Origin of the sequence: Halobellus sp. H-GB7, from assembly GCF_030848585.1 — an archaeon.
Classification (GTDB): domain Archaea; phylum Halobacteriota; class Halobacteria; order Halobacteriales; family Haloferacaceae; genus Haloquadratum; species Haloquadratum inordinatus.
Genome location: NZ_JAVDDW010000007.1, coordinates 52,742 through 107,141 on the forward strand (window position 1 = coordinate 52,742; position 54,400 = coordinate 107,141).

The window sequence follows — 54,400 nt, forward strand, 5'->3', positions numbered from 1 at the left end:
CATCTTCTCGCGGACGGTGTCGAGGATCTCCTCGGCGACGTTCATCTCGACGTCGCTTTCGAGAAGCGCCATTTCGAGTTCCCAGAGGGGGTCTTCGAGGTCTTCTTCCTCGATGATCACTTTCCCCGTGGCGAACGCTGCGGCGCGCTTGAGCCGACCGGGACCGGAGTCGTCCTCCTCGTCTTCGTCCTGCAGCGCGGCTGCGGCCTCCTCGGAGGCGAGCGAGGCGGGCTGTTCGTCCGCACCGTCTGCCTCGGTCGCTGCGGTCTCACCACCGGTTTCTGCTGCGGCTTCATCGCCGGTTGCCGCTGTCGTCTCGGACGTCGCGTGGTCTCTCTCAGCGGTCGCAGTTTCCGCGCTCTCGTCGCCGGGTTCGGCCGTTTCCGCGGCGACAGTGTCTGGTTCGGTGACCTCGCCACCCTCCGGTGTCGTTTCGGTCCCCTCCTCGGCGGATGCCGCCGTTTCGACTCCGCCGGCGGCGTCCTCGGTGTCCGCCGCCTCGGCCTCGGATTCGTCGAGTTCGGCCGCTGATTCCTCTGCTTTCTCTTCGGCCGTCTCCTCGACGTCTTCGCGGAAACTGTTGAGCTTCTTTTTCAGTCCGTCGAACATAGTTGTCTGCCGCTGTTACGTGGTCGTCTACCGTCTGGGTGCTGCTTCTACGGCGGCGCACCCGTAAATCGAGTCTGCGGTTGCGTTATTCGTCGTCGCCTTCCTGCATCTGCTGCATCTGCTGCATCTGCTGTTGCTGCATCTGCTGTTGCATCTGCTGGGCCTGCTGTTCGAGCTCGGAGCTCTCGTCTTCGAGTTCGTCGATGTCCTCGCGGACCTCGTCGATGCGGTCGTCGAGAGCGTCCTGCTTCGTCTGCAGCGCGCTGACGGCGTCGTCTGCGGGCTGTTCGGCCGCGAAGTCGCCGCCGAGGTCGACGATGACTTCGTCGATGTTCTGGATCTCCGCGCGGAGGTACGCGCCGCCGCCGAGGGGGACCTGCACGGTCGATCCCGTCTCGAGCGTCTCGATCGCTTCGATCGCTTCGTCGATCTCCGTCTGCTCGGACTGGAGATCGTCGACCTCGGATTCCAGCGTCTCGATTTCCTCGTCGATCGCCTGCAGTTCCTGGGAGAGCTGCTGGAGTTGCTGCTGACCGCCGCCGCCCATCATGCTGCGGCCTCCGTTGCGATTTCGTCGATCTCGATCTGAGTCCGCTTCAGACCGTGCTGACTCCCGACGTTCGCGTAGACGCGCTCGCGAGCGACGTTCTCGTTCGGAGCCTCGACGACTGTGTTGAACTCGCTGAATCCGTCGCGGCTCTGGAACCGGCCGCTCACTGCGAACTTACTCATACCGTTCGATTCCCGAGCGAGCGGGAAGTATCTTCCTACTCGGGCTCCCGAAAACGGGCGCGAGTCACGCCGTGAGAGCGGCTCTCAGAAACGCCGTTCGGAGCAAAAGTCGGAGGCGGCGATCGTACTGGACGCTCCTCTGCAGACGGTGATACCGACGGGGAGAACGCGAGGTTACTCGAGGTAGCCGAGGGCGTCCTCGATCCGGCTCAGTTCCGGGCCGGTGGTGTCCTCGCCGGCGACGTAGCTCGTCTCGTTGGCGACGAGCCCGGAGCCGACGAGCGGTGCGCCGTAGTTGACGGTCCCGATGTCCGCGCGAACGTCGAGATGCGCTTCGAGCGCTTCGAGTTCGGGCTCGCGGGATTTCGGGTGACACAGCGCGCCCTCGTTGGTCGCGACGGCGGCCGTCCCGACGGTCTGGACGTCCGCGAGGTCGCCGCGCTCGGCGGGGACGCCGAGCGCGGATTCGACGGCGTCGACGGCCTCCTCGGTGAGGTCGGGGTGGACGTACGCCCCGTAGTCGTTCGCGAGAACGACGTTCCCGGCGGCGTTGATGTGGCCGGGTAGTTCCGCGACGGGGACGCCCGCGGCGGATTCGATGGCCTCCTTCTCGCGCTCGGTCGCCTGGCTCGTCACCAGGATCCCGTTCTCGTTGCCGGTCGCGAGCGCGCCGACGGTTCCGGAGCCGCCGACGGTCGTCGCCACGGCCGGAACGTCGAGTTCGTCGGCCATCGCGTCGACGACGTCGTCTTCGGCGTCCGAGCGAACGATGAGTACGTCGTCCGTCGCACGGGCGAACACGCCGACGTAGGGCGACCCGGCGAAGGAGGCGCGGAGCACGTTATTCTGCCGGCTCCGCTTCGACGATGGACTCGCCGTCCTCGTCGAATCGGGCGGCGCGGACGCGGAGCTTGCTCGGGGGCTTCTGCTTGCCGCGTGCCCACACCGTCTCGTTGAGCGAGGGGTCCAGACGGACGTCGTCTTCCTCGACCGAGAAGTGCTTCGCGAGGTGCTCTCGGATCAGAGACATCGCTCGACCCGCGCGCTCGTGGGCGGGGACGACGCTGACGTCTCGGAGCGGTACCGTGATGACGCGCTCTTCGAAGTCGCTGGCGCTCATTCTTACTCGTCCGTGTCACTCCGCCGCCAGTTGCGACGCTTGGGGTTTCGCGTGACTTCCATGTCCGTCTTCATCATCACCCAGGCCGGAACGCGCGTGTTCTGGCGTTCCAGTTTGGCCAGACGCTTCTTCTTGGCCTTCGACTTCTTGCTCATAGTGCTCGTCTGTTTCCCCGGATCGCATAAAATCTTGTTCCTTCGACGCCGCTCGCGTGCGAGCGCCTCACAGCCCCGAACGATGCTGTTTCACTCTGATCTGCCCCGTGCCGAGCTGTCGCCGCCGCGCCGTTTCGAGATATTCAACACCGCCCGTGTCGTCTCTCACGTCAATGCGTAATCTGACTGCCTTCGTCTTTCTGCTCGCGGCCGCCATCTGGGGCACCGCGTTTATGGTGACGAAGGCCGGCCTCGCGTGGATCCCGCCCGCTCTCTTTGCTGCGCTTCGCTTCGACCTGGCTGCGATCGTGCTCTTCGCGCTCGCGACGTGGCGCGGCGATCGGATCCGTCCCCACGGTGCGGAGTGGCGGCCGATTCTGACCGGCGGCGTTCTCCTCATCGGAATCCACCACGCGTTCTTGTTCTCCGGACAGGTGTACGTCACGAGCGCCGTCGCAGCCGTCCTGCTCGGTCTCATCCCCGTCATCACGCCGACGCTGACGCGGCTGTCGTCGACGCGAGAGCGACTCACGCCGAGCGGCGTTGTCGGGGTCGCGCTCGGCTTCGTCGGCGTCATCACCATCGCGAATCCGGATCCGGCCAACCTCGTCGGTGCGGACCTCCTCGGAGTAGTGCTCGTGCTCGGTTCGGCGGTCACCTTCGCCGTCGGCGCGGTGCTCACGCACGACGCCGCCGACACGATGCCGATGCTGGCCGAACAGGCGTGGATGATGTTCGTCGGCGCGGTCGTCCTCCACGTGACGAGCGTCGCGCTGCCGTGGGAGTCGGCGGCCGACGTCGTCTGGTCGCTCGAAGCGGTCGTCTCGCTCGGCTACCTCGCCGTCGTCGCGGGCGCGGGCGGATTCGGCCTGTACTTCTGGCTGCTTCGTCGCGTCGGCCCCGTGGAGGTCAGTCTCTTAGAGTACGTCATTCCGATCTTCGCCGCCATCTCGGGGTGGATCGCGCTCGAGGAGCGACTCGCGCCGACGACCGTGCTGGGCTTTGCGATCATCTTCGTCGGGTTCGTACTCGTCAAGCGGACGACGATCCGGAACGAACTCCGGCGGTGGCGAGACGGGTCGACGCCGCAGGCGCAGCAGGCCGATTGAGCGCCGGTGATCGCCCAGCCCAGCAGCCGTGATTGTCCAGCCCAGCAGCCGTGATTGTCCAGCCCAGTAGCCGGTGATCGCCCGGCTGCGCAACGCCTCTCCCTCACAACGGGAATGCTGCGACCGTCTCGTACACCGGACCGTCGGAGCGCAGCGTGCTCTTTTTCAATCTGATCTCGTCGACGCGGAACGAGCCGATGTCCGGGTCCGTCTCGCGGACGACCCGCTGCACGAGGTCTTTCCCGCGCGCGTCGTCCATCCGCGCGATGGTGATGTGCGGCGTGAAGTCGTGATCGTCGCCCTCGAACCCGAGCTCGGCCAGTTCGCGCTCGACGGCGCTCTGGAGTCGTCTCGTCTCCGCACCGCCGACACCCTCGCGGACGCCCGCCCAGACCACGCTGATGTAACTCTGTGACGGAAAGACGCCGAAGCCGCCGACCCGAAACTCGAAGGGGTCGACGTCGGCGTCGGCGACCGCGCGCTCCAGTGCTGCTTCGATCTCCTCGATGCGATCCGGGTCCGTCTCGCCGAGGAACTGGAGCGTCAGGTGGGCCTGCTCGGGGTCGACGAAGCGGAGCCCCTCGGCGTCTGCGAACCGCTCTTGTGCGTCCGCGACGGCCGCCGCGAGCCGATCGGGAAGGTCGATGCTGACGAAGAGGCGCATACCTCGGCGTACGCGCTCGGCGATGAAAACGCTCCGCCCGCGAGTGATATCACAGTGCTCCCGTTCGATTTTTTGTTCAGATCGCGGACTGGATCTCGAATTTCGCCCGCTTCGACCGCCGCGAGCGGGAAACTTATGCCCGTACCGCCATCGAGAGAGACACGATGACAGGCGAGGGCTCGGGACGGACCCGAACCGACCGGACGGCACTCGATCCACCGGCGTGGTTCCGCCAGCAGGCAGTCGTCTCTGATCCCGATATCTACGAGACCTTCGCCGACGAGTGGCCCGACTGCTGGCGTCGGGCGGGCGAGTTACTCGACTGGGACGATTTCCCCGAGACGGTCTTCCGCGGCGGAGAGACGCCTCCGTTCGAGTGGTTCCCCGGTGGGACGCTCAACGCCTCGGTCAACTGTGTCGACCGCCACCTTCCCGAGCGCAAGAATCAGCGCGCGCTCGTCTGGGAGGGCCACCTCGGCGACTCCCGGAGCTACACCTACCTCGAACTCCACCGCGAGGTCAACGCCGCGGCGGCGGCCCTGCGCGAACTGGGCGTCGAGGCCGGCGACGTCGTGACGCTGTATCTGCCGATGGTCCCCGAGCTTCCGGTGACAATGCTCGCGTGTGCGCGCCTCGGCGCGATTCACAACGTCGTCTTCGCCGGCTTCTCCGCCGACGCGCTCGCCGAGCGGATGGCCCGCTCTACGTCGGCGTACCTCGTCACCTGCGACGGCTACTACCGCCGCGGCGACGCCATCGCGCAGAAGAACAAAGCCGACAACGCCCGCCTCGCGCTCGATCACGACGTCGAAGTCGTGGTCCTCGATCACCTCGGCCAGGGCGTGCATCTCGGCCCGGGCTATCACGACTACGGTGAGCTGATCGACGCCCACCGCGGGGACGAGGTCGAGCCCGTCTCGCGGGCGGCCTCGGACCCGCTCTTTCAGATCTACACGTCGGGGACGACCGGCGAACCGCGCGGCGTCACGCACACGACCGGCGGCTATCTCGCCCACGTCGCCTGGACCGCGCGCTCCGTGCTCGACATCCGGCCGGAGGATACTCACTGGTGTTCGGCCGACATCGGCTGGATCACGGGCCACTCCTACATCGTCTACGGGCCGCTCGCGCTCGGCACCACGACGATGCTGTACGGCGGCACCGCCGACCACCCGGAGAAGGACCGCCTCTGGGAACTGGTCGACCGCCACGCAGTCGACGTGTTCTACACCGCGCCGACGGCGATTCGCGCGTTTATGAAGTGGGGCGCGGAGTACCCCGACCGCCACGACCTCTCCAGTCTCAGGCTTCTCGGCAGCGTGGGCGAACCCATCGACGAACCAACCTGGCGCTGGTACCACGAGCACATCGGCGGCGGCGAGTGCCCCGTCGTCGACACCTGGTGGCAGACCGAGACCGGCGCGATCCTCGTCTCGACGCTCCCTGGCGTCGACGCGATGAAACCCGGCGCGGCGGGCAAACCTCTCCCCGGCATCGACGCGGCGGTCGTCGACGGCCGCGGCGAACCAGTCGAACCCGACGAGTCGGGCGAACTCGCGATCACTCGCCCCTGGCCGGGGATGCCGCGCGCCCTCGCGACCGGCACTGACTGGGGGGCACACGACGGCGGCCCCTGGCGTTACTACCCGGAAGACGGCGCTCGCCAGGACGCGGACGGGTACATCACGTTCCTGGGACGCATCGACGAGGCGGTCAACGTCGCCGGCCGCCGGTTCAGCACGATGGAACTGGAGTCGACCATCGTCGGCGTCGCGGGCGTCGCCGAGGCAGCCGTCGTCGGGGCCGACCACGACACCACGGGGACGGCAATCTACGCCTACGTCGCGCCCGAACGCGACGCCGCCGAGTCCGACCTGCGCGGACGGATCCGGGCGGCGGTCGAAGACGCCATCGGCGGCGTCGCCACCCCCGAGGAGATCGTCTTCACGCCGGATCTCCCCAAGACACGTTCCGGAAAGGTGATGCGCCGACTCCTGCGGGCGGTCGCTAACGACGAGACGCTCGGCGACACCTCCGCGCTTCGCAACCCCGAGATTCTCGGTGAGATCCGGTCTCGAACGCGGGACCGATGACGTTTCGATTACTCGAATAAAGACGAAAACAGATTTTTTCGACGCTATCTACCCAGTAGGGACAGATAGAACATTTAGATCCCGCGACGTCCGAGGTTCTGTCTCGAAAATCCACATCTTTATTTCGCTTTCTTTGAATACGTCGAAACAGAATGTCGCCCCTCGACGCCCGCGAGTACGAGCGCCTCCGTCGGGCCACCCGAACGCATCGCGAGGATCTCGTGCTTCGACTCGGTGGCGAGGTCGGTCTCCGTCCAGCGGAGATGGCCCGCGTCCGCCTGGGAGACGTCGAATCGCAGGACGGCCACCACTTTCTCGCGGTGCGAAACGGGGACGGAATCACACGAGAGGCGTACCTCCCGACGGACGTCGAGCACGACCTCCGCAAGTACGCTGGCAGCGTCGGCGTCGGCGACGACGACCCCCTGCTGACGGTCTCGCCGCGGCGGCTCCAGATGCTCGTCGGCGAAGTCTCCGCGCGCGTCGAAGGGGTCGACGTCTCCTCGCGGGACCTCCGCTGGCACTTCGCGGCCGACCTGCTCGACGCCGGCGTTCCACCGCACGTCGTCTGCGCAATCGGGGGCTGGGACCGCTTGGACAGCCTCGAACCGCTGCTCACCGACCCCGACCGCGAGGCCGTCGCGGCCGCGTTGGCCGACGACGACGGGTCCGACGTCTCGGCGGAACTCCGCCAGGATGTCGAACTCGCGGCCGACCTCGGAACCGCACTGGTCGGCGCCGCGACGGGGAGAGAAGTCGCCCAGACGGCGTGTGAGCGTCTGGCGGCGGCCGACGGCATCCGATTCGCGTGGCTCGCCGAACGGACGGGAAACGGGTTCACGTTTCGCGGAGCCGGCGGCATCGACGAGGCCGCTGTCGAGCACGCGCTCGACGAGCACGAAGCGGCCGCCATCGACGCCGTCGAGACGCCGACAGTCGGGGTCGAACAGACCGCGGACGGGCCGCTCGCACTCGTTCCAGTCGTGCGCGAGGGGGCCGCGGCGGGTGTGCTCGCGGTCGGGACCACCGACGCGGTGCGCGAGGACCGTCGGGACGCGCTGGCAGTCCTCGGAACCCAGGTCGGCCACGCCCTCGCGGCCGTCGAGCGAAAGCGCCTCCTGCTCGCAGACACCGTCGTCGAACTCGATTTCCGGTGTCCGACCGAGTCGTCGTTCGTCGCCGACCTCTCGGGGACACTCGAGTGCCACGTGGAACTCTCCGGGATGGTCCCCGTCGGCGGCGGGTCGCTCCTGTACTACCTCGTCGTCGAGGGCGCGGGCGCTGATCCGGTGCTCTCGCACGCTTCGGCGGCCGACGCCGTCGCCGACGCGCGCCTCATCGAGGACTACGGCGACGGAGCCTCCGTCGAGGTCGTCGTGGACGCCTCACCCGCTCTCGCGGCCGTCGAGAGCGGGGCCCGCGTTCGATCGTTGCGCGCCGACGGCGGCGATGCGACGGTTACGGTCGAACTGCCCGGTGAGGCCGACGTCCGCGCGGTCGTCGACGCTGTCACCGACGCGCACCCCTCGGTGTCGCTGGCGGCGAAACACCAGGCCGACCGCTCTGTCGAGACCGACCAGGGATTCCGCGAGCGCCTGGCTGATCGGCTCTCGGATCGCCAGGCGACGGTTCTCCGGGCGGCGTACCACAGCGGCTACTTCGAGTGGCCTCGCGGCTCGACCGCCGAGGAACTGGCTGATTCGCTCGACGTCTCCTCACCGACGCTTCACAACCACCTCAGAAAGGCTCAGCAGAAGCTTTTGACGGCCTTCTTCGACGAGACGCCGGCCTCTCCGTCGACCGCCGACCGTCGCCGCTGAGTGACGTGTATTCGTGGCAGCAGACTGACTCTAACAGTAATAATTGGTATAATTAGAGCCTCCGCTTATGTAGGGGTGACCGATTGTGAGTGATAGACTATGGGAAATGATGACGTAGAACTCGAAGCACGGCTGGCCGAACAGGACGTCTTCGAGCCACCGGCGGAGTTCACCGGTCAGGCCAACGTCTCCGACGAGGGCATCTACGAGGAGTTCGAGGAGAACTGGCCCGAGTGCTGGGAAACCGCGGCGGATCTGCTCGAGTGGGAGACCGAGTACGACACCGTCTTAGACGATTCGACCCCGCCGTTCTACGAGTGGTTCACCGGCGGCGAACTCAACGCCTCGGCGAACTGCCTCGATCGGCACCTCGCAGACCGCGGTGACGAGGCCGCCATCGAGTGGGTGGGCGAACCCGTCGACGAGGAGAATCGTACCTACACCTACGAGGAACTCCACCGGGAGGTCAACGAGTTCGCGGCTTCCCTCCGCGACCTCGGCGTCGGCGAGGACGACGTCGTCACGATGTATATGCCGATGGTGCCGGAGCTGCCGATCGCGATGCTGGCGTGTGCGCGGATCGGCGCGCCGCACTCGGTCGTCTTCGCCGGCTTCTCGGCGGACGCGCTCGCAACCCGGATGAACGCTGCGGACTCGGAGTATCTGGTCACCTGCGACGGCTACTACCGCCGCGGCGACCCCCTCGACCACCTCCAGAAAGCCAATCAGGGCCTCGACTCCGTCGAACATCCGGTCTCGGACGTCGTGGTCGTCGACCGTCTCGGCCCGAACGGCGACGATTTCGGTCACGACCTCGCAGGCAACCAGCACGACTACGACGACCTCGTCGCCGCCCACGAGGGGGCAGCGGTCGATCCCGTCGCCCGCGACGCCGAGGATATGCTGTTCCTGATGTACACCTCGGGAACGACCGGCCAGCCGAAAGGCGTCAAGCACACGACCGGCGGTTACCTCGCGTGGTCGGCCTGGACCTCGCAGGCCGTCCTCGACATCGAACCGGATGACACCTACTTCTGCTCGGCCGACATCGGCTGGATCACGGGCCACTCCTACATCGTCTACGGGCCGCTCGCGCTCGGCACCACGACGATGATGTACGAGGGGACGCCGGACCACCCCGAGCGCGACCGCCTGTGGCAGATCATCGAGGACTACGAGGCGACGCAACTGTACACTGCGCCGACGGCGATTCGCGCGTTTATGAAGTGGGGCACGGAGTACCCCGACCGCCACGACCTGTCGAGTCTGCGTCTCCTGGGGACGGTCGGCGAGCCGATCAACCCCCGCGCCTGGAAGTGGTACTACCAACATATCGGCGACGGCGAGTGCCCCGTCGTCGACACGTGGTGGCAGACCGAAACCGGCGGGATGATGGTCACGACCCTGCCCGGCATCAAGGATATGAAACCCGGTTCTGCGGGGCCGCCGCTGCCGGGACTCGACGTACAGATCGTCGATACCAACGGCGACGAGATCGACGCGGGCCGCGCGGGCTACCTGACGGTGCAGAAACCGTGGCCCGGGATGCTTCGGACCCTGTATAAGAACGACGAGCGATACATCGAGGAGTACTGGGCAGAGTACTCCGACACCGACAGCGACGACCCCGACGACTGGGTGTACTTCCCGGAGGACGGCGCGAAAATCGACGAGGACGGCTACATCACCGTTCTGGGCCGCGTCGACGACGTGATCAACGTCTCCGGCCATCGGCTCGGAACGATGGAGATCGAATCCGCCATCGTCGGCGTCGAGGGTGTCGCCGAGGCCGCGGTCGTCGGCGGCGACCACGAGGTGAAAGGCGAAGCCGTCTACGCCTACGTCATCACCGAGGAGAGCCACGAGGGCGATGCGGACCTGCGCGAGCGGATCATCGCTGGCGTCGAAGACGCAATCGGACCGATCGCGCGCCCCGAAGAAGTGATTTTCACGCCCGAACTCCCGAAGACCCGCTCGGGGAAGATTATGCGGCGACTGCTGGAAGACATCGCCAACGGTGAGGAACTCGGCGACACCTCGACCCTTCGGAACCCCGAGATCGTCGAGGAGATTCGCGCGAGCGTCCAGGACTGAGCACACCGTGAGCCACGATATATTTCGAAGCCAATTATGATAGATAATCCCGAACACGAACAGGACGAGACCCGATCCGACGACGCGGACGGACGCATCGCAACTGACGGCGGGGTCGACACCGACGCCGACGTCGACTATCTGGAGGCCGAAGTCAACCTCCTGAAGCCGAGCACGCCCTTTATGCGCGACCACCTCAAGCAGGTCTGGGCGGGCTTCATCGCCTGGGTGATCCTCACCTGGGGGCCGGTGACGGCGACGTATCTGGCGCCCGAAGTGATGACTCAGCCGATTCCGGTCCTCAACTTCCCGGCGCACTACTTCTCGGTGGCGTTCCTCGCGCCGACGAGTTCGCTGGTGCTCGCGTACCTCTACTCCCGGAGCCGGGACAAACTCGACGAGAAGTACGGTATCGACCACTCCACCGCGGCGGTCGAGTCACAGGACGACGTCGACGCCGACGCGGCGGCGACCGACGGAGGTGAACCCCGATGAGTTCGCTTCTGGGACTCGCGCTGCAGTCGGGCGATCTGCTTCCCGAGGCGCTCGACATCTCGTTCAAGCCGATTCCGGCCGTGATGGTCGTCGCGATGCTTGCGCTGTTCCTCGTGGTCGGCTACCTGTTCAAGGTCGCCGACACCGAGGGGATGTGGGTCGCCGGCCGCTCGATCGGGAACATCGAGAACGGGATGGCGATCGGCGCGAACTGGATGTCTGCGGCGTCGTTCCTCGGCTTAGCCGGGTTGGTGGCGCTGTCGGGCTTCTACGGCCTCGCGTTCATCATCGGCTGGACGGCGGGCTACTTCGTGCTCCTCATCTTCCTCGCGGCGCAGATGCGTCGCTTCGGGAAGTACACCGCGCCCGACTTCGTCGGCGACCGCTTCAACTCCGACACCGCACGCGCCCTCGGCGCGGCGACGACGATCCTCATCGGCTTCGTCTACTCGGTCGGTCAGGCGCGCGGGATGGGCCTCGTCGGCCTCTACGTCTTCGGGACCGACTACGTGACGATGGTCGTCGTGATGATGGGCATCACGGTCGCGTACCTGACCCTCTCGGGGATGATGGGCGCGACGAAGAATATGGCCGTCCAGTACGTCATCCTCATCGTCGCGTTCCTCGTGGCGGTCTACGTCGTCGGCATCGTCAACGGCTACTCGACGTTCCTGCCGCAGATCGAGTACGGGGCGCTCATCAACGACCTCAACACCGAGTTCTCCGAGCCCTTCGTGAACGCCTCGTTCTTCCTGTGGATCGCGACCGCGTTCTCGCTGGTCTTCGGGACCTGCGGCTTGCCACACGTCCTCGTTCGCTTCTACACGGTCGAAAACGAGCGGACCGCTCGCCACTCCACCGTCTGGGGACTGTTCTTCATTATGCTGCTGTACTGGGGCGCGCCGGCGCTTGCGGCCTTCGGCGTCGACCTCTACGACGCCTCCCAGTACGGCCCGACGTACGCCGCTTCGGGCGGAATGTCCGGCGGCGAGGGTGACCTCATCGTCGTGCTCGCGGCGCAGCTCTCGAACCTCCCGACCTGGTTCGTCGGCCTCGTCGCCGCCGGCGGCATCGCCGCCGCGATCGCGACGACCGCCGGACTGTTCATCACGGCGTCCTCTGCGGTTTCACACGACATCTACACCAACATCATCAACCCCGACGCGACCCAGCGCGAGCAGGTGCTGGTCGGCCGCGGCACGATCGTGCTCCTCGGTATCATCGTCACGATCACGGCGCTTGACCCGCCGGCGCTCATCGGCCAGCTCGTCGCGCTGGCGTTCTCGCTCGCGGCGATCGTTCTCTTCCCGATGTTCTTCCTCGGGCTCTGGTGGGAGAACACCAACCGCGCGGGCGCGCTCGCCGGGATGAGCTTCGGCCTGCTACTGTGGATCGCGGCCGTCGTCAACGACCTCATCCTCCCCTTCAGCCAGGCCTTCGGCGACGTCGTCCCCGCGATCGGCGCGGCGCTGGTCGGCACGCCGCTGGTCTTCGCGATCACGATCGTGGTCTCGCTCCTCACCGAGGAGCCGCCGGAGTCCACGAAGCGGCTGGTCCGGCAGTGTCACAGCCCGAAACCGATGTCTCGCACCGAGAGCGCAGAAGACGTTGCGGCGACCGACGGGGGCCAGACCCCCGCTGATGACTGATGTACGACAACATTCTCGTTCCCACCGACGGAAGCGACACCTCCGAGGTCGCGGTCGCCCACGCGATCGACCTCGCTGAGAAGTACGACGCCACGCTGCACGCGCTCTACGTCATCGACGTCGACGCCACGAGCTACTCGCTGGGGACCGAACAGGTCGACCGGCTCCGCCAGGGCCACCTCGACGAGATGCCGGAAGTGAAAGCGAGCGCCGACGCCGCGACCGGCCACGTCGCTGAGATGGCCGCCGAACGCGGGCTCACCGTCGAGGAACACGTCCGGGCCGGCCAGCCCGCTCGGGCGATCCGAAAGTTCGTCGACGAGAACGAGATCGGCCTCGTCGTGATGGGCTCGCACGGCCGTTCGGGCCTCTCGAGGGCGCTGCTCGGTAGCGTCGCCGAGAAGGTCCTGCGTGAGACGCAGGTCCCCGTGTTAGTCGTCGACGAGCACGGCGAGGACTGAGCGGCAGCCTCACGCGCGACGCCGTTCTTCCTCGTTCGTCCACCTACTGTTCGTCCTCTCACTGACTCTGGGTGGGTATCGCTCCCCACCGCAACCCCGTGACGCAGTCCTTAACCGTCCTGACCGCAAATTAGGCGGTATGACAAACGGCGAGCGAGACGACCACGAGTTCTCCTCGGGCCAGGGGTTCGACGAGGACTACGAGGAGTTCACCCTCGACCCGCCGGAGCTGAAGGTCGATCCGACGAAGGTCGATCCCGTGGACAGCCGCGTCGTCACGGACGAACTCGACCGGCGAAACATCGCCTCAGATCAGGTCGACGTCGAACAGCTCGTCGACGTCGGGCTCTCGTATATGCAGATCAACCGCTTCGAGGAGGCGACCGAGACGTTCGAGCGCGCGGCGCGCTTCGCCGACGAGGACTCCCTCGAAGCCCAGGAGGCGTGGGTTAACAAGGGCGCAGCGCACGCCGAATTGGAGGAGTGGGACGAAGCCATCGGCTCCTACCGCGAGGCGCTCCGCATCGACGACGACTCCGAACACGCGGCCTCCGCCGAGACGAACCTCGCGTACGCGCTCTGGAACGCCGGCGAGATCGAAGAGGCACTGCGCCACGCCGAGCGCGCGGTCGAGATCGACCCGCGCTTCCCGCAGGCGTGGTACAACCGCGGCTTCTTCCTCCGCGAACGCGGCCTGAACGAGGAGGCCGTCAACGCCTTCGACAACGCGATCCGACTGGGAATGCGCACTGCCGACGTGCTCGAAGAGAAGGCGGCCGCGCTCGAAGAACTCGGGCAGGACGAAGAGGCCGAACAGGCCCAACAGCAGGCCGACGAACTGCGGCAGGAACGCGAACAAGAGATGCTGCAACAGCAACAACAGAACCGGTGATGCTCCTTCGCGAACGACAGACACCGGAAGGACTGCTCGTCTCCGTTTGCGACCCGGAGTGTCTGGGCGAGACCTACACCGAAGGCGACATCTCTCTAGAGGTAACGGAGGCGTTCTACGGCGGCGACGAGGCCGCCGAGGCCGACGAAGCCACTGTCGTCGATAGTCTCACGCGGGCCAGCGTGGCCAACATCGTCGGCGAGCGCGCGGTCTCCGTCGCTGTCGACGCCGGCATCGTCGACGAGGAGCGCGTACTCGACGTCGACGGGACGCTTCACGCGCAACTCCTCTGGATGTGACGCGGCTAGCCCGCCGTTCCTGGCCGGGGGAACGCTATCGTGACGACGCTGCCTCTCGGCTCGTTCTCCTCGAAGCGGAGCGTTCCGTCGGCGCGCCCGACGATGAGTTTCACGAGCCACAGTCCGAGGCCGCTGCCGTGGAGCAGTGGTTCGATCTCCGACTCGCCGGTCAGGACCGCGCGCTCCATCTCCGGAATACCCGGGCCGTCGTCGACCACTTGCACCTGAACCGTGTCCGGGAGGTTCCGGACCCGGACCTCGATAGCTGGCCGCTCCCGGTCGGAGTGGGTCACTGCGTTCTGTAATAGCTCTTTGAGCGCACGCCCCACCGCACCGACGACGACCTCCACGCGCTGTTCTGGTAACTCGGTCGTGATAGTTGCCGCCGGATGCGACTTCCGCACCGACGACGTGATCTGCTGTGCAACTGTGGCGAGGTCGACCGCTTCCATCGCGGGCGGGTCCGAAAGTACCTTGGTGATCGCCCGTTCTTTCGACGCCATCTGCGTCAACTGATCGCTGTTCGCGCGGATCTTGGCCGCCGACTCCTGGATAAAGGAATCTGTCGTCCGATCCTGGATCGACTCGGCGTACCCGCTGACAATGTTCATTTTGTTGTTGAGGTTGTGTCTGAGGACCCGATCGAGCACCTGTAACTGCTGTTCTCGATCTTTCAGTTCGCTTATGTCACGGATCAACGCGACGACGCCGATGACCGTTCCGTCGTCGTCTTCGAGCGGGAAGACGACGCTCCGAACCGGGCGTCGTTCCCCGTCGGAAGTCGTCTGATGCTCGAATTCGACTCGCTCGCCGGCGAGCGCTCGCTCCATCTGCGGGACGATTTCCGTCGCCACGGACTCCTCGAGCGCCTCCGAGAGCGGCGTTCCGCGTGCGTCGCCGTCGAGGCCGTGAAACGATCGAAACCCGCTGTTCGCGAAGAGGACTCGGTGGTCCGTGTCGACGGCGACGATCCAGTCCGTCGAACTCTCGACCGCGTATTCGTACTGCTTGAGCTTCCGGCGCCGCTCCTTGCGCTCGGTGATGTCGCGCATCGTCGCCACGATACCGACGACCTCGCCGTAGTCGGACCTGAGTGGGTAATACCGGATGTCGAAGTGGTGGTCGTCGCCATCGGGGTCCTGGCGGATCATCTCGTACTGGTGCGTCTCGCCCTCGAATACGGCGTCGAGTCGCGGTTCGATCTCCGCGAACTGTTCGGGTCCGAGAACTTCTTCCAGCGTGGTGGTGCCGATATCGTCGTCGCTGAGGCCGTGAAACTCGCGGTAGCGCTTGTTCGCGAAGAGGAGTCGGTGGTCTGTGTCCGCCGCGGCCAGGAGGTCCGTCGCCTGTTCGACGGCGCGCTCGTACTGTTTGAGCGTCCGCTCTCGCTCCTTGCGTTCGGTGATGTCACGCTGATTGACGATGATCCCCTCGACGTTGGGGTCGGCGAGGCGGTTCGTCCCGTAGCTTTCGATCCATACCCACTCCCCGTCGGCGTCCCGTATCCGGAACTCGGCGCGTGGCCCCCTCCCCGTCGTCGTCAGTACCGTCTGGAGTTGATCGGCAACGCGTTCGCGGTCCCGCGGATGAATGTACTCGAGTGGATTTTCACCGATCAGTTCGTCCTGACTGTATCCGAGGATATCTTCTACTGCCGGGCTGTTGTACTGGATCCGCCCGTTTTCGTCGAGGAGGGTGATGAGGTCAGAGGACTGCTCGGTGAACGCTTTGAACCGTTCGAGCTCCCGTTCGTATCGCTTCTTCTCGCTGACGTCTTGGACGTACGCGACGAACCGGTCGTCGCCGAGCGACATCGTATCGAGGAGGACGTCGATCCTCCGCCCGTCCGCGTGCACCAACTGATGCTCGTCCCGGGCGCGCCCCGTTTCTTTGACCTTCGCGAACGACGAGGGGAGCGCGGCCCCTTCGGGAAGGTCAGTAACGTCTTTGATCGATAATGAGAGCAGTTCTTCCCGTTCGCGTCCCACCATCTCGCAGGCCACTGGGTTGGCGTCGACGAACTCACCGGCGGCGTCGGTCACGAACACCCCGATCGGGGACTCCTCGAAGTAGGCTCGGTACGGCTCTCCCTCCCCGTCGGTGTTCATATCCCGTCTTTCATCTGTGCGTGTAAATTAAATTGCCTCTGTCCCTCGTACTGTCGGACAGAACGGTGTGAAAATTATCAGCACCCCGTGGGTGCCAATATGTTCACGAACATCTGTCCGACAGTATCAGAGAATTACAGGTTCGCTCGATGGTGTGACCGAATGCAAGCCCTCCCGAAATCGCGTTCGACGTACCAACACGTCTTGTCGAGGGTACCATCCTTGTCGTGGGAGATTGGTCCCAGATCGTGATAGCCGAAGTATCAATTAATTAACCGTGATACCGTATCGGTTCGTATGAGCGAAACAACAGAAACCGAGGTTCACGACATTCTCGTCCCGACCGACGGGAGTAAGGCGGCGATGAAGGCGGCGAGGCAAGCGATCGACCTGGCGAAAAAGAACGACGCCACGGTCCACACGATGTACGTGATGGATATGGGTGACGCCGACTTCGTGGCGGTCCCGAGCGACATCGCGCAGACGCGGAAGCGACTGGAAAAGAAGGGACGAGGCTTCACGGACGACATCTCGGAGCTGGCCGCCGAGGCGGGCGTCGACTGCGTCACCGTCGTGAAGTCGGGCATCCCGGAGGACGAGATCATCGAGTACGCCGAAGACGAGGGCGTCGATCTCATCGTCATCGGAAAACGCGGTCGCTCGGACCCGGACAAGCCCCTCGTCGGGTCGACGACGAACCGCGTTCTCGGCCGGACGGAGGTCCCCGTCCGCGTCGTCTAACCGAGCCGCGGGCAGCGAGCCGTCGACTCATTTATTTAAACACACAGAACCGCTACTTGCGTTCTCAACAAGGCCATTAGATTGGTTCTTCGTCCACTTCCGACGGTTGTAAGCCGGCTTACGACCCCGGCGGGCGGACATTCACGCTGGATGGCACCGACTCGGAGTCACTGGAGATAGCCGAGGTCGCTGAGCCGTTCTTCGAGGTCGTCGTCGCCCTCGGCGGCGTCTTGCAGCTGATCGATGTCGTTCTTGTACACGTCGAGCAACTGTAGCGCCGTTCGGAGCTTGTAGTGCACTTCGGTGTCGTCAGTGTTCTCCAACGCTCCGCGGAGAAGCGTCCGGACGGTCTCGATCGTTTCGTCGGTCATCGTGCAGAACCGACGAACACACGATAATAAGTATTATCTTTTTGAGCTATTCGCCCGATGTCTAGACGCCCACGCACCGTAGTTTCTGGATACCCGACAGAGCAGAACGTAAACCTCCATTTTGTGGTCGAACGTTTATTCCAGTACACGTCCGAAAACGACTCTTCTGCCTCATCGTCCGCAACTATAGTAGCGTTTGCAAGTCTTCACGCACCTAATCGCACGCAGTCGTGCGATTGGCTGTGTAATCAGTTGCAAACGCTACTATAGCGGAGCGAATCGTCTCCGAACGCATCTCGTGGCAGCGACCGCCCGGACCGAAGCCGTGTTAGTGCTGGGACGCTAACGGGTCTTCAATGGGAACGCAGGAAACGTATCCAGTCGACGTCGCGTCGATTCGCGAGGACTTCCCCATCCTCGACCGGAAGGTCGGCGGCGACATCGAGACGCCGGGTGAGGGCCCGGACGACACCCGTCCGCTCGTCTACCTCGACAACGCGGCGACGAGTCAGACGCCGAAATCCGTCGTCGAGAGTATCGTCGATTACTACTACGGCTACAACTCGAACGTCCACCGCGGGATTCACCACCTGAGTCAGGAGGCCTCGGTGGCCTACGAGAACGCCCACGACCGCGTCGCGGAGTTCATCGGCGCCGCGGGACGAGAAGAGATCGTTTTCACGAAGAACACCACCGAATCGATGAACCTCGTCGCCTACGCGTGGGGACTCGCCGAACTCGGGCCGGGCGACACGATCGTCCTGACCGAGATGGAACACCACGCCTCGCTCGTCACCTGGCAACAGATCGCCAAGAAGACGGGCGCGAGCGTCGAGTACATCCGCGTCGACGACGCCGGCCGATTGGATATGGACCACGCGGCCGAACTGATCGACGACTCGACCGCGATGGTCTCCGTCGTGCACGTCTCGAACACGCTCGGGACGGTCACGCCGGTCGCCGAACTGGCCGATCTGGCCCACGACCACGGCGCGTACATCTTCGTCGACGGCGCGCAGTCCGTCCCGACGCGACCAGTCGACGTCGGAGATATCGACGCCGACTTCTTCGCCTTCTCGGGGCACAAGATGCTCGGGCCGACAGGGATCGGCGTCCTCTACGGGAAAGAACACATCCTCGAAGAGATGCAGCCGTACCTCTACGGCGGCGAGATGATCCGAAGCGTCACCTACGAGGACTCGACGTGGGAGGACCTCCCCTGGAAGTTCGAGGCGGGCACACCCGTCATCGCACAGGGCATCGGCCTCCACGCCGCGATCGACTACCTCGACGACATCGGAATGGAACGCGTCCAGGCCCACGAGGAACTGCTCGCGGAGTACGCCTACGACGAACTGTCGGCGTTCGACGACGTCGAGATATACGGCCCGCCGGGCGACGAGCGCGGTGGTCTCGTCGCGTTCAACCTCGAGAACGTCCACGCACACGACCTCTCCAGCATCCTCAACGACCATGGCGTCGCGATCCGCGCCGGCGACCACTGTACCCAGCCGCTGCACGACAAACTCGGCGTTCCGGCCTCGACCCGCGCGTCCTTCTACATCTACAACACGAAAGAAGAGATCGACGCGCTCGTCGACGCCGTCGACGACGCCCGACAGCTCTTCGCCTGACGTCGCGTTTCGTCTGCTCTCTCCCGGCTCGCTTCTCCCAGGCTCCGTATTCCGCTCGAGCTCGCTGTCTCAGCTCGAATCTACCTCTCCAGAAGCACTTTGTGACTGAGTGTCAATGCACCGGCACCGATGTCCACAGTCGTCCGATTCCTCGTCGACACGATCCGGCAGACGCTCTTCGAGTTCGCCGACGGACTTCGGCAGGCCGCGCCGACGGTCCTGACGGGGCTCGTCTTCCTCGCGATCGCGTACGTCGGGATCCGGGTGCTCACGGGCGTGCTCCGTCGCACGCTCGACGCCGTCTATCCGGACGACCAGCGCCTCGTCGTCGACCTCGGCGTGACCATCGTGAGCGTGTTCCTGTGGTTCGGAGCGGCGCTGACGCTGCTGAAGATCTTCGGGATGGGCGAGATCGCCGCGAGTCTCGGCACTGCCGCCGGCTTCGTCGCGCTCGGCGTCTCCTACGCGCTCTCGAATATGATCGCCGACACCGTCGCGGGCGTCTATCTCCTCCGCGATCCGGATTTCAACCCCGGTGACGAAGTGAAGTCAGATCCCGTTACGGGGACGGTGGAAGCCATCGAACTGCGGAAGACCCGGTTCCGGAACGACGACGGTGACACCATCGTCGTGGCGAACCGGGACGTCGAAAAGAAGTGGACGCGCCTCATCGCTTCTGCGGACGAGTGATGCGCTCGCGACCGACTGCGGCTGCACGTCCTCGCGCTACAACAGCGCCCGCAACGCGACTACGGTGACCATTCCCACCCCGAGGGCCGCGAGTGTGCCGTCGTTTCGCCAGGCGACCACGAGGACTGCAGTGGCCGCGATCCAGCCTGCCGGACCGAGCTTCGTCAGCTCCGGCGCGAGGAGTGAGACGACGATCGCGCCCGGAAGCGCGTCGAGGCCCCGTTCGATGCGTGGCGACAGTTCGATTCGGCTGAGGAGCCAGAATCCGCCTGCCTTCGTCGCGTACGTCGTGACGCTCATCGCCAGGATGGTGACGACGACGACGGGATCGAGCTCAGCCATCGTACTGCCACACCTCCACGAGGCTCCCCGCGACGCCGCCACACACGAGATACCAGTATCCGGGCAGATAGCCGGCGGCGAGCACTGCCACGACCGCGGCGCTCACCCACGTACGGAGTCGCGAGGCCTCGTCCCACAGATCGACTGCGAGGATCAGGAAGACCGCCGTCAGGACGAAGTCTAATCCGACCTGCGCTGGTTCTTCGATCACGTCGCCGACGGTGACGCCGACGACCGTCGCGAGCACCCAGAACGCCCAGATGGCGAGCCCGCTCCCGAGGAGGAACGCGCCGCGGCGACTCCCCGAGCGCAGTTCGCCGATCGTGAGCGCCCAGTTCTCGTCGGCGGTGAAAAAGAGGCTCGCGTACGTCTGTCTCGGGGAGAGCTGCTCGAACCAGGGTCGGAGCGCCGCACCCATCAGGAGGTAGCGCAGATTCACCACGAGCGTCGTCGCGATTACCGCGGCGATCGGAACCGGCTCTCGCCAGAGTTCCATCACGATCAGCTGTGCGGAACCTGCGAGCACCGTCCCGCTCATCAGCGCGGCCTCCCCCACGCTCAACCCCGCCTGACCAGCGAGGACGCCGAACACGACGCCGTAGCCGCCGACACCGGCCGCGACCGGCATACACTGGAGGAAGCCCGCGCGAATTCCTTCTCGAGAGAACGAAATTGTCTCCGGCTGCACTGCGGCGTGCTCTTCGTGGTTCCGACGCATCGACACACGTCTTCGACGTGTTCCCCCCTAAGTTCTCGGAGAAGCGCGTTTCTCCTCGCAGCTGTCTAGGGGGACTCCCGAATTGCCTCGTCGGTCACCTGCTTGAGGAGGCGCTCGCCTCGCACGCTGAGCGCGTACTGCTCGTCCTCTCGTTCGATGAGGCCCTCGAGCTGCCGGAGGTGATAGTTGAGCTTCCCGTTGTCGCGAACCGAGATCGCGGCCCGCAGATCGGTGTACGACATCGGCGCCTCACCGCGACCGAGTGTCACGAGGATTTCGAGCCGAAGTGGGTTCGATACGACCCCGAGTGTCTCCGAGACGTCCTGTATCTCCTCGTTCGTCAACGACGATCTGCCGAACGCTTCGCGATCGCTCACCCAAGTCGGAATCGCCATTGATCGCTCTTGAGGCCTCCAGATTTGTAGATGTATCCAAAAACGGCTGACATATCCTCGTCGGCAACGCGATCGAATCGACGTCCCTCTTCCGAACGTGGGACACGAATATTGCGACGGCAGCGACGGGCGGCGAGACATTCGTCCCCGGCGGAACCCTTTTGCGCTGCACCACCTTACAGCCGCCAACAATGGGAATGGGCTCGGATATGTATCGGCAGCAGATTCTGGATCACTACAAGAACCCCCGGAACAAGGGCGAGATGTCCGATCCGGACTTCTCTCACACCGGAGAAAATCCCTCCTGCGGCGATACGATCACGATGAACGTCAGACTCGAAGACGACGGCGAGACCATCGAGTACGTGTCGTTCACCGGGAACGGCTGTGCGATCAGCCAGGCCTCCGCGAGTATGCTCTCGGAGAAGCTCCGCGGGATGACGCTCGAGGAACTCGAAGCGATGGGCACCGACGACGTCACCGATATGCTCGGCGTCGACATCTCGCCGATGCGGATCAAGTGCGCTGTCCTCGCGCGACAGGTGGCCCAAGACGGGGCTGCCATCCACGAAGGCGACGTCGACATCGAGGAGACGACAACCGAGGACGACTAACCACCTTTTTGCTGACTCGGGTGCGCGAATCGCACCGCTTCGTTGTTAAAAGAGCTGGGTCGTTTTATTCGGGCTTGAGACCGCCGTCTTGGACGCGCATCACGGCCTCGCCGTCGGCGAGGTTCGGCGCGTCGACGAGGCGGACGATACGCTTGTCGCCCTTCGATTTCCGGAGGTAGATACGGAACGTCGAGGTGTGGCCGAGGATGTTGCCCCCGATCGGCTGGGTCGGGTCGCCGAAGTACGAGTCGGGGTTCGAGGCGACCTGGTTCGTCACCAGCACGGACGTGTTGTAGAGGTCGCCGATGCGCATCAGGTCGTGCAGGTGCTTGTTGAGTTTCTGCTGTCGCTCGGCGAGTTCGCCACGACCGACGTACTCCGCGCGGAAGTGCGCGGTGAGCGAGTCGACACAGAGCAGGCGGACGGGGAACTCCGCTTCCTCGTTGTCGCGGGCGAGCTCCTTGGCTTTCTCCGCCAGGAGGATCTGGTGGTTGGAGTTGAACGCCTTCGCGACGTGGATGTGATCGAGGAAGCTATCGAGCAGGTCCGCCATCGTCTCGTCGTCGCCGGGCGAGCCCTCGATCTCGCGCCGTTCGAGGAGGTCGGCGATGATCTCGTCGTCGAGGCCGCGAACCATATCGTCGATCCGCTCGGGACGGAACGTGTCCTCGGAGTCGATGAATATGCACGACCCGCCGAGGCCGCCGTGCTCGGGCGGCAGTTGGACGTTGACGGCCATCTGGTGGGTCACCTGCGACTTCCCGGCCCCGAACTCGCCGTACACTTCTGTGATGGACTGCGTCTCGATCCCGCCGCCGAGGAGCTCGTCGACCTCGGGGATCCCCCACGAGAGCTTCCCGATCTGCTCGCGCCGTTCGAGCACAGCCGCTCCCGTCTCGAAGCCACCGATGTCGGCGGCCTCGCGGGCCGCGTTGATGATGTCGGCCGCGGTCGATTCGCCAACGTCGGCCGTGTTAGACATCTCGCCCGGACTCGCGACGGCGATCGCCTGATAGCTCTCGAATCCCGCTTCAGTCAGTTTGTCTGCCGTCGCCGGCCCCACTCCAGGAAGGCTCTCGAGATCGTCTTCTGGCATCGTATCCGGTTCTGGGTCCCACTTGCACATAAACCCTCGTTAACACCAAAGTGAAAGTAAAAACGCCGCACTGCAGCGACTCCCGGTGCTCGCGTGGGAGAGGATTCATACCGGATGAACGGGATTCGTGACGATTTGGGGCTCGTAACGAGTTCGGCTGTGTCGTCGCCCCGCCTACGACTCCCGAAGCACAGCCGCCACGTCAGCGCTCGCCGACGGCAGCGCGCGGCAGAGTTCGGCGACGACGACGTAGTCGACGGCGTCGTACGTCACCGACTCCGCAGAGACCGATCCAGAGAGGTCCGCAAACCGCTCGTCGGCCCAGCGGATCTCGTTGGCGAACCGCGGCAGTGTGGCGCGCACGAGCAACTGTGCCTGCTCGGTCTCGCGTGCCCCCTCGATGGCCGCGACGGCGTCCGAGCGAAGCGCCGTCACGTCTTCTGCGTCGTCGATCGCGACGTCGTCGCCGTTCTCGATCCGCTCGCGGAGGGACTGGTATGCCTCCAGGTGCGCGAGCGCACGCGACGCGAGCAGGAGTTCGATCGCGAGCCGTGGGCCGTCGTCACTGCCGTCCGTATCGTCGACACGTCTTCGCGCGTCCCGAGCGAGTTCCGCGAGCGCCCGGACGCCGGCCGTCTCGTCGACGTCGCGGTCGACGAACTCGGTCGGATCGTCGATGTCTTCGCGCGGGAGCGACCCGGCCTCCTGCTGGAGACGTTCTCGAAGTTTCCGTCGTGCACGCTCGAAGCGGGACTCCTGATCCACCTGCTCTCCGAGATCTCCCCGGAAACGATCGAAGAAGTACGACGCCACCGCGACGCTGACGCGGGCGTATTCGAGGTCGGACGCCATCTCGCCGAGTTCGAGCGACTGTCCGCTAGCGCTCGCGTACTCCTCCGGATGTATCGCCAGCCAGCGCCGGGATCCGCGGATCTCGCCTTCGATTTCGGCGTGGACGACCGCAGCGCGAACCGGGTCGTCGCCGACGTAGGACCATCCGGAGACGAACGCGTCGAGGTCGTCTTCGATCTGCGGTACCTCCGCTTCGAGATCCGACCGGGTCAGATCGGACTCGATGGCGCCCCAGGCGGCCTGGAGTTGACGGCTGGTCGCTCGCGCGCGAGTCGTGTGCTCGAGTCGGGAGTACGGCGTCTGCGCGGCGTCGGCTTGCTGGAGCGACTCTCTCGCGTAGTCGTAGTCGTCGTTGAGGCGCTCTCGGATCACGCCGTTCGGAATCTCCTCCTCGTCGAACGGCGCGGGGACGGAGTCGAGCTTCGACTGCGCCGCTGTGCGATGCTGTTCGGTGAAGGACGCCTCGATGTCGACGGGGAACGTCTCGGGAACTGTCGGCGGCTCCTCGTCGGCAATCGCGCTGAGGGCGTCGCCGTCGAGCATCTGTCGGCTGTCGCCGATGATCGGAATCCGATCCGTACACCCGGCGAGCAGCGCGAGACCAGTGGCACTCGAGGCCGCGAGAAAGCGCCGCCGGTCGAGGCGGCGTCCGCGTGAGGAACGGGTCATCGTTTCACCTCCCCGTCTGTGGGCGTCCGACAGGGGCCGCTCCCGCTTCCCGAACTGTAGCTGTTCACCTGCTCTGGGTCCAATGCGACTGGAATCCGGATCAGGTAGGTCACGACGTCTCGGGCGTCGGCTTCGCAGGCCACGTCGGCGTCGCGGAGGATCCGTGCGTAGTCGGTTTCGATTTCGTTCTCGGTCCAGCGGACCCAACAGAGCCGCCGCTCGTAACACTCGCCGATCGCGTGTCGTTCGACGTACACCGACTGCGACTCGAAATCTGTCTCTTCGAGGAGCGCTTTCGCTTCGTCGGCGCCGTCGACGTCGGCGAACGAGAGCGACGCTGCGGTTTCGGCGTCGCCGACGAGGGTGTGCCGCCAGTCGTCGATGGGCGTCTCGGTCTGGTCGTCAGACTTCGTCGTTGTTTCCGTCCCGGTCGACACGGCCGGTTTCAGCTCCGGGTTCCGGAGTTTCACGGCGGTCGGATCGACAAGCGCATCTGCGGGCGGTTCGGCGCCGGGGCCGCTGACGGTGCTTGAGCCGGACGCACCGGAGTGTCCCCCGCATCCGGCGAGGGCACCCGCTCCGAGGAGGGCAGCCGTCGATCGAAGGAGGCGTCGCCTGGTCGGCGAACTCGTACTGGAGGGCATCGCGGTAGTACTACAGGAGACGGCGTCAAATAGCCCCGGGGAACGCCGCCAGCGTGCCCGATCTCACTCCCAGGGGTGGCCGCCGTCGCGGTCGGGCCACATCGGATACCAGTAGGACTCGTCGTCTTCGATCTCCAGTTCGCCGTCGAGGACCGAGTCCAGTTTGAACTCCAGGCGTTGCTCGCGTTCCTTTCCGCGGCGGGGGGCAAAGGGGTAGTACGACCCTCGCCGGAACGAGTAGATCCAGTAGGCGCGCTCGCCGCTCCCGCCGCCGCGTTCGAACCCGAAGACGGCGGCGAGGAGCCGCGAGCCGTAGCCGCGTTCGACGAACTCGTCGGCGGCGAAGTGGACGCTCGTTACGAGATCCTCGGGGTCGTCGTCGCGGAGGACGACCCACTCCCAGCCGTGGCTGTCCTCGCGGACATCGAAGGTCGTCCCGGTCTCTTCCTCGCCCGCGCGAAGGATCGCCTCGACCTCGTCGACCGCCGCCTCGAAGTCTGTGCTATCGACGCCGGAGAAACAGAGGGCGGCGGCACCGACCGAGCGGAAGCCGAGGTCGGCCTCCATCGTCACGTAGGCGGTGCTCATCCCGAAGAGGTCCTCGGGATCGGCGTCGCGGGTCGCGTCCGCCTCGGCGTTCGTCCCGAGCACCGTTCGGATCGTATCGAACAGGCCCATCAGCTGATCCCTCCGTTCTCCGCCCCACCGAGCCTCTCTGTCCGGGTCATCTTACCGCGTCTCCAGTTCGCGTTCGAGGTCGCGGAGGCGGTCGACGCGCTTCTCCGTCGCGGGGTGGGTGCTGAACAGTTTGCCGATGACGTCGCTCTTCAGCGGGACGATGAAGAACGCGTTCATCTCCGATTGCTCGCGGAGGTCCTCCTTCGGGACCTTGTCCATCCGACCGTCGATCTTCAGCAGCGCCGACGCGAGCGCCGAGGGCTTCCCGGTGATGAGCGCCCCGCCGCGGTCGGCGGCGAACTCGCGGTAGCGCGAGAGCGCGCGGATCAGGACGAACGAGACGATCCAGACGACGAGCGATGCGACGATCGCGACGAGGAAGCCGCCACCTCCGCCCTGGCGGTCCCGGCCGCCGCCGAACCAAAAGCCCATCCGGACGATCATAAACGCGACCGTCGAGAGGAACGACGCGATGGTCATCACCATCACGTCGCGGTTCTTCACGTGCGCGAGTTCGTGTGCGATCACGCCCTCCAGTTCGTCGCGGTCGAGCGTCCGGAGGAGCCCGGTCGTCACGCATACCGTCGATTTCTTCTGCGAGCGACCGGCGGCGAAGGCGTTCGGGACACGCGAGTCGGCGACGGCGACTGCGGGTTTTGGGAGGTCAGCCTGCTGGCTGAGGCGTGAGACCGTCGCGTGCAGTTCGGGGTACTCCTCCTCTGAGACTTTCTTTGCGCCCATACTGTAGAGTGCGAGCTTGTCGCTGAAGAAGAACTGCGCGAGGACGAACGCGCCCATCAACGGGAGATAGAAGAACGAGTCCGTCCACCACAGCGCACCCACGAAGACGAGATAGAGGGCGAAGAGCAGGAACATCGTCAGGACCATACGGCCCCGGAGTCCCCAGTCGGGTTTCCAGTCCATACCCCGACTATGCCTTCAGCGTAATAAACGGTGTTGGGGGCTGGGTGGGTCCGACGCCCAGTGCGGTCGCCTCTCGCGCTCTCGCATCTTCGAACGCTCGCCTATTCGTCGCGCTTAACCGCCTCCGTCGTCTACGGTGGCTGATGAGTTCGGGAGACTTCTGCCCGCGGTGTGGGGACCCGGTATCGGAGCGATCAGAACCCCTACCCGGGGAACCCCGAGAGCGCGACGCCGTCCTCTGTGACGACTGTTACTTCGAGGACTTCGACCTCGTCGACGCCCCCGAGCGGATCGAAGTCCGCGTCTGCTCGCAGTGCGGCGCAGTCTACGAGGGGAACCGCTGGGTCGACGTCGGCGCGCGCGATTACACCGACGTGGCCGTCGAACAGGTCTCGGAGGCGCTCGGCGTCCACCTGAAGGCCGAAGACGTCCGCTGGGGCGTCGAACCCGAGCAGGTCGACGAGAACACGATCCGGATGCACTGCACCTTCAGCGGCATCGTCCGCGGCACCTACCGCGAGGAGAGCGTAACCGTGCCGGTCCTCATCTCGCGACAGACGTGTGACCGCTGCGGGCGGATCGCCGGCGGCTACTACGCCAGCATCGTACAGGTCAGAGCCGACGATCGGACGCCCACTGCCGAGGAGGAGGCACGGGCGGTCGAGATCGCCGAGTCGTACGTCCAAGAGCGCGAGGACACCGGCGACCGAAACGCGTTCATCTCGGAGACGAAAGAGACCGACGACGGCACCGACATCAAGATCTCGACGAATCAGTTGGGCGGCGGCGTCGCAAAGCGGATCGTCAGAGAACTCGGCGGGCACGTCAAGGAGTACCCGACGCTCGTGACCGAGGACAGCGACGGCAACGAGGTCTATCGGGTGACCTACGCCGTCCGCCTCCCGAAGTTCACGCCCGGCGACGTCCTCGACCCAAAAGACGACGACGGGCCGGTGCTGGTCCGGAGCGTCCGCGGGAACCTCAAGGGCGTTCGACTCACGACCGGCGACCAGTACGAGGCCTCCTTCGAGGAGGGCGAGACGCCCGACGCGCGACAACTCGGGACCGTCGACGACGCGGACGAGACGACCGTCGTCGCCGTCGAGGACGAGTACGCGATTCAGGTGCTCGATCCCGACACCTACGAGTCGAAGACGATTGCCCGCCCGTCGTACGTCGACGCCGACGCGGATGCCGTGCCGGTACTGAAAAGTCGCGCCGGACTGCACGTGCTCCCCGAGGACGCGGTCGACAGCGACGAATAACGTCGGTTGCGGCGACGCGGACGGTGGCGACGATACCGAGCGCCGGCCAAAACACCGACACTTCGGAGCGACTACGGAACGAGGAATCACGGGGACTTCTGAGTGACTACGACTCGGTCGACGGACCACGAGCAGGCCGACGTGCTGGAGACGGTGCTGCGGCTCTCACCCTCGCTAGATCAGTAGAAACTCTGTATGCTAGTCTGCGCTCGCAGACGCGTCCGCTGGTCCGGGCCGCGCCTGATTCTCCCGCACCGAGATGCCGTGCCGCACGAGTGCCGTCTCGAACGCGTCCTTCGAGCGGCCCGCCCGCGACGCCGCCTGCGACAGTGTCAGTGTTCCGTTCCGGTACAGGGTCATCGCCGTGTTCAGCCCGTGGGTATACATTGCCGGACAATTATCACCACGCTACTGAGGGTGTTAAGTATTCTGTGAGATACTGTCTCAAACAATCACAGAAGCGTGTTAATACAAAACAAATGTATCCTTCTTCGCTATATAGGGGTTCTATCTTAAACCCAAATTAACGTTCATTATGTATTCGTTTCGGTATCGCGTGGATTCTCTGTGTAGTCACACAATGTGCCGCGTCGATCTCCGCTCTCTATGTATGCTGCCGAGGCGAGCGACCGGACAGCGAAAGAATTGAATTAGATGCGAGCGTACTCCCACTATGGATCGACAGCAGGTGCTCGCGCTCATTCTCGTTCTCTTGATGGTCGGCTCGTCGTTCGCCTACGGGGCGTCCTTACTCCTCTAACGACCGTCAGATCTACGCTGCCGACTACGTATCGCCCCACACGTCCGACAGCGGGTGGTCCGACTGTTCGTCGTCAGACTCGGACGTGTCCCGGTTACTCCCCGAGCGCGTGGTTCCGCTCGACTGATTCGACCCACCCGACGAGGAGCGACTCTCAGTGCGGGTCGCCGTCCGATCGCGCGCCGACGACCGACGCCCGCTCGACGTTCGTCGGGATCCTGACTGTCCGCCCGCCGCCACCTGATCGAACTCGGGGAGGTCCGGCGTCGACAACCGATCCACCTGGTCGCGGAACCACGAGGGCATATCGCTTCGCGTACGCTCGAACAGGTCTAGTAGCGACGAATCCGCGAGATACGTCGCGCCGTAGTCGTCGGGGGCGCGAACGACCCGCCCACAGGCCTGAATGACCGTTCGGAGTGCCGCCCGGCGGTACCACGACCACTGGCCGTCGTCGAGGCGGCGGGCGACGCGGGAGTCGTTCGTGTTGAGATACGGGGCCTTACAGACGACTTGCCAGCGGCACAGATCCCCGGAGAGATCGAGCGCCTCCTCCATCTTCACCGAGAGGAAGACGTCGGGATCGTCGGTCGCCTTCCACGACTCTAAGGCGGCGTCGCGGTCCTCGCGGTCGTGCGCCCGAACGCGACTCCCGAGCCCGAGCTGTGCGAGTCGGCGTCGGAGCTCCGACTGGATCGCATACGAGTGACAGTGCACGAGTCCCTTCTCGTCCCGGTGCTTCGCCATAATCCGCACGAGCGTCCGCGCCACTTTCGGGAGCGTCTCGTCACGCCGGTCGTAGGTCATCTTCCCCTGCGTGACGTCGTACAGCGGCCGGTTCTCCACCGGGAACGTGTGCTCGACGTCGACGAGCGCGACGTTCGAGGGATCGAGGCCGACCCCCCGACAGAACGCCGCCTTGTTCAGGATCGTCGCCGAGAGGAGCGCGAACTTGTTCCCCCGCTCCCAGACCGTGTGGTGCAGATACCTGGCGGGATCGAGCGGTTTGATCGTGACCGGACTCCCCTCGCCGTCGGGCTGGTCGACAACCCAGGTCGTCGGGCTCTCGGGATTTCGGTAGTCGTCGACGAACCAGGTGAGCTCCGACCGGAGCTCCTGGAGGCGGTCGCGCCGCGCCGCTTCCTCCGGCGTCAACTCGGGCTTCCGCAGCAACTCGTCTTTCGCGCGCTCGCAGACGCCCGCGAGCGTCTCAGCGAACCGCACGGTCCGCTCGACGGGGTCGCCGGCGGCCGTGACGTCGGGAATCCCGACGTCGTCCCAGACGGGGACCGTCCGGGGGTTCAGATCGACTGTCGCGTACATCTCCGCCCACTCGGCGAGTCCGTGCGCCTCGTCGATCACGACGACGTCGCGCTTGCGGAACACGTCCGAGCCCGCGGTCTGCATAAAGTACGCCAGCGTCATCGCCGCGATGCGACGGTTCGAGGCGATCGCCCGATCGGAGAAGTACGGACAGCGGTGTCGGACCGAGCAGTCGAAGCCCGCCTGTCGGACGCAGGGCGCGCGGTCGACCGGCGTGTCGGTTTCGCCGTTCAGAATACAGGTGTAGTTCGACTTGCCTCTGATTACGTTCAGGTCGTCCAACAGCGGATCCTCTGCGACGTCGTCGAGTTGGGACACCTGCGGCGTCGTGTAGTAGGCGTCAGTCGCCTCCGCGGGCGCGACTTCGTCGGTGGTCGCCGCCGCGCCCGCGATCGACCGCGCGAGGAGGGACTTGCCGCTGCCGGTCGGCGCGCGGACGAGGACGACGTCGTTGCCGGCCGCGAACGCGTCTCGGATGTCCGAGAGCGCCTGCTCTTGTGCGCCGCGGAAGCTCGGGGCCGGAAACGACGGGGGGATCCGATCGGGGTCCACACCCGACCCTGTGCCGCTCTCGGATAAAAACCTTCAGACGGGACCCGACACAGCACCACCTGTACTGGAGACGCCGTCCCGCATCGCGTCTGCTGTTCTGCACTCCCACTCTTCACTCCAACAGTATTGTACAAAAAACACAATAGTTTTCATTATTTGAGAATGATATGTCCTTCTTTTCTGCTTCCCGAGTCGTGTATACGATGGTGTTCGACCGATGACCGTCTCCGACATAATGCGCCACGAAGTCGTAACCGCCTCCCCTGAAACACCCGTCCACGAAGTGGCGACCACGATGCGCGATGAGAACGTCGGCAGCGTCGTCGTCGTCGAGGGTGACGAGCCCGTCGGTCTCATTACCGACCGCGACATCGCGATCCGAATTGCAGCCGACCAGCTCGATGCCGAGGAGATGGACGCCGAGCGGATGATGAGCACGGACCCGGTGACCGTTGAAGCCGACACCGGCCTGTTCGAGCTTTCGACGCAACTGTGCAACGAGGGCGTCCGGCGGATGCCGGTCGTCGACGAGGACGGTGACCTCGCCGGTATCGTCACTCTCGACGACCTCGCGGTCCTCCTGACCGGCGAACTCGGGAATCTCGCCGGCGTCATCGACGCGGAATCGCCGGCGTACTGATCGAGGTGATCGTACCTGTTCCGAGATTCTCGCCGGCCGATACGGCGAGATCTCTATGAGGACGTACGATACCCCTATGAACCGACGAACTCCTCCGTTCTGCCGATCTGGTCCGCAAGGAGCCGTTTTTCAGAGGGATTCGACGTCCTCGCTCGTCACGACCCGGTCGTCAGGCAGGCGCGCGATGCAGTCGTGACACAGGAAGTACTCGCCGCCGTCGTCGAGTTCGAGGGTCATCCCGCCCGTGGACTCGGTCTCGAACGACCAGAAGTCGCCGATTCCACCGGCGATCCGCACCGACCGACCGCACGCATCGCAAGGCTCGCTCGTCATAGGGGAGCGACGTGGCCGACGGCTATACGTCCTGCGGCGAGCGTGGCGTCGGATCGACGCTCGCCGCGTGCCGTCTCCGGATTACAGTTACTAATGTGATATATCCGAGGCTTCTACTGTTCATCCGTCGAACAGTTGGTGTGAAATGAGCGATTACGACGGCGCGTCGGCCACCGCCAGCGACACGCACGCCGGCGAGACGCCACCGGTGATAACGCCGCCTGCTGACGACGAGGAGGCGACTGTCACCGAAGCGGGGACGGAACTGGAGCGCACGATCGGGCTCTCGGGAGGGATCTCGATCGGGGTGGGAACGATGATCGGCGCGGGCATCTTCGTCTTCCCCGGACTCGCCGCCGGCGGTGCCGGTCCGGCCGCAGCGGCCTCCTTCGGCATCGGCGCGGTCATCGCGCTGCTCGTGGCGCTCCCGACTTCCGAACTGGCGACGGCGATGCCGAAATCCGGTGGCGGCTACTACTTCATCTCCCGGGCGCTCGGCGCGCTCCCCGGCGCTGTCGTCGGTCTCAGCATCTGGCTCGGACTCGTCTTCGCGACGGCGTTCTACCTCGTCGGTTTCGGGAGTTACGTCGCGGCGGTCCTCGCGGAGGCCGGCGTCGCCGTCGGCAACGTCCCGATCGTCATCCCGTTCGCGCTCCTGTTCGGCGTATTCCTGACCGCGCTGAACCTCTTTGGCACGGAGAACGCCGCTGCGCTGCAGAACTACGTCGTCGGGCTGCTGTTGACGATTCTGGTGTTCTTTCTGGGATACGGTGGGCTGGACGCCCTCGGCGTGTTCGGGCGCGCGAGCACGCCGGAGACGTTCGCGCCGTTCGGCCCGCTGCCGGTGTTCACGACCGCGGCGCTCGTGTTCACCTCGTATCTCGGGTTCGCGCAGGTGGCCACTGTCGCCGGCGACATCAAGCGCCCGGGACGGAACCTCCCGCTGGCGATGGTCGCGTCGGTGGTGATCGTCGGCATCCTCTACGTCGCGACGATCTTCGTCGCCACCAGCGCTTTCGGGAGCGAGACGCTCGCCTCGTTCGGCGAGACCGCCATCGTCGAGGTCGCGCGCAGTTTCGTCGGCTCGACCGGTGCGATCGCGATCCTCATCGCGGGGCTGCTCGCGACGATTTCGAGTGCGAACGCCTCGATCCTCTCGACGTCGCGGGCGGTGTTCGCGGTGAGCAAAGACGAGATCATCCCCCGGTTCGCGAGTCGGATGAATCTCCGCTACGGGACGCCACACGTCGCGCTGACGATGGCCGGCGGACCAGTGCTGGTATTGGTCGCATTCGGCGAGGTGGAGGTGCTCGCCGAGGTCGCCTCGTTCCTCCACCTCGTGATGTACTGCCTGATGTGCGTCGCGCTCATCGTGATGCGTCGCGACGAGCCCGAGTGGTACGATCCGGCGTTCCGCGTGCCCGCTCACCGCGTCGTCGCGGGACTCGGCGCCGTCGCGAGCGCGGGGTTGATCCTGTTTATGCAGCCGACCTCACAGATCGTCGGCGTCGCGATTATGCTCGTATCCGCCGGATGGTACAAGTACTACGCCAGCGACGTCCAACTCAAGGGGGTGCTGTAGATGTGGGGTGATCTTCCGGGTGAGGACCTGATTGACGCCGACCTCGTGATCCGTGAACCGCCGGTGATCCTCCTCCCGGTCGAGGTGTTGGAGGGACAGACGATCCCGGATACGGTCGTCGAGTTCCTCGCGCCGGCGGACGTGATCGTCCTCGGCTACCACGTCCTGCCGGAGCAGACGCCGACAGAGCAGGCGAGTATGCAGTTCGAAGACCGGGCGCAGGAGGCCGTCGACGACATCGCGCAGTCGTTCATCGACGCCGGCGGCGACCCGGAGACGCGCGTCGTGTTCACCCACGACCGCGAGCAGACGATCGACCGCGTCGCGGCCGAATTGGGCGCGACGGCGATCCTCCTGTCGAATCCGACCGGCGAAATCTCGGAGGTGCTCGTGCCGATCCGCGGCGTGATCGACGTCGGCCGGCTCGCGGATCTCGTTGCGACGCTGCTCGCCGGCGGTGCGGGCCACGTGACGCTCTGGGGAATCGCCGCCGGCGAGGGCTCGGAGTTCGACGCCGAGAGTGCCGTCGACACCGCAGCCGAGCGACTCCGCGGACGGGGTCTTCCCGCCGAGCAGATCACCACGGAGACGACGACCGCGATGCTGCAAATCCACAACATCGTCGATCGCTCGGACGAGGCCGATATCATCGTGATGGGTGAGGGCCGCGAGTCGCTGCTCGCCGTGCTGCTCGGTGAGGACGCCGAGCGCGTCGCCGAGGGGGCGGTCGCGCCCGTGCTCGTCGTCCGCGACCGCGACCCGGACGCAGAGGTCGCGGATTCGGACGGCGAAACTGCAGACGTGCAATCGGTGACCGTCGAAGACGAGACCGCCGGGGGATCGGCCCCGGAGCCACAGCCCGATCAGGACCTCGACGCTGACGACCCGGAGTGATCAACGATGGAACTGAACTGTGAGAACTGCGCCGGCTGCTGTCTCGACTGGCGACCGATCGCCGACTCCCCGTCCGATCACGAGCGGCGCGGTCCCGGCGAACCGCTCGACGACGCGTACAACCTCGTACCCCTGACGCGCGACGAGGTCGCACGGTTCGTCGAGCGCGGACTCGGCGACGTTCTGACACCGCGGCTCTGGCGCGTCGACGAGGAGACGCCCGGCGTCGTCGTCGACGGCGTTCGGCTCGCCGCCATCGACGGACGTCCGGCGTTCTTCGTCGGCCTGCGGAAACCACCGAAGCCCGTCGCCCCGTTCGGGACCGAACCGCGGTGGCTGTCCGCCTGTGCGTTCTTAGACCCCGAGACGCTCCAGTGTCGAATCCACGAGGGCGACCTCTACCCCGAGGAGTGTTCGGCGTATCCGAGTCACAACCTCGACCTCGGCGTCGAGACCGAGTGCGAACGGGTCGAAGCCGAGCACGACGGGAAACGGCTGCTCGACGACGCCCCTGGCGAGTACAGCGGCCTGCTGCTCGGGCCGCAGGCGATTGGCGCGAAGGTGTTCGGCTACCCCGACCCCGACGACCTCGACGGCGTCGTCGACCGGATGCAGCGGGGCGAACTCACCGACACGGACCGCGCGGCGTTCGTCGGGGCCGCCGCGGGGTCCCATCCCGGGTCGCTCTCCGTCGACGACGGGCGCGCCGCGGCCGCGACCGCGGACGTACTCGACGCCGACTCGTGGGCCGGACAAGCGATTCGTGAGTGGACGGAGGCCGCCGGAGCCCCCGGTGAACGGGCGAGTGACCCGCCGTCCGGCGACGACGTCGAGGTGTCACGCGGCGCGCCGCAGACGCCGGGCTGGGACGCAATCGACGACGCGTAGCCGTCTCTTGTTTTCCGCAGTCGTCCGACGAGCGGCGAGAACTGTTAACAAGCTACGGATCCATTCATCGGTATGAGAGTTCTCGTAACGGGTGCGACCGGGTTCGTCGGTGGCCGTCTCGTTCCCGCCCTTCTCGACGCCGGTCACGACGTGACGGTGCTCGTTCGGGACGCATCGCGGTACGACGCGCCGCCGGAGGTCCGGGTCGTCGAGGGCGACCTCCTCGAGCCCGGAAGCTTCGAGTCGGCGCTCGACGTCGACGCCGCCTACTACCTCGTCCACTCGATGCGCTCGGGCGCCGACTTCGAGGAACGCGACCGGCGGGCCGCGCGGAGTTTCGCCGACGCCGCCTCCGAACACGGCGTCGAGCGCGTCGTCTACCTCGGCGGCCTCGGCGAGGAACGGGACCGACTCTCCGAGCACCTCCGCTCGCGGCGGGAAGTCGAGAACATCCTCGGCGAGGGCGAGTACGCGCTCACGACGCTGCGGGCCGCGATCCTGATCGGCGCGGGCTCTGCGAGTTTCGATATGATCAAACAGTTGGCCTCGCGCCTCCCGGTGATGGTGACGCCGCGCTGGGTCGAGACGAAGTGTCAACCAATATTCGTCGACGACGCCATCGCGTACCTCGTGGGCGTTCTCGACGTGCCCGAGACAGCGGATGAAACCTACGAGATCGGCGGCCCGGACGTGTTGACCTACCGGGAGATCCTGATCCGGGTCGGCCGTCAGCGCGGGCGCGCCCCCACGATCGTTCCGGTGCCGATCCTCTCCCCGAAACTCTCTTCGCTGTGGATCGGACTGGTCACGGACGTTCCGGCACCGGTCGCCCGTCCTCTGATCGAGGGGCTGAAGAACCCCGTCGTCGTGCGCGATCACCGGATCGAGTCGCTCGTCGACGTCGATCTGACACCGTTCGACGAAGCCATCAGGAAAGCGCTTCAGGCCGAAGCGACGACCCGTGAGGGACGTGGCGGCGCGACGGTCGCCGGAGACGAGGGCGAAACGCCGACGGCCGACGGCGGGACCGTCTCCGAACCGACCGTTCGGCCGCTCGATCGGTGATGGCCCGGCCGAATCCGCGCTACGAGAGCGGCGTCGAGCGGTACGGCGACACCTGGGTCTACGAGAGCATCGTCGGTGCCGTCCCCGGGATCGACCTCTCGGACCTGCAAGCCATCGCGATCCAGTTGGCGATCTTTCAGACCGGCGTGCTCGTCCTCGCGTGGTACTACGACCTCTGGACGGCCGTCCTGCCGGGAACGGTCGCCGTCGCCGTCGCCGCGGTCGGCAGCGGCGTGATGCGGCAGTTTGGGCGACGGACGCGCCGCCTCGACCTCCCGGAACCGTATCGTCGTCTGCTGTTCGGGTCGAGCATCGAGGTCGTACTCGGGATTCTCGCGTTCGTCGCACTCGTGACGCATCTGTTCGTTTTCGACCCGCGGACCGCCGATCCGACGCTCTTCGAGTGGCTGTTCGGTCCCGACCCGCCGATCCCGGTCGTGTATCTCACGCTCTTGATCCTCTGGGACCTCTGTTACCGCATCGGCACCTCGTGGTGGGCCGCCGTCGTCGCGCTGTGGCGCTCGTGGCGCTACTCGTTCGACGCCGAGACGGCGCACCGACTCCGTCGTCTCGACGCGCTCAACGTCGTCTTCGGCCTGACGCAACTCGCGATGGTCCCGTTCGTCCTCGATAGGCCGGTGTTGCTACTGGCCGTCGGCGGCCACATCGTCGCAGTCACCGTCGTCTCTCTAGCGGCGATGGCGACGCTTCGCGTGACGGCCGCTCCGCTCGAAGGGTAAGGTCAGCTCCTCTCGGCAGAACGGAGGAGTGGCGTCGGCGACGCTCACCCCGCGTCGCCCGGCCTCACTCGCCCTGCAACTGTTTGAACTGGTCGAGGAGCGCTTCTGTCGAGTCGCCGGAGTCGTACTCTACGGACCCTTGATACACTGTCCGGTCGTCGGAGAAATCCGTATCGACTGCACCGTTCTTCCGCTCACGACGCTCGTGTTCGTCGTCGTCGTATGCGCCCATCGACATGGTACATCATACCGTGAGAGTGTCACCCACATATATGTATCGCCGTCTGGGGGTTTCTCCTCGTGGTTTCGACGCCGTGACAACTCTCGGCCGCTCCGAGGCGACAGTATAAACCGATTGAACCGCTACTGTACAGTGTGGCACGCCCACTACGCTTTCGACACGCCCCCAGCCGCTGGACGGAGGGCCGGGTGGTCGGACAAATTTATCGCGATCTAGACCGGAATCTCGGTGCGACCCGTCGCAGTCCGTGGTTCAAACAGCCCGCCCGATATTCGGGCGAGCGATTCGAGATGGACAACGGCGACATCGCGCTGTTTCTGTGGAACGACGACGAGGCCTACTGGCTCGGGAATACCGAGACGCCGGAGGCGCTCTGGCGCACGGAGAAGTACAGTTTCGAGGCGATCCCCGACGACGTCTCACGGTGGGCCACGCGAGAGCTCACCGCACAACTGCACGAGGAGAGCCCGTGGCTCGAACCGTACCCGCACCTCTCGTGGTTCTTCCTGCCGGTCTTCCTCTCGAAAGACGGCCGCGAGACGACCCGCGAGTTCTTCGACGAACACGCCGCTGGCTTCCCCGACGTCACTCGTGAGGAGGCCCTCGAATTCTACGAGTCGTTCCTCCGTACGCGCGTCTTAGACGACTGGCGGGAGGTGATGGCCGGCAAACTCGGCACCTCCGAGTACCTCGATCTCACGCGGATGACGGCCGCGATGGGGGAGTTCAACGCTGGTCACCTCCTCGTCGACGACGGCTACGACATCGAACCGGAGATCGAAGTGTCGACGGGGCACGCTATCGACTACCGGGCCGAAAGCGACGACGAGTCCGTCCTCGTCGAAGTGACGCGGCCGACGCCGACGGGACAGCGTCGCGCGGGCACGCCGATCGCGGCCGTCCGCGACACGGCAGCGACGAAGTCCGATGGGCAACTGGAAAAACACGGCGGCGGCGTCGTCCTCTTCGTCGACTGCTCGTCGTTCCCCGACGACGAGTGGCAGTCGATACTCGCCGAGCGGCCGGACGTGCACCACCGGCCGGCCGTGGTCTTCCGACTCAGGCCGTCCGGTCGCGTCGAAGGCTACACGAAGGGGAACGTCCCGCTCGACGTGCCTGTGTGAACCGCCTCGGGGCTTGACCCCGAGGCATTCGGCCTGCTCAGCCTGTAGAATACCTCGAAAAAAGTCGTCTGTCGCGCTACGTCTCTATCTCAGAAGGACACCTGTTGAGGACCTTCCTCGCCCGTCGCGTAGGCGTCTCGATCGCTGTAGTACCGGCGACCGATGGCCTCGTGACCGAGGCCACAGAGGAGCGCCGAGTGGGCGTCGTCGGCGCTGGTGTAGGTCTCAGAGCCCGCACGAGCGAGTACGTCTCCGAGGCGCGCGGTCCCGTTGGGGAGTTCGATAGTCTGGTCGCCGTACGCCTCGATGAGGTCCTCGGTCGTGGCCGGGAACTCGTGACCGCCGATGAGATCGCCGGTGCGGTTCAAGCGCATTACACTCTACTCTGAGTGCTGGGTATTCTTAATGGTTTTCTATGATGGAATATGAGGTCTCTAAATTCCTTAATCATCTTTAACCGTGGTTGGCTCTCACGGGGACTCTTGTCACGGATAGTCTTATCGCGGGTACATTTCACACGGGGCGCAAGGGCTTTGAAACGGCACCGCCGACTCTCCGACGTGACACGGGAACGCGACGACGCGACCTCGGCAGCCGACATTTCACCGGCGGCGGACCTCCACGTTCACACCACTGCGTCCGATGGGACGCTAACGGTCCCCGAGCTCCCAGCGGTCGCCCGCGACGGCGGCGTCGACGTCGTCGCCGTGACGGACCACGACCGGATCCACCCGGAACTGGACGCACCAGTGACGACGCACGACGGCGTCACCATCGTTCGCGGGATCGAACTCCGCGTCGACGCCGGCGACCAGCGGCTCGACCTCCTGGGGTACGGCGTCGAAGCAACCGAGTCGATCCTGTCGGTGACCAGACGCATCCAGGAGAACCGGAAGCGCCGCGGCGCGGAGATCGTCGCGCGCGCCGAGGAGCGTCTCGGCGTCGACCTCGACGTGGAACTGCGCGATGGCATCGGACGACCGAACATCGCCCGCGCGATCGACGAGAGCGACGCTCCCTACGACTACGACGGCGCGTTCGAACACCTGATCGGCAACGACGGTCCCTGCTACGTCGAGCGATACGTTCCCTCCTTCTCGGCGGGAGTCGACGCCCTGCGGGACTCCTGTGCGGTCGTCGGACTCGCACACCCGTTCCGCTATCCCGACCCCGAGAGTGCCTTAGCGCGCGCCCGCGAACTCGACGCCGTCGAGCGCTACTACCCCTACAGCGACTCTAGCGCCGACCGCGAAGACGGTGCGCTCGTCGACGAAATCGCCCAGGACGCAGCGCTCCTTCGACTTGGGGGCTCGGACGCCCACGACCGGACGCTGGGCGTGACCGGACCGCCACGGTCGGCCTTCGAGCCGTTCGCCGCCCGTCTGTCGGGCGTCTGACGCCGTTCTCGGTGTAGATAGCCGGGAGCATAGAGTTAAACCCCGAGCGGCACCAAAGAGGGTGTATGAAGTGCCACTACTGCGACCGGGACGCCGCGTACGCCGCGGAGAAGGACGGAATCAAGGTCGGGCTCTGTGAGCGGCACTTCCGGACGCAGGTCGAAGCGTTAGCCGACTCCGAAGAACTGGCCGCCATCCGCGAACAGATCGACATCGACCGGACCGAGTGAGGACCGACGCGGTCCGTCACGCCCTCCGGATCTCTATTCGCTGCCCGCACTCCGGACACTCCTCGTCGACGATCGTCACCTGCGCGTCGCACACTGGACACGCCGCTCTGTAGCAGGCCGGATCGCCCATCGGCCGATCATTCACGCCCGACCGACAAAGCCTTTCTGCGCCGCTATCGCAGCGTCGCTCGTCGTATCGCGGTCGCAATAAAAGAAGTCAGTGCCTGCGGACGTTCGGCGCGCGGTTCGGGCAGAGGGTCGTGGGTGTGGTGTAGGCGTTTTCCTGAGAGGACGCTTACATTGCGCCGCCCATACCGCCCATGCCGCCCATACCGCCCATGCCGCCGGCGCCGCCGGGTGCGCCGCCTTCGTCGCCGCCGTCGTCGCTGCCGCCGCCCTTGAGGTCGCCAGCGGCGATGACGTCGTCGATGCGGAGGATCATCACGGCCGCCTCGGTGGCGGACTCGATGGCCTGCGTCTTGACGCGGAGGGGTTCGACGACGCCGTCGTCCTCCATGTTGACGATGTCACCGGTGTAGGCGTCGAGACCGGCAGCGAAGTCGCCGTCGGAGTGCTCCTTGCGGAGGTTGACGAGCGACTCGATGGGGTCGAGGCCGGCGTTCTCAGCGAGGGTGCGCGGGATGACGTCCAGCGCTTCGGTGAAGGCCTCGATCGCGAGCTGCTCGCGGCCGCCGACGGAGCTGGCGAACTCGCCGAGCTCCATCGAGAGTTCGGTCTCGGAGGCGCCGCCGCCGGGCAGGACCTGGCCGTCTTCGAGCGTCGTCTTCACGACGCCGAGGGAGTCCTCGATGGCGCGCTCGAGTTCGTCGACGACGTGCTCGGTGCCGCCGCGGAGGATGAGCGTGACGGACTTGGCGTCCTCGACGTCCTCGACGAAGATGCGCTCGTCGCCGCCGATGTCCTTCTGGGCGACGGAGCCGGCGAAGCCGAGGTCGTCGGCTTCGATGTCGTCGAGCGAACCGACGACGTTGCCGCCGGTCGCGCGGGCCAGCCGCTTCAGGTCGGAGGACTTCGCGCGGCGGACCGCGAGGATGCCCTCCTTCGCGAGGTAGTGCTGGGCCATATCGTCGATGCCGTCGCCGACGAAGACCACGTCAGCGCCGACGTCGACGAGCTGATCGACCATCTCTTTCAGCTGTTCTTCTTCCTGGTCGAGGAACTGCTGAAGCTGGTCGGGGTCGGTGACGTTGACTTCGGCGTCGATCTCGGTCTCGCGAACTTCGAGGGCACCGTCGAACAGCGCGACGTCGGCGTCCTCGACGCCGTACGGCATGTTCTCGTGGACGCGCTCTTTGTCCACGATGACGCCCTCGACGAGCTCGGAGTTGTCGATCGAGCCGCCGACGACCTTCTCGACGGAGACGTTGTCCGTGTCGATGCTCTCCTCGTCGGCGACCGCGACCACGGCGTCGACGACGAGTTCGGCCAGCAGGTCCTTCGAGGATTCGGCGCCCTTGCCGGTCATCGCCGTCTCGGCGATCTTGACGAGGGTGTCGCGGTCCTCCTCGGAGACCTCGATGGCGTTCTCCTCGAGGATCTCCTTGGCCTTCTCTGCGGCCTGGCGGTACCCCTGTGCGATGGTGGTGGCGTGGACGTCCTGCTCGATGAGCTCCTCGGCCTGATCGAGGAGTTCACCAGCGACGACGACAGCCGTCGTGGTCCCGTCGCCGACCTCGTCTTCCTGGGTCTCGGAGACCTCGACGATCATATTCGCCGCGGGGTGGTCGATGTCCATCTCCTTGAGGATCGTTACGCCGTCGTTCGTGACGACGACAGACCCGCCGGAGTCGACGAGCATCTTGTCCATCCCTTTCGGACCCAGCGTGGTCCGGACGGACTCGGCGACCGCCTTCCCTGCCGAGATGTTCATCGACTGCGCGTCCTTCCCCTGTGTGCGCTGGGAGTCTTCGCCCAGGATGATCATGGGCTGACCCTGCTGCATTCGCTGAGACATAATCAACCGTTGATTGTTTGTGATTCTATAAAAAAGTAACGCTACCGGCTCCAGAAACCCCGACTGCGGACGACGAAAGCCGTGGTAAAGGTTGACATAATGGTGTTTTTATATTCTCACTTCGGTCACGCCTATGCAAAGCCCTATTATCCGAACTCGCCTTACGAACGTTCGATGACGCTCCGGGAGTTCATCGACGAATTTGCGGACGGCGGCCACACCGCGTCCCTCTCTATAGTCAACAGCGACCAGCCGCCGATGGTCGCACAAATGCTGGAGTCGCTCTTCGATGAGCAGCCCGTTTCCGTTTCGGAGGTCAGCCGCGTTCTGTCCGATTCGAACGTCGTCCAGTTGCGCCGCGACGGCAGCGTCGTCGCCGAGTCGGCGTTCAGCGACGTTCGCGACTCGATTCTCGCGGTCAACTCGGACATCTACATCACGGGTACGCGTCCGCTCTCGGAAGTCGAGACTCCCGAAGTCGTCCGCAACCTGGAAGGCACCCGCTTCCGCGTCCGCGGCTACCCGGCCGGCACGAAAGGCAAACTGCTCCTCATCGAAATCTCCCGGTACATCGAGGCGATGGCGCTGCAGCACGGGGTGGGCGAACTTCACACTGGCTTTCAGCGACTCTCGCGGATCACCGACGAGCGGGGCACCGCACGTGCGTACGAACAGCTATCGCAGACCGATCTCGACCTGCACGTCTACGGAATCGGCGATCCGCGTCCGTTCGATACGTGGTCTGTGGCCGTCCACAACGACGACGTCCCGGAGATCCGAAACGGCTGGTTCGTCGTCTTCGCACCGCCTCCGGATAGCGACGCCGAGGGTGCTGCCCTCGTCGCAATCACCGAAGACGACGAGGTGTGGGACGGCGTCTGGGTACTCGACGCCGACGCCGCGCGGCAAGTCGCGTCGTATCTCTGCGACGAACACGGCGCGGCGTAGCACCGACCTTCCGAGCGGCTATCCCTTTGATACCACGACGTATACTGCGGCTTGCCGTTCCGCCGTCGCAGACGCGGCCGCGTCGCTGGAATCGAATAGCCTGATAGTCGAAAAACGAGCGCCTCGCCGATCCAGAGACCGACTCAGCCCGACTGTCGGACGTCGAAGCCCTGCGTCAGTTCGTTGTGTTTCCGTTCGAGGAACGAGTAGACCGCACCGTGGGGAGCCCCGTCGAGGATCATCCCGACGGCCCGGCGGACGGCGTCGACTTCTTCGGGCTGACCGATGACGCCCAGGGTCGTACCCTTGATGACGACTTCGGCACCGGTGAGTTCCTCCATCAGTTCCCGAGTCCGGCCGTTCTCGCCGATGAGGCGGCCTTTCTGTCGCTGGAGGTCGTTCTTGTTTCGCGTGTGCGATTCGAGGTCGACGAGTTCGAACGTCCGGAGCTCGTCGTCGAGGATCGACAGCGCCGCCTCGGGCGTGAATCCGCGCCCGATCGCCCGAACCACGTCGGGGGCGAGCATTCCGCTCACGGGATCGCCGACGTCGTCGATGGCGACCGCCCCGCTCTCGGAGTCGATGTCGAGACGTACTTCGGCCCGGCGTTCGATCTCGCGCATCGTCTCACCACCCTCGCCGATGAGGACGCCGATGCGGTCCTGCGGGACCTTTACGTGTTTCATACACCCCGCTACCCGGCGGAACGGTTTAAGAGTTTGTTCGAGAATGTACCGCGGTCACATGCCCTGTAGTAGCGTTTGCACCTGATTGCACAGCCGATCGCACGGCTGCGTGCGAGTCGGTGCGTGAAGACTTGCAAACGCTACTGTAGCAACCCCATTCAGGAGCCAGCGTCGTCCGGGTCCTCGGGTGTCCCGGACGGCTCCGGCTCGACTTCGGTGACGAAGTCGTAGAGGTCCGTCCCGCTCACCTCGATGCCCTGTCGACTGAAGAACGCGGCCACGTTGCGGCAGTCCCGGCGGAGGAACTCGTCGGCGTTCGGGTGATGGATCGTCACCGCCTGTCCGAGGTCGATCACGACGAGTTCGCCGTCGTGGATGATCATATTGTACTCCGAGAGGTCGCCGTGGACGAGCCCCGCCGAGTAGAGCCGCCGCATATACTCGCGCACGACCTCGTAGGCCGTCTCGGGGTTCTCCACGTCGACTTCGGCCAGTCGCCGGGCGCGGTCTTCGACGAGCCCGACGAGCTCCATCACGAGGACGTTGCGTTCGACGGCGATCGGTTCGGGGACGCGAACGCCTGCTTCTCGCGCCCGTTTGAGATTCGCGAACTCCTTGCGGGTCCACGCGAGCACGATCTGCTTTTTATCGTTGCCGAGCCCCTCGAACCGGGGATCTCCCTCCAGGTACTCGCGCATCTGCCGGAAGTTCGAGGCGTTGATGCGGTAGATCTTGACGGCGACGTCGCGCTCCTCGCCGTCTTTACTCCCGAGCGCTTCGTAGACGTTCGCCTCCTTGCCGGTCGAGATCGGTCCGCCGAAGGCGTCGACGTAGCCGTCCTGGACGAGCTTGTAGATCGCCGCGAACGTGGCGTCGTCGAAGACCGACTGCTCGACTTTGAACTGATCGGCGTCCTTCAGGCGCTTGCGGAACTCGTCGAACTCGCGGTCCCGACGCCGGGCGATCCGATCGGCCTCGGTGTCGGTGACGTCGATCTCTTCCCACTCGTCGCCCACACCCTCGGCCTCCTCGGGCTCCAGAAATCCGTACTCGTCTGGATCACTCATTGGTGTGGGTTGGGAGCTCGGTCTGAATCGCTGTACGAAAAGACGGTGTCGGCGTCGATCCCGGCCACGGACTCCACTCCGTCGAGAACGCCCCGCGTCGGGTCCACGCCGACACTCGGATCACTGGATGTGTCCTTCCTCGCGGAGCTGGTCGGCCTCGGACTTCTCGTAGCGCCAGGTGATGTCCCCTTTCTCGTCCTGCCAGTCCCACGGTTCGACGAGGACGACGTCGTCCTCGCGGATCCAGATGCGCTTTTGCATCCGGCCGGGGATTCGTGCGGTGCGCTCGACGCCGTCGGCACACCGGACTTTCACGCGGTTCGCCCCGAGCATATTCGTGACGACGGCGAACACCTCGTCGTCGTCGGGCATTCGGAGGTCACGTCGCCCCCCGTTCTCGTCGTCGCTCATACGCGGGCGTTCGTCGCGCCCCGGTTTAAGTTCTGCGAGAGGCGTCGTAACCGACGCTCCAGAACGATTTCGTCTATGCGCTCCTGGCCAGCCGTGTCCCCGAACGGTCTCAGGCGACGGCTGGCCAGCCGTTTCCGAACGAAACCCAGACGACAGTGTCATACGCGCGCCGTCGGTACCGGCGTGTATGGATTCCGATACGCTTCTCGTCGCCGGCGGCCGGGTGCTCCGCCCCGACGGCGACGTCGTGGACGCAGACGTGCTGATCGACCGCACGGCCGGCCGGATCGAGGCCGTCGGCTCGGAGCTGGCGACCGAACACGACGCCGACGAGACGCTCGACGCCTCGGGCGGACTCGTGATGCCCGGGTTAGTCAACGCACACACCCACGTCGCGATGACGCTTCTCCGGGGCTACGCCGACGACAAGCCGCTCGACGCGTGGCTCCGCGAGGACATCTGGCCCGCAGAGGCAGCGCTCACTGCCGAGGACGTCCGCGCCGGCACCGAACTCGGCCTCGTCGAGATGATTCGCTCGGGGACGACGACGTTCGCGGATATGTACTTCCACGTCCCCGAGATCGTCGAGGCCGTCGACGAGGCGGGAATGCGCGCCCGCGTCGGTCACGGCGTCGTTACCGTCGGAAAGGACGAGGCGGAGGCCCGCGCGGACGTTCAGGAGAGCCTCGACGTCGCTCGCGAGTACGACGGCGCCGCCGACGGTCGGATCCGAACGGCCGTGATGCCGCACTCGCTGACGACCGTCGACGAGGATCTCCTACGGGAGGCCGTCACCGACGCGCACGACGCCGGCATCCCGATCCACACACACGCCAACGAGACTCGGGACGAAGTCGAGCCGATCGTCGCCGAGCGCGACGAGCGTCCCCTCGCGTACGCCGACGACGTCGGCCTCCTCTCGGAGTCGGACTTCCTCGCGCACGGCGTCCACGTCGACGAGAGCGAGATCGACTTGCTGGCCGAGCGCGGCACGGCGGTCGTCCACTGCCCGGCGTCGAATATGAAACTCGCCTCCGGGATTGCACCGGTGCAGAAACTGCTCGATGCGGGCGTGACGGTCGGTCTCGGCACCGACGGCGCCGCCTCGAACAACGACCTCGACCTCTTCGACGAACTCCGCGACGCCGCGATGATCGGCAAACTCGGGGCCGACGATGCCTCGGCCGTCCCCGCGGAAGCGGCCGTACAGATGGCGACGCAGGGCGGCGCCGAGGCGCTTTCGCTCCCTGGTGGCCGCGTGGAGGCCGGCGCCGCCGCGGATCTCGCGATTATCGACCTCGACGCGCCGCACCTCGCGCCCGCGCACGATCTCGTGAGCCATCTGGCGTACGCCGTCCGCGGATCAGACGTCCGCCATACGGTCTGTGACGGACAGATTCTAATGCAGGATCGCGAACTCACGACCCTCGACGAAAAGCAGGTCGTCGAGACGGCGCGACGACGCGCGGTCGACCTCGTCGCGCGCGCGGAGTGATCACTCGGAGACGACGTCGACGCCGTCGTCCGTGACCGAGACGGTCAGCGATTCGATCGACCGCTCGTAGACGCTCGCGTGCCGCCCGTTCTCGACGTCTACGCGGACGGTCTCTTCCAGTAACCCCGCGTCGACGAGTTTGCTGGTCTCCCGATACACCGTCGACAGCGGTACGCCGGACCGATCGCTGAGTTCGCAGGCCGTGGCTGGCCGCCCTGCCGCTCGGAGGAGCGCGACGCCGGTATCGCTCGCCAAAAGCGTGAGCGCCTTCGACCGCGGTAGCGTGGTTTCAGCGCCGCCCTCGCCACGACGCTGCTCACCATCAGGTGCAGACATCTACAACGACTATTGTGGGCCACGAGTCTTGAAAGATTCTGCCGCGCGCTGTCGAATCGACTGCTGATATCGTAGCATTTGCAAGTCTTCACGCACCCGAGCAGACGCTGTCGTGCGCTCGGGTGCGCAATCAGTTGCAAATGCGACTGTAGGTCCGGTTTTGGCCGGCGTTCGTCGTGGCCGACCGCTTCCACGCAACAAAATAGGGGTTCGGTAGCGTTTTGCCGCACCTGACCGAACGCCGGGGTATGAGTACGTACCCGCCTATCGGAGAGCAACTCGACGACTTCGAGTCCGCTCGCGAAGAGGGCCGTCGGAAGATGGACTGGGCGCTCCAGCATATGCCCATCCTCCGGGAGCTGCGCGAGCAGTTCCGAGAGTCGAAACCGCTCGCCGGGCAGACGATCGGGATGGCGATGCACGTCGAGGCCAAAACCGCGAACCTCGTCGAACTCCTCGCGCTCGGCGGCGCCGAGGTCGCCATCACCGGCTGTAATCCCCTCTCGACGCACGACGACGTGAGCGCGGCGCTCGACGCCAACGACGACATCACCTCCTACGCCAAGCGCGGCGTCGGCGAGGACGACTATTACGCCGCCATCGAGTCGGTCGTCGACCACGAGCCGACGATCACCGTCGACGACGGGATGGATATGGTCTACGCCATCCACGAGGACTACCCCGAACTCATCGACACGATCGTCGGCGGGGCCGAGGAGACGACGACCGGCGTCCACCGACTGCGCGCGATGGACGACGACGGCGAACTCCGCTATCCGGTCTTCGCCGTCAACGACACGCCGATGAAGCGCCTCTTCGACAACGTCCACGGCACCGGCGAGTCCTCGCTCGCGACGATCGCGATGACGACGAACCTCTCCTACGCCGGCAAGAACGTCGTCGTCGCCGGCTACGGCTACTGCGGAAAGGGCGTCGCGAAGAAGGCCGCCGGCCAGAACGCGAACGTCATCGTCACCGAGGTCGAACCGCGCCGCGCGCTGGAAGCGCATATGGAAGGCTACGACGTGATGCCGATGAACGAGGCCGCCGAGATCGGCGACGTGTTCGTCACGACGACCGGCAACCGCGACGTCATCACTCGCGAAGACTTCGAGGTGATGGACGACGGCGTCCTGCTCGCGAACGCCGGCCACTTCGACGTCGAGATCGACCTCGACGCGCTCTCGGACCTCGCGGTCGACGAGTACGAGGCTCGCGACGGCGTCCGCGCCTACGAGATGGCCGACGGCCGCCGTCTCAACGTCATCGCCGAGGGCCGTCTGGTCAACCTCGCCTCTCCGATCGCGCTCGGCCATCCCGTGGAGGTGATGGACCAGTCGTTCGGTATTCAGGCGGTCTGTGTCCGCGAACTCGTCGAACACGGCGAGGAGTACGACGCCGGCGTCCACGACGTCCCCGACGACCTCGACCGGGAGGTCGCAGAGATCAAACTCGACGCCGAGGGCGTCGACATCGACTCGCTGACGGAGACGCAGGCGGAGTATATGGATAGCTGGAGTCACGGCACATAGCCGTCTCGCCGACCGCGCGGGCTGCCCCGCACTCGATTGCTACTGACCCCACGTCCACTTCGCGTCGAGAACGTAGCGATAGATCCCGCTCATCAGGATCGCGGCGCCGTTCGCGACCAGATACGGGATGGCTCGCCACTCGACGAGCAGATACAGCACCGCGAGTTGGATCGGAATCGCCGTCCCGCGGACGACGTTCGTCTTGAGGAGTCCGAACAGATACTCCGCAGTCCCGGTGTTCTGGGTCGCCTGAAACGTCCAGGCGTTGTTGAGGACGTACGAGAGCACGATCGTGATCTCGATCGCGATCACCGCGCCGACGAGGTAGTACAGGCCGACAGTGTCGACGAACAGCCACAGCAGCAGCATCTGAATCCCGGCGGTGACGGCTCCGACGATGACGAATCGCCGGAGCTGCAGCGCGAGCGGACCGCTATGGAGATTGCGTAAGAAGCTCCGGATCATCTTATCGGTAGCCGAGCGCCTCCAATCGGGCTTCTAGGTTTTCGTCGACCGCGTCGGTCTCTTCGCCGGTTGCGTTCGCCTCGCCCTCGCGGAGCAGTTCGACGTGGGCGTCGACGAGCGGTCGGAAGCGGTCGACGACGCGCCGTGCCTGGCTCCCGTCGACAGCGTCGTCGTCACCCGCGTCGTCGTCCCCCGCGTCGCCATCGGTGCCGGCCGCGAGGTCCGTCTGCTGATCGGGATCGTTGGGGCGGTAGTACAGCTCGTGGGTGTCCGCGTCGACGTTTCGGATGTAGGTCCACTCCCGGTCGCGGACGCTCACCAGCAGATCACCGTCCGCGAGCGATCGCGGGATCGGCTGGGCCGTCACCTCCTCGTCGCGAACGGTGACCGAGACGACCGGCTCGTCTGCCGGCGGGTCGCCGTCGAGTACAGACGAGGTGAGTGACGTGCCGCTCCAGCTGTCGGGGGCGTCGACGCCCAACAACTCCGTCACGGTCGGCGGGATGGCGTCGAGACCGACCTGACGGTCGATCCGTCGCCCCGCTGCGCCCGGCACGTCGACGATGAGCGGGACGTTGATCAATTCGTCGTACAGCTTCGGGTAGTGCGCGAGGTGGCCGTGTTCCTGGAACTCCTCGCCGTGGTCGCCCGCGACGATGATCGCCGTCTCGTCGTCGAGACCGTTCGCGGCGAGTTCGTCCAGCAGTCGCCCGACGCTGGCGTCGACCTGCCGCGCGGCCGCCTGATAGAGCGTCCGCAGTTCGGCGAGGGTTCGTTCCCCGACCTCCCAGCCGAGGCCGGTCCGCGTGTGTGCGTGTAGCATTCGATGGGTGCCGAGCAGGCCCGAGGAGACCTCTCGGATGTACCGCGGCGCCGGGACGTACGGCGTGTGGGTGTCCATATAGTGGATCCAGAGGAAGAACGGCTCGGAGGCGTCTTCGAGAAAGTCGCTCGCGGCGTGTTCGACGTCGAACATCCGCGAGGTGTCGAGGAAGGGTCGGTCGTCGACGTTGCCGGCGAGTCGCGATTTGATCCGTCTGATCGGTGAGGCGGCGAACTGGAGCCACGCTTCGACCGTCGGATGTGTGGCGAGATACCGACTGTAGAGGCTGGACCCGACGCTCGCGACGAACGGCTCGAACTCGTCGAATCCGTCGTCGTAGCCCCAAAACGACGTGAGAAAGCCGTTGGCGGCGTTGAAGCCGCCGGTCGCGACACCCGAATCAGACAGCGCCCGTGCGAGCGTCGGCACGTCTTCGACGCCGATATCGCCTGAATCGGCGAACACCGGACGAGACGCCAGAATCGACGGAAAGGAGAACGGCGTCCAGTTCCCGGTCGCGAAAGCCCGCTCGAAGACCGTGCCGTGTTCGGCGAGGCCGTCGATCACCGGCGTGTGTCGGCTCGAATCGTACGTCCCGAGAGCGTCCGCTCGGAGCGAATCGACGGTGACGAGTACGACGTTCGAGACCGAAGTGTCTGCGTCCATATGTGAGTCGGTGATGGTACTCCGACGGCTCGATCGCCCGCCGACGGATACGCGTATTAGTGGATTGATGGTATGTTAAACATATATACCCGCGGATTTCTCGCGGCGGTGCTCGAAGGAGTCGCCCGTATCTCGGACGTTCCCGACGAATCCGCAGCGGGGCGGTCCGGTGTCGTCCGGTTTAAGGCCCTCTCTCCCCGAGTGAGCGTATGTCTTCGAACCGGAAGGGCGACCGCCGCGAACGCGAACTCGTCAACCGTCTCGACGAGGCCGGCTTCGCGGTGATGCGCGCCCCCGCCTCGGGATCGGCGACCGACCGGGAACTCCCGGACGTACTCGCCGGCGACGGCGACGTCTTCTACGCCATCGAGGCCAAATCCAGTTCCGGCCGTCCGATCTACCTCTCAGGCGAGGAGGTCGAAGCCCTCATCTACTTCGCCCAAAACTTCGGTGCGAAAGCGCGGATCGGCGTTCGATTCGACCGCGAATCGTGGTACTTCTTCCACCCCGGTGATCTCCACGTGACCGACGGCGGTAACTACCGCGTCAAGAAAGAGACCGCGCTCGCAGAGGGCGAATCGTTCGAGTCGTTCGTCGGCGGTCCGGCGCAGGCGCGGCTGACAGACGTCGAGGAATCGACAGCGGACGCGACGGCGGACGGCGGCGACAGCGACGACGCCTGAGAGCGCGATAAGCGCCCTAGCGACGCTTCACGCCCGCTGTGTCTCGGCTCCAGTCGTCCCCGACGTTCGCCCGGAGTACGGACCTGCGTCCGCTTCTCCCGACTTACCACCCTCCTCGTCGCCTGCCCGGAGTTCGACGCGCGTGAGTCGCGAGGCCGGAAACAGGTACCGTCGGCTGTCTCTGAGTGCGTCGACCCACGTTCCGAAGTCGTCGACGGCGTCGCCCGCCGGCAGCGACTCGACGTACACGACCGCGAACACCGGTTCGTGGTCGCCGTACGCCGCGTTCGTCTCGTACTCTGAGACGAGGCGCCCCTCGCCGGTTCGGACTTCGTCGGCGCGGTCGCCGATCCGGTCGACGACGACGAGCAGTGCGCCAGTCTCGCGGTCGCGGACGAGGTCGCCGGGGTCGTGGTCGTGGCGGTCACACAGCGCGGGGCCGTCCTGGTCGACCGGCGCGAACGTCAGGCCGCCGCAGACGGCACAGACGCGCTCGCGTTCGTCGGGGGCCGGAACGAGGCCCGACTCGATTTCGATTGCGACGCGCCGGATGTGCTTGCAGCGCGCCCCGCGGATGGCGCTGTCCGGGCACGTGCAGGTCTCGCGTTCGGCGTCGACGACGTACGTCCCGCCCTCGCTCTCGACGACGTAGCGGCCGTCACGGAGGGGCCGCACGGTCATCGGCTCGGCGCGGGCGCGGTAGGCGCGTCCCTCGTACCCTTCCGCGGGAAAGGTTCGCTGTCGACGGACGCGGGGCTGTCGGAGGTGGGGACGTCCGGCCCTCGTGTCCGCTGGAGGGGCTTCTGACGCGGGTGTGTTTCGTGTGTGCGTCATCTCTGATACTCCCGAGAGATCTGTTCTCTCGCTAGTTACACGTACGCTCCGGACGAACCTAAACCCTCGTTTCAAGTGGAGCTCACCGCCGGAAAACCGCATCGAAGCCCTTTTAGAATGGCCACCGGAAGGCGGACGTATGGATATCGATGCGGAGATGCGCCGGAAGATCGTCGTCTCTATCGTCTCTGTCGGCGCTTTCTTCGCCCTCTTCGTCGGGATCGGCGTCACGTACGGCCCCGACCTCGGCGACACGGGCGGACTCGCTCTCGTCGGCGCGATCGCGCTGTTCGTCCTCGTGATGGCCGGCGTCGGCGTGTATCTGCAGGACTGATACTGTCGGACAGCAGTTCGTGAATCATGTTGGTACCCACGGGGAGCCGATGATTTTCACATCGTTCTGTCCGACAGTATGACTCGCCGGTAGGACTCCCTTACCGACTCACCGGCGACGACGGTTCGTCACGCGCAGCACACGACGGCTGTTCTGTTACTCACCGGTCGTGGTTTCCCGCCAGTCGCGAACGTCGCCAGCGTCCCGTACCGCGTCCGTGTAGTACGACAGTGGATGTGAAATCGTCTCACAGCGCTCGTCGGGGTCGACGCAGTCGCCGTAGGACTGCATCGTCGTACACGACGGCGGGGGATACTGTGTCCCGTCGGCGTTCGCCAGGTACTCGACGCGCGTCTCGATGCGCTCTGCCGTGTCGCCGTCGACGTCGAGAAGCGTCGTCACGTCGGCGGCGTCCATCCCGAACGCGACGAGGAACGAGACGAGTGAGAACTCCGCGTGCCCGGGGAGTGCCTCGTCGCCGCGGGCACGGCGGACCAGCGCTTTCATACACGGTGGGAACAGCGCGGGGACGACGGCGTCGACCGACGTTCGCCCCGCGTCGTGGTCGTTCAGCAGGGAACGGAGGTCGGCGACGGCTGTCGAGACCGCCTCCGCGATCGCGTCGCCGCCGTCGGTGCCGCGCACCTCGAACGGGAGTCCGGTCGCGACGCGGCGCTCGACGGCCGCTTCGAGTATCCGAGACAGTTCCTCGGCCGCGACACGGACCTCGCCGGCGGCGACCTCGCGGTTGACGAGTCGCCACCGACTGCCCCACTCGGCGTCCGCGAGGTCGAGGTACGATCCCAGTTCGACCCAGTAGTGCGACGGGGCCCGGCCGCCGGCGCTTGCCCCACCGCCTCGGCGGGCGCCGGGGCGGGCCGCGCTTCCAGGCCCGCCCGCCTGCTCGGGGCGCACGGCGTCTGCGAGATCGAACTCTCGGAGCACCTCCTCCAGCGACGCACGTGTGCGGCCACCGCTCTGGAGGTCGTCGTCGGCCGCGAAGTCCGTTTGAAACCGCTCGCGCGCGGTCGCCGCCTCGGCTTTGGCGTACTTCTCGACGGCTGCGGGCGTCTCGATCAGCGAGACGAGGATCCGCGCGATCGGATACGAGAGTAATTCCTCTCTGGTGTCCCACCGACGCGGGTCCTCGGCGGCGACGTTGCCCTCCATCAGGGCGCGCTCGACCCGCTCTTTGCCCCGCTCGACGGCGGGTGCGTCCTCGGCGATGAGCGCCGCCGGCGAGATTTCGGCCTCGCGGACGGCCTCGCGGGCCCCCTCGAAGAAGGGATAGCGCGCGTAGAGCGGGTCCATCGGCATCGCACGAGCGTTGCCCCCGCCGCCGAATAAACACGACGATCGGTGAAGACCCGATCTGGCAGAACCGACGATCGACCGCATCGACGACTGACGGCGCGTCCCGCACGCCACGGTCGGCGATCCACACCGTATCATCTAAGACGACACGTGCCCACTCTCTCTGCGTGCCGCAGTTCGACTACCCGTGTCCCGACTGCCGGGCCACGAACAGCCTTCACGACGCCGACTGTGAGTTCGAGGGAACGCCCTGGCCCGACGTCGAGAAGGCCTACATCGACATCGTCTCGCGTCTCACGGCCGCGCCGACCGAGGAGGCGGACCTGTATGACGCGGTCGACGGCGAGTGGGACGGCCTCCACCGTGCCGCGCTCGAACGCCTGAAGCGCGACGAGCGCGTCACAGAGGGTAACGACGTCCTGAGACTCCTCACCGCCGCGGAGTTCCGCGAGCAGGTGTCCGAGCCGACGCGCGAGCCGATGCGGACGCTCTACCGCCACGGGAGCGTTCCCGGCTGTCACGACAACGCCGTGTTCGCGATGATCGCGTGGTACGAGATGGTCGGGCTCTCGTGGTCGGAGACCCGCGAGAACGTCGTCGAGTGGCTGCGAGAGAGCGGTGCGTGGGCTCGCGGGGGATTCGAGGAAACCTCGCCCGAAGCGTTGGTCGACTCCAAGCGCCACGTCTACGAGGCGGGGTACGGCTGGAAGGAGAAGGCCCAGGCGGCAAAGCGCGTCATCGATCGCCACCGCGGGTGATTTTCCGCCCGTTCGACGGCCTCGTTTGGCCGCAGCTCCGCGTCTTCAGTCGCTCTGGATGCGCGGCGCGAGCATATACGTAACGTTGCCCTGTCCTTCGGCGACCGCGTAGTGGATCTTCACCGGGAACTCCTCGCCGAGTTCGACGGTGACCTCCGCGTCCTTCGGGATCGCCTTGTTCATATCCTTCAGGTAGTCCAGCGAGAACAGCGAGTCGGCCGAGCCGGCCGTGAGCGCGATGAGGTCTCCGGTGTCGAGTTCGAAGTCGACGTCGTCGGTGTCGCCCTCGGCTTCGATGTGGAACGCCTCGTCGGTCGCGTCGACGCGGAGCCGCACGTGATCGGAGACCATATCGGCGGCCTTGATCCCGC

The 54,400-nt window shown here is 65.6% G+C and carries 61 protein-coding genes (2 of these 61 cut by a window edge); 29 read left to right on the forward strand and 32 right to left on the reverse strand.

What is annotated here, in order from left to right:
- The 6 genes from ftsY to RBH22_RS12320 form a co-directional block, all read right to left on the reverse strand.
- Positions 1-609: the start of a signal recognition particle-docking protein FtsY gene (gene ftsY, locus RBH22_RS12295; protein ID WP_306677643.1), read on the reverse strand. It extends 729 nt beyond the left edge of the window; the window shows 609 of its 1,338 coding nt (coding positions 1-609); its start codon is at positions 607-609; the stop codon falls past the left edge of the window.
- An 85-nt stretch (positions 610-694) separates the two neighbouring features.
- Complete coding sequence (pfdA, locus tag RBH22_RS12300; protein WP_256546078.1) at positions 695-1,159, reverse strand: prefoldin subunit alpha; 465 nt, start codon at positions 1,157-1,159, stop codon at positions 695-697.
- Positions 1,156-1,341 (reverse strand): 50S ribosomal protein L18Ae, encoded by a 186-nt coding sequence (rpl18a, locus tag RBH22_RS12305; RefSeq protein ID WP_256288599.1) that lies wholly within the window; start codon positions 1,339-1,341, stop codon positions 1,156-1,158. Before rpl18a ends, pfdA begins: the two co-directional genes overlap by 4 nt.
- A gap of 174 nt (positions 1,342-1,515) precedes the next feature.
- Positions 1,516-2,181 carry a translation initiation factor IF-6 gene (locus tag RBH22_RS12310; RefSeq protein WP_306677644.1) on the reverse strand — a complete coding sequence of 222 codons (666 nt, stop codon included), beginning with the start codon at positions 2,179-2,181 and terminating at the stop codon, positions 1,516-1,518.
- 1 nt (position 2,182) lies between these two features.
- Positions 2,183-2,461: a 50S ribosomal protein L31e gene (locus RBH22_RS12315; RefSeq protein ID WP_121568711.1), complete on the reverse strand. Its 279-nt coding sequence runs from the start codon at positions 2,459-2,461 to the stop codon at positions 2,183-2,185.
- A 2-nt stretch (positions 2,462-2,463) separates the two neighbouring features.
- On the reverse strand, positions 2,464-2,616 hold the full coding sequence (locus tag RBH22_RS12320; RefSeq protein ID WP_049985609.1) for a 50S ribosomal protein L39e: 153 nt from the start codon (positions 2,614-2,616) through the stop codon (positions 2,464-2,466).
- 173 nt (positions 2,617-2,789) lie between these two features.
- Between RBH22_RS12320 and RBH22_RS12325 the strand changes: the two genes are divergently transcribed.
- The gene (locus RBH22_RS12325; protein ID WP_306677645.1) at positions 2,790-3,725 is read left to right on the forward strand and encodes a DMT family transporter; all 936 of its coding nucleotides are present in this window, start codon (positions 2,790-2,792) and stop codon (positions 3,723-3,725) included.
- 103 nt (positions 3,726-3,828) lie between these two features.
- On the opposite strand, the gene thpR is transcribed toward RBH22_RS12325, so the two are convergent.
- Positions 3,829-4,389 (reverse strand): RNA 2',3'-cyclic phosphodiesterase, encoded by a 561-nt coding sequence (gene thpR, locus RBH22_RS12330; protein WP_306677646.1) that lies wholly within the window; start codon positions 4,387-4,389, stop codon positions 3,829-3,831.
- A gap of 164 nt (positions 4,390-4,553) precedes the next feature.
- Between thpR and acs (RBH22_RS12335) the strand changes: the two genes are divergently transcribed.
- The 8 genes from acs (RBH22_RS12335) to RBH22_RS12370 all read left to right on the forward strand — a co-directional run bounded on the left by acs (RBH22_RS12335) (position 4,554) and on the right by RBH22_RS12370 (position 14,192).
- Positions 4,554-6,482, forward strand: coding sequence for an acetate--CoA ligase (gene acs / locus RBH22_RS12335; protein ID WP_306677647.1), 1,929 nt, complete (start codon positions 4,554-4,556; stop codon positions 6,480-6,482).
- Between the two features lie 152 nt (positions 6,483-6,634).
- A complete protein-coding gene (locus RBH22_RS12340) occupies positions 6,635-8,302 on the forward strand; it encodes a bacterio-opsin activator domain-containing protein (RefSeq protein WP_306677648.1) in 1,668 nt (555 codons plus the stop codon).
- A 99-nt stretch (positions 8,303-8,401) separates the two neighbouring features.
- Positions 8,402-10,396: an acetate--CoA ligase gene (gene acs, locus RBH22_RS12345; RefSeq protein WP_306677649.1), complete on the forward strand. Its 1,995-nt coding sequence runs from the start codon at positions 8,402-8,404 to the stop codon at positions 10,394-10,396.
- A 36-nt stretch (positions 10,397-10,432) separates the two neighbouring features.
- Entirely contained in the window at positions 10,433-10,891 is a 459-nt protein-coding gene (locus RBH22_RS12350) for a DUF4212 domain-containing protein (RefSeq protein ID WP_256546072.1), read from the forward strand.
- Positions 10,888-12,540, forward strand: a complete 1,653-nt coding sequence (locus RBH22_RS12355; RefSeq protein WP_121568704.1) for a VC_2705 family sodium/solute symporter — start codon at positions 10,888-10,890, stop codon at positions 12,538-12,540. The genes RBH22_RS12350 and RBH22_RS12355 overlap by 4 nt, the downstream gene beginning before the upstream one ends.
- The gene (locus RBH22_RS12360; protein ID WP_256288607.1) at positions 12,540-13,001 is read left to right on the forward strand and encodes a universal stress protein; all 462 of its coding nucleotides are present in this window, start codon (positions 12,540-12,542) and stop codon (positions 12,999-13,001) included. Before RBH22_RS12355 ends, RBH22_RS12360 begins: the two co-directional genes overlap by 1 nt.
- Positions 13,002-13,140: 139 nt before the next feature.
- Positions 13,141-13,893, forward strand: a complete 753-nt coding sequence (locus RBH22_RS12365; protein ID WP_256288608.1) for a tetratricopeptide repeat protein — start codon at positions 13,141-13,143, stop codon at positions 13,891-13,893.
- Positions 13,893-14,192 carry a DUF424 domain-containing protein gene (locus RBH22_RS12370; protein ID WP_256288609.1) on the forward strand — a complete coding sequence of 100 codons (300 nt, stop codon included), beginning with the start codon at positions 13,893-13,895 and terminating at the stop codon, positions 14,190-14,192. Before RBH22_RS12365 ends, RBH22_RS12370 begins: the two co-directional genes overlap by 1 nt.
- Before the next feature lie 5 nt (positions 14,193-14,197).
- Here RBH22_RS12370 and RBH22_RS12375 read toward each other — a convergent pair whose 3' ends face one another.
- The gene (locus RBH22_RS12375) at positions 14,198-16,300 is read right to left on the reverse strand and encodes a PAS domain S-box protein (protein WP_306677650.1); all 2,103 of its coding nucleotides are present in this window, start codon (positions 16,298-16,300) and stop codon (positions 14,198-14,200) included.
- Between the two features lie 297 nt (positions 16,301-16,597).
- On the opposite strand from RBH22_RS12375, the gene RBH22_RS12380 reads away from it, so the two are divergent.
- Positions 16,598-17,041: a universal stress protein gene (locus RBH22_RS12380; RefSeq protein WP_121568699.1), complete on the forward strand. Its 444-nt coding sequence runs from the start codon at positions 16,598-16,600 to the stop codon at positions 17,039-17,041.
- A 167-nt stretch (positions 17,042-17,208) separates the two neighbouring features.
- Here the strand turns inward: RBH22_RS12380 and RBH22_RS12385 are convergent, their stop codons facing one another.
- The gene (locus RBH22_RS12385; RefSeq protein ID WP_256288612.1) at positions 17,209-17,412 is read right to left on the reverse strand and encodes a hypothetical protein; all 204 of its coding nucleotides are present in this window, start codon (positions 17,410-17,412) and stop codon (positions 17,209-17,211) included.
- Positions 17,413-17,768: 356 nt separating this feature from the next.
- Here RBH22_RS12385 and sufS point away from each other — a divergent pair, with 356 nt between their 5' ends.
- Together sufS and RBH22_RS12395 are read left to right on the forward strand one after the other, a co-directional pair.
- A complete protein-coding gene (gene sufS / locus RBH22_RS12390) occupies positions 17,769-19,046 on the forward strand; it encodes a bifunctional cysteine desulfurase/selenocysteine lyase SufS (protein ID WP_256546069.1) in 1,278 nt (425 codons plus the stop codon).
- Between the two features lie 129 nt (positions 19,047-19,175).
- Positions 19,176-19,736: a mechanosensitive ion channel domain-containing protein gene (locus tag RBH22_RS12395; RefSeq protein WP_306677651.1), complete on the forward strand. Its 561-nt coding sequence runs from the start codon at positions 19,176-19,178 to the stop codon at positions 19,734-19,736.
- A gap of 36 nt (positions 19,737-19,772) precedes the next feature.
- Here RBH22_RS12395 and RBH22_RS12400 read toward each other — a convergent pair whose 3' ends face one another.
- The 3 genes from RBH22_RS12400 to RBH22_RS12410 form a co-directional block, all read right to left on the reverse strand.
- Entirely contained in the window at positions 19,773-20,078 is a 306-nt protein-coding gene (locus RBH22_RS12400) for an AzlD domain-containing protein (RefSeq protein WP_256546067.1), read from the reverse strand.
- The gene (locus RBH22_RS12405) at positions 20,071-20,796 is read right to left on the reverse strand and encodes an AzlC family ABC transporter permease (RefSeq protein ID WP_306677652.1); all 726 of its coding nucleotides are present in this window, start codon (positions 20,794-20,796) and stop codon (positions 20,071-20,073) included. The genes RBH22_RS12400 and RBH22_RS12405 overlap by 8 nt, the downstream gene beginning before the upstream one ends.
- A 65-nt stretch (positions 20,797-20,861) precedes the next feature.
- On the reverse strand, positions 20,862-21,191 hold the full coding sequence (locus tag RBH22_RS12410; RefSeq protein ID WP_256288617.1) for a helix-turn-helix domain-containing protein: 330 nt from the start codon (positions 21,189-21,191) through the stop codon (positions 20,862-20,864).
- A gap of 191 nt (positions 21,192-21,382) precedes the next feature.
- Between RBH22_RS12410 and sufU the strand changes: the two genes are divergently transcribed.
- Positions 21,383-21,805, forward strand: coding sequence for a Fe-S cluster assembly sulfur transfer protein SufU (gene sufU / locus RBH22_RS12415; RefSeq protein WP_256288618.1), 423 nt, complete (start codon positions 21,383-21,385; stop codon positions 21,803-21,805).
- A 64-nt stretch (positions 21,806-21,869) separates the two neighbouring features.
- On the opposite strand, the gene radA is transcribed toward sufU, so the two are convergent.
- From radA to htpX, 5 genes are all read right to left on the reverse strand, one after another.
- Positions 21,870-22,901 (reverse strand): DNA repair and recombination protein RadA, encoded by a 1,032-nt coding sequence (gene radA, locus RBH22_RS12420; protein WP_256288619.1) that lies wholly within the window; start codon positions 22,899-22,901, stop codon positions 21,870-21,872.
- Positions 22,902-23,075: 174 nt separating this feature from the next.
- Positions 23,076-24,422: a hypothetical protein gene (locus tag RBH22_RS12425; protein WP_306677653.1), complete on the reverse strand. Its 1,347-nt coding sequence runs from the start codon at positions 24,420-24,422 to the stop codon at positions 23,076-23,078.
- Complete coding sequence (locus tag RBH22_RS12430; RefSeq protein WP_306677654.1) at positions 24,419-25,066, reverse strand: hypothetical protein; 648 nt, start codon at positions 25,064-25,066, stop codon at positions 24,419-24,421. Before RBH22_RS12430 ends, RBH22_RS12425 begins: the two co-directional genes overlap by 4 nt.
- Before the next feature lie 63 nt (positions 25,067-25,129).
- Positions 25,130-25,744, reverse strand: coding sequence for a hypothetical protein (locus tag RBH22_RS12435; RefSeq protein ID WP_306677655.1), 615 nt, complete (start codon positions 25,742-25,744; stop codon positions 25,130-25,132).
- 51 nt (positions 25,745-25,795) lie between these two features.
- Complete coding sequence (htpX, locus tag RBH22_RS12440) at positions 25,796-26,668, reverse strand: zinc metalloprotease HtpX (RefSeq protein ID WP_256288623.1); 873 nt, start codon at positions 26,666-26,668, stop codon at positions 25,796-25,798.
- A gap of 140 nt (positions 26,669-26,808) precedes the next feature.
- Between htpX and RBH22_RS12445 the strand changes: the two genes are divergently transcribed.
- Positions 26,809-27,933, forward strand: a complete 1,125-nt coding sequence (locus tag RBH22_RS12445) for a 60S ribosomal export protein NMD3 (RefSeq protein WP_306677706.1) — start codon at positions 26,809-26,811, stop codon at positions 27,931-27,933.
- A 198-nt stretch (positions 27,934-28,131) separates the two neighbouring features.
- Here RBH22_RS12445 and RBH22_RS12450 read toward each other — a convergent pair whose 3' ends face one another.
- Positions 28,132-28,320 (reverse strand): UPF0175 family protein, encoded by a 189-nt coding sequence (locus RBH22_RS12450; RefSeq protein WP_306677656.1) that lies wholly within the window; start codon positions 28,318-28,320, stop codon positions 28,132-28,134.
- Between the two features lie 397 nt (positions 28,321-28,717).
- The gene (locus tag RBH22_RS12455) at positions 28,718-30,568 is read right to left on the reverse strand and encodes an ATP-dependent DNA helicase (protein ID WP_306677657.1); all 1,851 of its coding nucleotides are present in this window, start codon (positions 30,566-30,568) and stop codon (positions 28,718-28,720) included.
- Positions 30,569-30,785: 217 nt separating this feature from the next.
- Between RBH22_RS12455 and RBH22_RS12460 the strand changes: the two genes are divergently transcribed.
- Complete coding sequence (locus RBH22_RS12460) at positions 30,786-31,208, forward strand: CBS domain-containing protein (RefSeq protein WP_306677658.1); 423 nt, start codon at positions 30,786-30,788, stop codon at positions 31,206-31,208.
- Positions 31,209-31,337: 129 nt separating this feature from the next.
- Here the strand turns inward: RBH22_RS12460 and RBH22_RS12465 are convergent, their stop codons facing one another.
- A complete protein-coding gene (locus RBH22_RS12465; protein WP_121568685.1) occupies positions 31,338-31,541 on the reverse strand; it encodes a hypothetical protein in 204 nt (67 codons plus the stop codon).
- A 145-nt stretch (positions 31,542-31,686) separates the two neighbouring features.
- On the opposite strand from RBH22_RS12465, the gene RBH22_RS12470 reads away from it, so the two are divergent.
- From RBH22_RS12470 to RBH22_RS12490, 5 genes are all read left to right on the forward strand, one after another.
- Positions 31,687-33,123 (forward strand): APC family permease, encoded by a 1,437-nt coding sequence (locus RBH22_RS12470; RefSeq protein WP_256288626.1) that lies wholly within the window; start codon positions 31,687-31,689, stop codon positions 33,121-33,123.
- Entirely contained in the window at positions 33,124-34,017 is an 894-nt protein-coding gene (locus RBH22_RS12475; RefSeq protein WP_306677659.1) for a universal stress protein, read from the forward strand.
- Between the two features lie 6 nt (positions 34,018-34,023).
- The gene (locus RBH22_RS12480) at positions 34,024-34,905 is read left to right on the forward strand and encodes a YkgJ family cysteine cluster protein (RefSeq protein ID WP_306677660.1); all 882 of its coding nucleotides are present in this window, start codon (positions 34,024-34,026) and stop codon (positions 34,903-34,905) included.
- A gap of 72 nt (positions 34,906-34,977) precedes the next feature.
- On the forward strand, positions 34,978-35,970 hold the full coding sequence (locus tag RBH22_RS12485; RefSeq protein WP_306677661.1) for an NAD(P)H-binding protein: 993 nt from the start codon (positions 34,978-34,980) through the stop codon (positions 35,968-35,970).
- Positions 35,970-36,710, forward strand: coding sequence for a hypothetical protein (locus RBH22_RS12490; protein WP_256288630.1), 741 nt, complete (start codon positions 35,970-35,972; stop codon positions 36,708-36,710). Before RBH22_RS12485 ends, RBH22_RS12490 begins: the two co-directional genes overlap by 1 nt.
- A 64-nt stretch (positions 36,711-36,774) precedes the next feature.
- Here RBH22_RS12490 and RBH22_RS12495 read toward each other — a convergent pair whose 3' ends face one another.
- On the reverse strand, positions 36,775-36,942 hold the full coding sequence (locus RBH22_RS12495) for a DUF5786 family protein (protein ID WP_306677707.1): 168 nt from the start codon (positions 36,940-36,942) through the stop codon (positions 36,775-36,777).
- A gap of 143 nt (positions 36,943-37,085) precedes the next feature.
- On the opposite strand from RBH22_RS12495, the gene RBH22_RS12500 reads away from it, so the two are divergent.
- Complete coding sequence (locus RBH22_RS12500) at positions 37,086-38,075, forward strand: DUF5784 family protein (protein ID WP_256288632.1); 990 nt, start codon at positions 37,086-37,088, stop codon at positions 38,073-38,075.
- A gap of 89 nt (positions 38,076-38,164) precedes the next feature.
- Here RBH22_RS12500 and RBH22_RS12505 read toward each other — a convergent pair whose 3' ends face one another.
- Positions 38,165-38,449, reverse strand: a complete 285-nt coding sequence (locus RBH22_RS12505) for a DUF2795 domain-containing protein (RefSeq protein ID WP_121568678.1) — start codon at positions 38,447-38,449, stop codon at positions 38,165-38,167.
- A gap of 186 nt (positions 38,450-38,635) precedes the next feature.
- On the opposite strand from RBH22_RS12505, the gene RBH22_RS12510 reads away from it, so the two are divergent.
- Both RBH22_RS12510 and RBH22_RS12515 read left to right on the forward strand, forming a co-directional pair.
- Positions 38,636-39,472: a PHP domain-containing protein gene (locus RBH22_RS12510; protein ID WP_306677662.1), complete on the forward strand. Its 837-nt coding sequence runs from the start codon at positions 38,636-38,638 to the stop codon at positions 39,470-39,472.
- 65 nt (positions 39,473-39,537) lie between these two features.
- Positions 39,538-39,702, forward strand: coding sequence for a DUF6757 family protein (locus RBH22_RS12515; protein WP_175454563.1), 165 nt, complete (start codon positions 39,538-39,540; stop codon positions 39,700-39,702).
- Between the two features lie 295 nt (positions 39,703-39,997).
- On the opposite strand, the gene thsA is transcribed toward RBH22_RS12515, so the two are convergent.
- Positions 39,998-41,647 (reverse strand): thermosome subunit alpha, encoded by a 1,650-nt coding sequence (gene thsA, locus RBH22_RS12520; protein ID WP_306677708.1) that lies wholly within the window; start codon positions 41,645-41,647, stop codon positions 39,998-40,000.
- 204 nt (positions 41,648-41,851) lie between these two features.
- Between thsA and RBH22_RS12525 the strand changes: the two genes are divergently transcribed.
- The gene (locus RBH22_RS12525; RefSeq protein WP_256288634.1) at positions 41,852-42,625 is read left to right on the forward strand and encodes a DICT sensory domain-containing protein; all 774 of its coding nucleotides are present in this window, start codon (positions 41,852-41,854) and stop codon (positions 42,623-42,625) included.
- A 143-nt stretch (positions 42,626-42,768) separates the two neighbouring features.
- Here the strand turns inward: RBH22_RS12525 and RBH22_RS12530 are convergent, their stop codons facing one another.
- The 3 genes from RBH22_RS12530 to eif1A all read right to left on the reverse strand — a co-directional run bounded on the left by RBH22_RS12530 (position 42,769) and on the right by eif1A (position 44,789).
- Positions 42,769-43,311 (reverse strand): KH domain-containing protein, encoded by a 543-nt coding sequence (locus tag RBH22_RS12530; RefSeq protein ID WP_121568674.1) that lies wholly within the window; start codon positions 43,309-43,311, stop codon positions 42,769-42,771.
- Positions 43,312-43,469: 158 nt separating this feature from the next.
- Entirely contained in the window at positions 43,470-44,378 is a 909-nt protein-coding gene (rio1, locus tag RBH22_RS12535; RefSeq protein ID WP_256546053.1) for a serine/threonine-protein kinase Rio1, read from the reverse strand.
- 120 nt (positions 44,379-44,498) lie between these two features.
- Positions 44,499-44,789, reverse strand: a complete 291-nt coding sequence (eif1A, locus tag RBH22_RS12540) for a translation initiation factor eIF-1A (protein WP_049985645.1) — start codon at positions 44,787-44,789, stop codon at positions 44,499-44,501.
- Positions 44,790-44,976: 187 nt separating this feature from the next.
- Between eif1A and RBH22_RS12545 the strand changes: the two genes are divergently transcribed.
- Positions 44,977-46,284: an amidohydrolase gene (locus tag RBH22_RS12545; protein WP_256546052.1), complete on the forward strand. Its 1,308-nt coding sequence runs from the start codon at positions 44,977-44,979 to the stop codon at positions 46,282-46,284.
- Here RBH22_RS12545 and RBH22_RS12550 read toward each other — a convergent pair whose 3' ends face one another.
- Positions 46,285-46,620: a winged helix-turn-helix domain-containing protein gene (locus RBH22_RS12550; protein ID WP_256288637.1), complete on the reverse strand. Its 336-nt coding sequence runs from the start codon at positions 46,618-46,620 to the stop codon at positions 46,285-46,287.
- A gap of 248 nt (positions 46,621-46,868) precedes the next feature.
- Here RBH22_RS12550 and RBH22_RS12555 point away from each other — a divergent pair, with 248 nt between their 5' ends.
- Positions 46,869-48,152: an adenosylhomocysteinase gene (locus RBH22_RS12555; RefSeq protein ID WP_256288638.1), complete on the forward strand. Its 1,284-nt coding sequence runs from the start codon at positions 46,869-46,871 to the stop codon at positions 48,150-48,152.
- A 39-nt stretch (positions 48,153-48,191) separates the two neighbouring features.
- On the opposite strand, the gene RBH22_RS12560 is transcribed toward RBH22_RS12555, so the two are convergent.
- Together RBH22_RS12560 and RBH22_RS12565 are read right to left on the reverse strand one after the other, a co-directional pair.
- Positions 48,192-48,617, reverse strand: coding sequence for a GtrA family protein (locus RBH22_RS12560; RefSeq protein WP_256288639.1), 426 nt, complete (start codon positions 48,615-48,617; stop codon positions 48,192-48,194).
- A 1-nt stretch (position 48,618) separates the two neighbouring features.
- Positions 48,619-50,106 (reverse strand): sulfatase, encoded by a 1,488-nt coding sequence (locus RBH22_RS12565; RefSeq protein WP_306677663.1) that lies wholly within the window; start codon positions 50,104-50,106, stop codon positions 48,619-48,621.
- A 209-nt stretch (positions 50,107-50,315) separates the two neighbouring features.
- Between RBH22_RS12565 and hjc the strand changes: the two genes are divergently transcribed.
- Positions 50,316-50,789 (forward strand): Holliday junction resolvase Hjc, encoded by a 474-nt coding sequence (gene hjc, locus RBH22_RS12570; protein WP_256546050.1) that lies wholly within the window; start codon positions 50,316-50,318, stop codon positions 50,787-50,789.
- 27 nt (positions 50,790-50,816) lie between these two features.
- On the opposite strand, the gene RBH22_RS12575 is transcribed toward hjc, so the two are convergent.
- Entirely contained in the window at positions 50,817-51,623 is an 807-nt protein-coding gene (locus RBH22_RS12575; RefSeq protein WP_256546049.1) for an SWIM zinc finger family protein, read from the reverse strand.
- Positions 51,624-51,762: 139 nt separating this feature from the next.
- On the opposite strand from RBH22_RS12575, the gene RBH22_RS12580 reads away from it, so the two are divergent.
- The gene (locus RBH22_RS12580; RefSeq protein WP_121568666.1) at positions 51,763-51,957 is read left to right on the forward strand and encodes a hypothetical protein; all 195 of its coding nucleotides are present in this window, start codon (positions 51,763-51,765) and stop codon (positions 51,955-51,957) included.
- 156 nt (positions 51,958-52,113) lie between these two features.
- Here the strand turns inward: RBH22_RS12580 and RBH22_RS12585 are convergent, their stop codons facing one another.
- On the reverse strand, positions 52,114-53,268 hold the full coding sequence (locus RBH22_RS12585; protein WP_306677709.1) for a DNA primase large subunit PriL: 1,155 nt from the start codon (positions 53,266-53,268) through the stop codon (positions 52,114-52,116).
- A gap of 170 nt (positions 53,269-53,438) precedes the next feature.
- Between RBH22_RS12585 and RBH22_RS12590 the strand changes: the two genes are divergently transcribed.
- Entirely contained in the window at positions 53,439-54,029 is a 591-nt protein-coding gene (locus tag RBH22_RS12590; RefSeq protein ID WP_256288643.1) for a hypothetical protein, read from the forward strand.
- A 45-nt stretch (positions 54,030-54,074) separates the two neighbouring features.
- Here RBH22_RS12590 and RBH22_RS12595 read toward each other — a convergent pair whose 3' ends face one another.
- Positions 54,075-54,400 carry the 3' end of a DNA polymerase sliding clamp gene (locus RBH22_RS12595; RefSeq protein WP_121568664.1) on the reverse strand. Its footprint extends 418 nt past the window's final position, so 326 of the gene's 744 nt are visible here — the last part of the coding sequence; its start codon lies off the right edge, out of view; the stop codon is at positions 54,075-54,077.

Excerpts from the sequence above, each read along its gene's own strand:
- pfdA (WP_256546078.1), bottom strand. The coding sequence starts at position 1,159 with ATGATGGGCGGCGGCGGTCAGCAGCAACTCCAGCAGCTCTCCCAGGAA.
- rpl18a (WP_256288599.1), bottom strand. The coding sequence starts at position 1,341 with ATGAGTAAGTTCGCAGTGAGCGGCCGGTTCCAGAGCCGCGACGGATTC.
- RBH22_RS12315 (WP_121568711.1), bottom strand. The coding sequence starts at position 2,461 with ATGAGCGCCAGCGACTTCGAAGAGCGCGTCATCACGGTACCGCTCCGA.
- RBH22_RS12320 (WP_049985609.1), bottom strand. The coding sequence starts at position 2,616 with ATGAGCAAGAAGTCGAAGGCCAAGAAGAAGCGTCTGGCCAAACTGGAA.
- RBH22_RS12325 (WP_306677645.1), top strand. The coding sequence starts at position 2,790 with ATGCGTAATCTGACTGCCTTCGTCTTTCTGCTCGCGGCCGCCATCTGG.
- thpR (WP_306677646.1), bottom strand. The coding sequence starts at position 4,389 with ATGCGCCTCTTCGTCAGCATCGACCTTCCCGATCGGCTCGCGGCGGCC.
- acs (WP_306677647.1), top strand. The coding sequence starts at position 4,554 with ATGACAGGCGAGGGCTCGGGACGGACCCGAACCGACCGGACGGCACTC.
- RBH22_RS12340 (WP_306677648.1), top strand. The coding sequence starts at position 6,635 with ATGTCGCCCCTCGACGCCCGCGAGTACGAGCGCCTCCGTCGGGCCACC.
- acs (WP_306677649.1), top strand. The coding sequence starts at position 8,402 with ATGGGAAATGATGACGTAGAACTCGAAGCACGGCTGGCCGAACAGGAC.
- RBH22_RS12350 (WP_256546072.1), top strand. The coding sequence starts at position 10,433 with ATGATAGATAATCCCGAACACGAACAGGACGAGACCCGATCCGACGAC.
- RBH22_RS12355 (WP_121568704.1), top strand. The coding sequence starts at position 10,888 with ATGAGTTCGCTTCTGGGACTCGCGCTGCAGTCGGGCGATCTGCTTCCC.
- RBH22_RS12360 (WP_256288607.1), top strand. The coding sequence starts at position 12,540 with ATGTACGACAACATTCTCGTTCCCACCGACGGAAGCGACACCTCCGAG.
- RBH22_RS12365 (WP_256288608.1), top strand. The coding sequence starts at position 13,141 with ATGACAAACGGCGAGCGAGACGACCACGAGTTCTCCTCGGGCCAGGGG.
- RBH22_RS12370 (WP_256288609.1), top strand. The coding sequence starts at position 13,893 with ATGCTCCTTCGCGAACGACAGACACCGGAAGGACTGCTCGTCTCCGTT.
- RBH22_RS12375 (WP_306677650.1), bottom strand. The coding sequence starts at position 16,300 with ATGAACACCGACGGGGAGGGAGAGCCGTACCGAGCCTACTTCGAGGAG.
- RBH22_RS12380 (WP_121568699.1), top strand. The coding sequence starts at position 16,598 with ATGAGCGAAACAACAGAAACCGAGGTTCACGACATTCTCGTCCCGACC.
- RBH22_RS12385 (WP_256288612.1), bottom strand. The coding sequence starts at position 17,412 with ATGACCGACGAAACGATCGAGACCGTCCGGACGCTTCTCCGCGGAGCG.
- sufS (WP_256546069.1), top strand. The coding sequence starts at position 17,769 with ATGGGAACGCAGGAAACGTATCCAGTCGACGTCGCGTCGATTCGCGAG.
- RBH22_RS12395 (WP_306677651.1), top strand. The coding sequence starts at position 19,176 with ATGTCCACAGTCGTCCGATTCCTCGTCGACACGATCCGGCAGACGCTC.
- RBH22_RS12400 (WP_256546067.1), bottom strand. The coding sequence starts at position 20,078 with ATGGCTGAGCTCGATCCCGTCGTCGTCGTCACCATCCTGGCGATGAGC.
- RBH22_RS12405 (WP_306677652.1), bottom strand. The coding sequence starts at position 20,796 with ATGCGTCGGAACCACGAAGAGCACGCCGCAGTGCAGCCGGAGACAATT.
- RBH22_RS12410 (WP_256288617.1), bottom strand. The coding sequence starts at position 21,191 with ATGGCGATTCCGACTTGGGTGAGCGATCGCGAAGCGTTCGGCAGATCG.
- sufU (WP_256288618.1), top strand. The coding sequence starts at position 21,383 with ATGGGAATGGGCTCGGATATGTATCGGCAGCAGATTCTGGATCACTAC.
- radA (WP_256288619.1), bottom strand. The coding sequence starts at position 22,901 with ATGCCAGAAGACGATCTCGAGAGCCTTCCTGGAGTGGGGCCGGCGACG.
- RBH22_RS12425 (WP_306677653.1), bottom strand. The coding sequence starts at position 24,422 with ATGACCCGTTCCTCACGCGGACGCCGCCTCGACCGGCGGCGCTTTCTC.
- RBH22_RS12430 (WP_306677654.1), bottom strand. The coding sequence starts at position 25,066 with ATGCCCTCCAGTACGAGTTCGCCGACCAGGCGACGCCTCCTTCGATCG.
- RBH22_RS12435 (WP_306677655.1), bottom strand. The coding sequence starts at position 25,744 with ATGGGCCTGTTCGATACGATCCGAACGGTGCTCGGGACGAACGCCGAG.
- htpX (WP_256288623.1), bottom strand. The coding sequence starts at position 26,668 with ATGGACTGGAAACCCGACTGGGGACTCCGGGGCCGTATGGTCCTGACG.
- RBH22_RS12450 (WP_306677656.1), bottom strand. The coding sequence starts at position 28,320 with ATGTATACCCACGGGCTGAACACGGCGATGACCCTGTACCGGAACGGA.
- RBH22_RS12460 (WP_306677658.1), top strand. The coding sequence starts at position 30,786 with ATGACCGTCTCCGACATAATGCGCCACGAAGTCGTAACCGCCTCCCCT.
- RBH22_RS12465 (WP_121568685.1), bottom strand. The coding sequence starts at position 31,541 with ATGACGAGCGAGCCTTGCGATGCGTGCGGTCGGTCGGTGCGGATCGCC.
- RBH22_RS12470 (WP_256288626.1), top strand. The coding sequence starts at position 31,687 with ATGAGCGATTACGACGGCGCGTCGGCCACCGCCAGCGACACGCACGCC.
- RBH22_RS12475 (WP_306677659.1), top strand. The coding sequence starts at position 33,124 with ATGTGGGGTGATCTTCCGGGTGAGGACCTGATTGACGCCGACCTCGTG.
- RBH22_RS12480 (WP_306677660.1), top strand. The coding sequence starts at position 34,024 with ATGGAACTGAACTGTGAGAACTGCGCCGGCTGCTGTCTCGACTGGCGA.
- RBH22_RS12485 (WP_306677661.1), top strand. The coding sequence starts at position 34,978 with ATGAGAGTTCTCGTAACGGGTGCGACCGGGTTCGTCGGTGGCCGTCTC.
- RBH22_RS12490 (WP_256288630.1), top strand. The coding sequence starts at position 35,970 with ATGGCCCGGCCGAATCCGCGCTACGAGAGCGGCGTCGAGCGGTACGGC.
- RBH22_RS12495 (WP_306677707.1), bottom strand. The coding sequence starts at position 36,942 with ATGGGCGCATACGACGACGACGAACACGAGCGTCGTGAGCGGAAGAAC.
- RBH22_RS12505 (WP_121568678.1), bottom strand. The coding sequence starts at position 38,449 with ATGCGCTTGAACCGCACCGGCGATCTCATCGGCGGTCACGAGTTCCCG.
- RBH22_RS12515 (WP_175454563.1), top strand. The coding sequence starts at position 39,538 with ATGAAGTGCCACTACTGCGACCGGGACGCCGCGTACGCCGCGGAGAAG.
- thsA (WP_306677708.1), bottom strand. The coding sequence starts at position 41,647 with ATGATCATCCTGGGCGAAGACTCCCAGCGCACACAGGGGAAGGACGCG.
- RBH22_RS12525 (WP_256288634.1), top strand. The coding sequence starts at position 41,852 with ATGACGCTCCGGGAGTTCATCGACGAATTTGCGGACGGCGGCCACACC.
- RBH22_RS12530 (WP_121568674.1), bottom strand. The coding sequence starts at position 43,311 with ATGAAACACGTAAAGGTCCCGCAGGACCGCATCGGCGTCCTCATCGGC.
- rio1 (WP_256546053.1), bottom strand. The coding sequence starts at position 44,378 with ATGAGTGATCCAGACGAGTACGGATTTCTGGAGCCCGAGGAGGCCGAG.
- eif1A (WP_049985645.1), bottom strand. The coding sequence starts at position 44,789 with ATGAGCGACGACGAGAACGGGGGGCGACGTGACCTCCGAATGCCCGAC.
- RBH22_RS12545 (WP_256546052.1), top strand. The coding sequence starts at position 44,977 with ATGGATTCCGATACGCTTCTCGTCGCCGGCGGCCGGGTGCTCCGCCCC.
- RBH22_RS12550 (WP_256288637.1), bottom strand. The coding sequence starts at position 46,620 with ATGTCTGCACCTGATGGTGAGCAGCGTCGTGGCGAGGGCGGCGCTGAA.
- RBH22_RS12555 (WP_256288638.1), top strand. The coding sequence starts at position 46,869 with ATGAGTACGTACCCGCCTATCGGAGAGCAACTCGACGACTTCGAGTCC.
- RBH22_RS12560 (WP_256288639.1), bottom strand. The coding sequence starts at position 48,617 with ATGATCCGGAGCTTCTTACGCAATCTCCATAGCGGTCCGCTCGCGCTG.
- RBH22_RS12565 (WP_306677663.1), bottom strand. The coding sequence starts at position 50,106 with ATGGACGCAGACACTTCGGTCTCGAACGTCGTACTCGTCACCGTCGAT.
- hjc (WP_256546050.1), top strand. The coding sequence starts at position 50,316 with ATGTCTTCGAACCGGAAGGGCGACCGCCGCGAACGCGAACTCGTCAAC.
- RBH22_RS12575 (WP_256546049.1), bottom strand. The coding sequence starts at position 51,623 with ATGACGCACACACGAAACACACCCGCGTCAGAAGCCCCTCCAGCGGAC.
- RBH22_RS12580 (WP_121568666.1), top strand. The coding sequence starts at position 51,763 with ATGGATATCGATGCGGAGATGCGCCGGAAGATCGTCGTCTCTATCGTC.
- RBH22_RS12585 (WP_306677709.1), bottom strand. The coding sequence starts at position 53,268 with ATGGACCCGCTCTACGCGCGCTATCCCTTCTTCGAGGGGGCCCGCGAG.